The organism is Yoonia sp. GPGPB17 (assembly GCF_037892195.1).
Lineage (GTDB): Bacteria > Pseudomonadota > Alphaproteobacteria > Rhodobacterales > Rhodobacteraceae > Yoonia.
This window is the reverse complement of record NZ_JATACI010000002.1, coordinates 1,996,934-2,053,367: the sequence shown is the minus strand read 5'-3', so window position 1 is coordinate 2,053,367 and position 56,434 is coordinate 1,996,934. Positions and strand designations below refer to the sequence as shown.

The window sequence follows — 56,434 nt, the reverse complement described above, 5'->3', positions numbered from 1 at the left end:
GATGATCATGCCAGAGGCAAGGCTGTAATCCGCATCGTGATAGGTGGGCCGATAGTTGATCACTGGCACATGGCGATACTCGGCCCAACGTTCAATTTCGCGCCCAAAGAAGTAATCGACATGAGCTTGGGTGCGGGCATGAAAGGGTTGGCTGCCTTGGGCCTCGACCACCGGCGACAGCAGGATGGGTTTGTGGATCAGTGTGGCGTTATACTGCCCACACAGAGCCATCAGGCGGGCAGAGCCGAGGTAAGCAAAGGCGGAATGGGCGGAGTAGACGTAGGTGATGGTGGGCATAGGGTCCGTTTGTCGCGGGGGTTGTTTCACCTATCCAGGTAGCATGGCAATTGCCATGCGTCATCCATCGATGTGACGGACGCGGCAGGTCTGGCCGCTGCCACCCCACGCCTAGCAGTTCGAAGGCATCACAATAGACGCGCCGGGCGCCCCGCCGATATCGTGCAGCAATAGGGCGGCATAGCAATCCAAACCCCAGTCCGAATAGTAGCCTAGATTGTAGTACGTCCGGTTCAGCGGGCGGTCCCCGTCGGCCATGGAAAGAGAAAAACTATCCTCCTCACTATCGGCTACAATCATGTAGTCGCTGCTGAAGCGATCCTGCCAGGGTGCCTGCATGATCTCATCCCAACCGTCGAGTAGGAAGACGATCGCATCCGCATCCTCTGGCTCTGACGGTGTGGTGTTGTGGTCGATCAAGCCATCGTTATCCGCCTGCAGAATTTCTGCCCGTAACGCATTCGCACGATTGGCCTCCCCTACGATGGCAAGGCGCACTGGCCGTTCAAGCCGTGCCGCAAAGGACCCGTTATTTGTGATGGTCGGACCAACATTGACCGAAACCTGAAACACGGAACCAATGGCAAAGAGGATCAGGGCGAACCCCCCTAACAGGACGGCAAGTGTCGCAATACGCATGAATATCTTTCTCCTGTTTTGGTTTATGAACGGGCCGCATCATCCGTCGGCAGGCGCAATGCCACGAAGCCAACAATCATGATCAAAAGCCCGATGCCAAATTGCCGGATCCCATAGATCAGCGTGTCGCGCGGCGCTACGTCGGCAAACGTCTCAACCCCTTCGGATGTGGTCACACGCAGACTATTGCCGACGGCTTCATTGTGCCACCGGGTGTAGCTGACAGGCGCTGTGAACTGCGCGGTTTCAGCCTCGCCTGTCAGCGCAACAACAAAGATGTAGTCATAGAAGTAAGTGCGCAAGCTCCGCGTCTTTTCGCCGTTGATCGTGACACTCTCCAACCGCGGCTTTCGCGATGTGGGCCGGTCAATACGTTTTTCCACAATGACGGCAGCCTGCGTGGTGTTGGAGCGTGTCAACGCGATACCGTCCCAGGCTATTGGTAGGGCAGGCACCGAGATGCTGAGCCCCACGATCATTAGTAATCCACAAAACGCCTTGCCCAGAAAATCCATTTCTACCCATCTGTTGCTACCTTACGTTGTAGGATAGGGCCTGGCGAAGGCGTCGAAATGGGAAGTATTGCGAAAATTTCCCCGCTTTTTCGGTCAATTGGAACGCTGCGAGAGTTGCCTTTGTGACGGGTGGCTTCAACTATTCGGGGGCAATACGGATGCACCAACATGCGATGTTTGAACAACGGGCCGCTGCTTCAATAGTCAGTCGACAATCTCAACATCTATCTCAGTATTTGATAACCCATCTGCACAAAAAGCGAGGCCTTCTTACTTCTAACCCTCAGCCTGCGCCTGCAACTCTTTCGCCCGCTCAGGGGCAATTCCCAGAAGGTCCTCAATCCGGTGCAGGAGTCTGTCCTCTTGTTCGCGCCTGATCCCATCGGCAAAGACCACCTCCCACAGGGCTATCAGCGTTGCCTCTTTCTCCTCGGTGCCGATTGCATGGCTGAGAATCGTGGCGATCTCTTTGGTGCGGGGGATTTCCTTTTCTAGGAGCTCGCATTCGGCGCGCATTTTGGCGGCCTCAACGGGGTTGAGGCCGTGGCGTTTGGCGAGGATGTGGTCGATGCGGGCGATCTCTTCGAACAGATAGGCATCATCCGCCTTCGCCGCCCGCACCAACAAGGCGCCCATCGCATGGCTTGCGTCGGCCTCGGGCAGGGGCGTGTGGTATCCGGCTGGGTTGCCGAAAAAGGCGGTCAGGCGTTCGAGCATGGCAGATCCTATCCGTGGCTGTCCTTGAAGGCTTCCTTGGCCGCATCGCTGGCTTCGGTCTGGTAGTTCGCTTTCCACTCGGCCATCGTCATCCCGTAGAACGCCTCGCGCCCTTCATCTTTGGTCATCTCGATCCCCCGCGCGTTGGCGGCTTCCTGATACCAGCGTGACAGGCAGTTCCGGCAGAACCCTGCAAGGTTCATCATGTCGATGTTCTGCACATCTGTGCGGTCTTCCATCAGGTGCTTGCGCAGGCGGCGAAAGGCGGCGGCTTCCAGTTCAATACGGGTTTGATCATCCATAGCGTGTCCTCTCAAAGGCCCGACTGGGCCAGTACATCTGATAATATAGGGGCCAATCTGTTTGCCCAAAGGGTTTGACCCGCTTCATCCGCAATCAGGTCCTGGCGTAGCTCAATCAGTACATTGGGGCGGCCATGTTGCAAAGCATGGCGGTCAACTGCGTCGCCGGGCAGGTGGCCTGCGTATGGCTCGTTGTCGCCTGTGCACCAGCCCTGCGCCCGGCAGGCTGCGATGAATGGGGTGGCAATGCGATCATCCTCCGCATGCAGTACACCGATTTCCCACGGTCGGGGGTGTCGGCCGTTCAGGCGTGGCGTAAAACTGTGAACTGCGCAGATAATCGGGCTGCCCATCTTGCTGGCGAGATCGGCATAGGCGGCGTGGTACGGTCGATAGAGCCGTTTTAGCCGCTCTTCCTTTTCCACATCATCGGCATTCCTGTTGCCGGGGACAATCGTGCCGTCATAAAGGCGCATCATGATCGTCGGATCGTCCTCGCCCCGGTTCGGGTCGCAGACCAAACGCGAAAACCGCGACAGAATTGCGGGGCTATCGAGTAAGGTCGCCAGCTGCCGTGTCACCCCTGCCGCACCGATGTCATAGGCGATGTGACGGTCCATATCGGCAGCGGGCAGGCCCAGGTCGCCCCCGTGCACCCAATCAGGGATCATGTTCATGGCGTGGTCACAGGCCACAAGCCATCGTCCGGGGCGATCTGCCCCTATGATTTCAAATGGTTCGTTCGTCATTGCCGTGTCATTCCTTTGACACGAGACTTAGGCTAGTTGTGATGAGAATGGAATTGCGCAATAAGGGCGCAACCCAAGCTGTTACCGCTAACGGCTACTGACGCACGAAGGATTTGATATGAGACGCCATCGCAATGTGAAAATTGTCGCCACACTGGGCCCTGCTTCGAATGATTACGAAATGATCCGGGCATTGCACGAAGCGGGTGCTGATGTCTTTCGTTTGAACATGTCTCATGGCGATCATTCAGAAATAAAGGTACGCCACGAGATCATCCGTCAGGTGGAAAGAGACCTTAACAGCCCGATCTCTATTCTCGCTGACTTGCAGGGGCCCAAGCTGCGTGTTGGTGTCTTTGCGAACGGTGAAGAAGAGCTGGTGCCGGGTGCCCCCTTCCGCCTTGATCTAGACGATGCCGAGGGCGACGCGACGCGGGTGAAGCTGCCCCACAAAGAGATTTTTGACGCGCTCGAACCAGGTGCGCATCTGTTGGTGAACGACGGCAAGATTAAGCTGCGAGTGAAAGACTGTGGCGCGACCTTCGCCGATTGCGAAGTGATTGTTGGGGGAACAATCTCGAACCGCAAGGGGGTGAACGTGCCTGACGTGACGCTGCCCTTGGCGGCCCTGTCGCCGAAAGATCGTAAAGACCTGGAGTTCGTTTGTGCATTGGGTGTGGATTGGCTGGCGCTCTCTTTCGTGCAGCGTCCGGCCGATGTGGAAGAGGCGCGCAAACTGGCCAAGGGGCGTGCGGCAATCCTGTCAAAGATTGAAAAACCTAACGCGGTAAAATCTTTCGACAGTATCCTCGCTGCCTCGGACGGGATCATGGTCGCCCGTGGCGATTTGGGTGTCGAATTGCCTGTGCAAAACGTTCCACCGATCCAGAAACAACTGGTGCGTAAATGTCGTGCCGCCGCGAAGCCGGTGATTGTGGCCACCCAGATGCTCGAGTCAATGATCGACTCGCCCATGCCGACCCGCGCCGAAGTGTCGGACGTGGCGACGGCCATTTATGAAGGTGCCGACGCGATCATGTTGTCAGCTGAATCCGCTGCAGGATCCTACCCGATCGAAGCAGTGACCACGATGAACAATGTCGCCGCATGAAGTCGAAGCCGATCCAACATATACGGACATCATTGAAGCATCCCGTAGGTCCGAAGGGAAAACCGTGGCCGATGGTATCGTTTCTGCCGCCCGTGAAATCGCCGAAACAACGGATGTCAAAGCGATTTGCTGTTTCTCACAATCGGGCGCGACCGCGCTTTTGGTTTCGCGCGAACGTCCGCGTGTGCCGATCATCGCACTGGCCAACCATATCAACACCGCCCGCCGTTTGTGTCTGTCATGGGGCACGAACTGCGTGGTGACGGGGCATGTTGACCGGTTTAAGGACGCGGTTGTCGAGGCAGTGCGCGCCGCAAAGGACCAAAACCTTGCCTCCGAAGATGACATGGTTGTTGTCACTGCGGGTGTTCCATTCAACACACCTGGCTCGACAAACATTTTGCGGGTTGCGCCCTGTGCTGAACGTTTGATTTACGCTGTTGAGCAAGAGTAAGGTCTTGTAGGGGCGTAAAGCAGGGCGGCAATATGGATTTCGATCTTCTCTTTGTGACGGGTCTGGTTTTGGTGGCCTTCGCCATTCCGTCTGCCGTCAGTGCGTATTCCGATTGGCGTTGGCCCAAGACGGCGATCATCATGGTGGTCCTGGGTGGTGTCGCGATGGCCTATGCGGCGCAGGAAAATCCCGGGGTGTATGCGCTCGACACAGTGGATGACGTGATCGTCAGCGTTGTAGGCGGGCTTATCAACAACTAGGGCCGATTTCGCCTCAAATACCCTTGCAAAGTAGCGGGCGCTGTCGTATCAGCCGCGCTCAACCCGCGCGTCCGGCCGATATGGCATGCCGAGTCGCGCGTTTCGACCGATCTGAAGAGGAGACGGAAATGCCGAAGATGAAGACAAAATCGAGCTGCAAAAAGCGGTTCAAAACGACGGCTTCAGGCCGCGTCGTGGCGGCCCAGGCGGGCAAGCGCCACGGTATGATCAAACGCAACAACAAATTCCTCCGCAACGCCCGTGGCACAACCACGCTTTGCAAAGCTGACGAAGGTATCATCAAACCGATGATGCCTTACGCACGTTAATTAGGGGGAACTGAGATATGCGCGTTAAAGGTGGAACCGTCACGCACCGTCGTCACAAGAAAGTTCTGGATCAGGCCAAGGGTTACTATGACCGCCGTTCCAAGACCTTCAAGGTCGCAGCACAGGCCGTCGACAAAGCCAACCAATATGCAACCCGCGATCGTCACAACCGCAAGCGCAACTTCCGCGCTTTGTGGATTCAGCGGATCAACGCAGGTGTGCGTGCGGTGGATGAGACACTGAATTATTCCAAGTTCATCAACGGTCTGACACTGGCTGGTATCGAAGTGGACCGTAAGGTTTTGGCCGATCTCGCGGTCAACGAGCCAGAGGCATTTGCTGCCGTTGTTGGCAAAGCCAAGGACGCTTTGGCGGCCTAAGCTACAGCAGACATTGTAAGATAAACTGGCCGCGCAGGACACTGTGCGGCCTTTTTGCTGAGATAGGCTTTGAAGGGCCCCTCGATCCCTGGGAGGTTTTTGTCATTTCGTGGCCGAAGGAACGGCCGCCGATATCTGTTGTACGTCGTCACCAATCCATCTTTGCATGACGATGCAGGCGGTCAGGTCACCCGATACATTCACCGCCGTTCGGCACATATCAAGCAGGCGGTCCACCCCAAGCAGGATCGCAACGCCCTCTGCCGGGATACCAATTGAGGCCAGGATACCCGAAAGGATCACGATACCGACGCCGGGTGTGCTTGGGCTTCCGATTGAGGCGCCGACCACCGTAAGAACGATCAATACAAATGATGCCGGATCAAGAGATACCCCGTAAATCTGCGCCATGAAAAGTGTCGCCACCACCTGATAAAGTGCGGTTCCATCCATATTCACTGTTGCGCCCAAAGGGATGATGAACCGGGACAGTGCGGGCGATACCGACAGCCGGTCAGTGGCGATGCGCATGGAAACAGGCATTGTTGCCGCCGAACTTGAGGTCGCAAACGCGAGCAATTGCGCATCAAGGATCGCGTGGGAAAACCAGATCGGGTTCCGGCGACCCAAAACGCCAACGATGCACAGATAAACCAAAAGCAGGATCACCAGACCAAGGATCACAGCACCAATATAGGCAGACATTCCGATCAGGGCATCCAAACCGACCCGCATGACGAATTCACCGATCAGGCCAAAGACCGCCAAAGGTGCCAGCAACATCGCCCAAGATACGATTTTCAAGGCAACAGCCTGAACAGCGTGCAGCAGATCCAGCGCTGGCTGTACGCTGGCGGCGGGGATCGAAATCATCGCAACGCCCAGAAACACGGCGATCAGTACGATCTGCAACATATCCCGCGAAAGCGATGCCTCGGTCATACTGGTTGGGATCAGTTCAGGTATACGCTGCGCGATGTTGAAGCTACTTTCGGCGGCACCGGCTGATGCTACCGGTATAGCTGTTTGCGGAAGCGACACATAGTTGCCTGGCTCGATTAACGTGGCGATTGCAGCGCCGATGAGAACCGCGATCGTGCTGGTGGCAACAAAATATGGGACGATCCGCGATGCGACCCTGCGCAAGAATGCTGGGTCGCCTGCCGAAACAAGACCAAGCGCGATTGAAGACACGATCAGCGGAATCACAATCATCTGGATCATGTTCAGAAAGATACCGCCCGGCAGCTTCAACCACGCGCCAAGATCATCCACCCTGTGGGACGGTACGGTCAGGACCGTGTCGGTTTGGGGTGACAGCAGCAATCCAAGGCCGACACCAAGACCCAGTGCCACAAGGATCTGCATCCATAGATGCGTTCTGATCAGTAACCGGATGTCGCGCAGACCTGATCGCGTGCCGGGCAAATCTTTTATCTCATCGTGTGTGATTCTCGTCATGTAGCCTTACGTACTCGTTTGGTTCGAGATCTGTCTGAGAAAGCTCAAAAAGGTCGGCGAACTAAACGCCACCAAATGCGGTGTCCGTGCATCTTGGATGCTTGAGACATCAATCAGCCGCAGGCCCAGATCAGTGTAGTAGCTTTCATCGGTGTATGAACCGACACGTTCAGCCGCTTGCGACACGCGCGCTGATACGCGCAATGCTGGATCCGCGACCGATGCAACAACGTGACTAACCTGCGGTGTCTTCCCGATCATGCGTATCTGTTCTGAAAAGACGTCCAGCGCGATGTCAGGCTGCAGCAGCGCCAGCCCATCCAGATCAACACTTGCGTCACGTCCTCGTAGACTGCGCTGCACCAGTGTCTCCATCACCAGAAACGCGCCAAGCGAATGGGCAACCACAAAAATCTGTCCACGCCAATTGTCCAAAATCACATCAAGCAGGTCCGAAAAAGACTGGCGCGCGTGCAATACGCTATCGCGGTCATGGACGTATGCGGGGACGGTTTCATCTGAAGGCCAGGCAAAGGTAACCTGGGGTCCGCGCATCTGTGCATCCGTTGCCATCTGGGCTTGCCGGTACACGGCTTCGGCTAGGCGTATTGTTGTAGCCGTGAACCCATAGAACCAGCGGCGCGTCGACGCGCGTTGTCTGTAGCGTAGCCGCAAAGTCTGATTGCGTGTCAAAACGCCGCCGTGACAAAGTTGCAAATGCGTTGGCTCCGGACACCGGGACGGCACCCATTGCCCGATCTGTCGGTACGGCCACTTCGATATCCTCAAACGACAATGCTGTGCTGCGTTCCGAGCTGTCCAACCTCAGGCGGTTGGTACCGACTAGTATGCGCTGTGATACAAATGGCGTGTCTTCATTGCGTGCAACAAATGCCCCGCGCTCGGCGCATGCGCAAAAAAGTGTTGCGGCTGATCCAACAAGCAGCGTCCTGCGTGCGATTGTCATTGCAGGTGGTCCTTCTGGTTTTCGACGTCCTTGTGCAGGATCATCCACTAATGGGACCTGCGAAGTAAAACCAGACAAACCAATGTGACAGCTTCGTGGCCGCGCTGGGATGAGGGAGTTGGCGGCCAGCGCGGCCCTTGATGCCCGCCAGTACGGGGGTAGGCGTCCTTTGGGGGCTAGAACGTAATGCTGACGTTCAAGCTTAAGCACTGACCGCCTGTGTGTCATCAGAGCCGAACAGGTATTCCACGTCGCCTGACAGGCTGAGCCCGTCGGTTTGTGCAAAGGTCGCCCCCAGCCCGACAAATCCGCCAAAGAAACTGCCACTGTCTGTTGCGTCAAAAGAGAATGGCTCACTGGTCACCAGACCACCTGCACCGGTCTGTGTGATTTGCGCTGCGAATTCATCCTCAGAACTCAGACGCCCTGCAATACCGACCCGCAACGCGCCGTCAAACGCGCCGCTAGAGTAGCCTAGAGCCAGTTGATGGCGACCGTTCAGTGTCTGTGCCGTCCGGCTATCCACGCTCAGGTTTGACCCTGTGGTTCCGGCTTCTTCATAGGCGTCGAACTGCACTAGCGTATAGTTGAGGGCCGCGGATGGGCGCAGTTCGAAGGCGCCCAATTGGCGGAAGAACCCGGCAGCACTGACGCCAGCGCTGATAAAGGTGCTGTCAAATGAAGCTTCTGCCGTTTCCAGCCCATCGGTGATGGTTGTGTCCAACACGATCCGGCTGCTGTTATGGCTTTGGGTCCCGGCCAGCACGTTGAATGTGTAATAGCCGTTAGCGCCATGCTCGGTGAAGTATGCGCCGCCAAACAGGCTTTCGCTATCCACACTGGAAGAGGTCACATCCGTGGCGATCTGCCCACTGGCAAAGCCGCCGACAAAGCCAAGGTCACGCCCATAGAAAGTGCCTTCATACCCGGCAACAAGCCCCGCATGGTCCAACGTATAGGCTAGCGCCGACCCGGCTTCACCATAGGTCTGCTGTCCTCCAAGAACGGAGGCCCACACACCCGACTTGCCAGCATTGTTCGCAATCGCACCACGGGTTGTGTCGGCCAATGCGCCGGTTGCTTCGTTCAGCGCCGAGGCGGCTGTCATCTCGATGCGGAACACATCAATCTGATCCTCGTCAAATGTCACGAGTTGGGCGTCATATGACGCGTCAATGTCAAACGCTTCCACACCGAAGGTTGAGACGCGCCACGAGATGTCGTCAGGCAGTACGTTCTGTTCCAGTGCGAAGCTATCACCGACACCGCCTGCCAGATCAAAGATACCGACAAACTGCGACCCTTCGGCCATTGTGACCAGTTGCGTGCCATCATCACCGCGGACGACAGCCGCAAGGCCATCACCAGCTGTCAGCATGATGCCCGAGTTGACCAGCTCCGCGCCTTCGCCACCCAGTGCCGATGCGTCAGAGCCAATACCAGACACGATGACATTGCCTGTATTGGTCGCCAAGCCGCCGCCCAGTAACGCGATGCCAACCGCATTTTCACCTGTTGTGGTAACCACGCCGGTATTGGTGATCAGGCCATCAGCGCCCGAGGCCTCGATCGCGGTGGATACGTTGCCTTCGGTCGCAACCATGCCGTTGTTGGTGACATCGGCGTTGTCGCCCGTCGCAAAGATACCTCTCCCGTCAAATCCTGTGGTCGATACCGACAATTGATTGAGAATGACCGCATCCGCCCCGTCGGCGCTGACGCCAATGGCGCTTCGCCCGTTGGTTTCGATCACGGCATTGTTGGTGATTTGGGCTGTATCCCCAAAGGACACAATTGCACCGCCCGAATCCTCGTTGATGGTGATCCTTTGGTTGTTGATGATCACTGCATCCAGCCCGCCGGACGCGATACCGGTGGCTTCCGCGTCTTCGGTTTCAATAAGCGCGTTGTTTGTAATCTGCGCATTGTCACCAGCAGAGGCGATCCCGGTGGACCCAAACCCATCGACATCAATTGTCTGATTGTTTGTGATCACGGCACCGGCCCCTTCGGATCTGATCCCAGTGGCGTTTGCTCCGACGATCTGTAGCAGCGCCTCGTTTGTGATCTGGGCAGAGTTTCCAAGAGAGGTGATTGCAGTGCCGCCGCGACCGTTCATGATGATTGTCTGTTCATTGTCGATCACCGCATCCACCCCTTCCGAGAAGATGCCGCTGGCGGAAACGCCATTTGTCGTGATCAAACCTTCATTGACGATGACATTGCCCGCACCTGAGGCGAAGATGCCGTGCGCCGCTGCGCCGCTGGTTGTGATCTGACCGTCATTGCTGATTTGGCTCTGGTCACCATTCACCGCAATCCCGCGTGATCCGTCCCCTAGTGTATTGATACCCTGTTCTGCGTCGTTGAAAACCTCGGCTTCACTGCCGGTGACATTGATCCCATCACTGTCGTCGCCTGAGGTTGTGATGGCCTCCTCATTGAAAACGATTACTGACGCGCCGTTTACCTCGATACCATCAGCGTTCGTACCGGTCGTATTGATCGTACCAGTGTTCAGCACGGCAGCCAGAGGATCATCCGGGTCGCTGGATTCAGTGGCACTTGTTGTTACAGAGATCCCCTTGGCCCCTTCGCTTACTGTGGTGACTTCACCGTCATTGAGGGCACCACCAGTCACCGCATCAACGACGATGGCAGAGGCATTTGCACCGGTTGTCGAGACTGCGTTGTCATTCAAAATCGCGACAGTCCCACCTTCAGCCAGGATGCCTTCGGCACCATCACCAGACGTGCTGATGCTACCATCGTTGAAAACAATACCATCAAGGCTCTCAAAGCCGTCAGCACTGCCCGCCGGATCACCAGCGGTCAGTGTGATCCCCTCTGCATCGTTTCCGCGTGTGACAATTGATCCTTCATTCTCAATCACAGAATTCAGGCCAGACACGCTGATGCCATCCGCGCCGATGCCTGTCGTATCAATCGTCCCCTCATTTTCCGCGCTGCCGTTGTCTCCGTTGATCATGATGCCACGTGATGCATTGCCTAAGGTGGTAATGGTGGCGTCTGTATCGTTGGTGACCTCGGCATTGTCGCCGTTGATCAAGATACCGTCACTGGTGTTTCCAGCCGTTGCAAGACTACCAAAGTTATCGACCTCAGCTTTGTTCCCGATCACGACGATACCATTTGCATTGAAGCTATCGGTGCTGATTGAGCCGCCCGCTGCATTATCGATGTCGGCATAATCACCCCGGACTATGATCCCGTCGCTATCGCCTGCGAATGTCTCGATCTGATTGCTGTTGCTGATCGCTGCACCATTGCCGTCGACCACAATCCCCGCGGAGCCCACGCCACTTGTGGTGATTGACCCGTCAGCGGCATTGTCGACCTCGGCGTTGTCACCTGTCACGACAATACCGTCAGAGTTTGCGCCGCTGGTTTTCAAGCTGCCCGCGTTGTCGATATCGGCATCATCGCCAGTCACCGCAATACCTTTGGAGTTGCTCCCGCCCGTGTCGATAATGCCGTTCGGCGCATTGTCGATATCAGCACGATCACCTGTGACCTTGATCGCGTCACTGTCTTCGCCCACAGTGATCGCTTCGTCGTCGTTGAAAACAACCGCGTCGTCGGCCTCGATCACCGAGATGGCAATGGCCCCAGCGCCGGATGTGCTGATCAAACCAGTGTTGGTGACGATAGAGCCTGCGACATTGGTTGTGATCCCGTTTGCGCCCCCTAACGTCGTAATGGTTCCGCTATTGTTCAAGGATAATGGGTTCTCCGTTGCAACAGGTTCGGTGCCTTCCGCAAGAGGACGAATGGCAATGCCGCTGCCGCTGCCTGTGACGTTGATGGTGCCGCTGTTAGAGAGGTTGGCAACACCATTCGCGCCCAACAATCCATTGCCATTGCTGGTAATCTGGCCCGCATTCGTTGCTTCTGCACCAAGCCCCGTGATTGCAATACCGGAGGATGCGCCAACATCAATCACACCGGTTTCATCATTGATGGCCACCGCATTCGCGCCAGTTGCAAGAATGCCATTCGCAGCCTCACCCGTCGTTGTCAGCGCACCGGCGTTAGTGATCTGGTTTCCATCACCCGTTGCTGAGATCGCCTGCGCACCAGTGCCAGCCGTCGTCACGCTGCTTAAGCATTATCAATCATCCCGCCTGCGCCTTCGACCGCTATGCCGTCGCTGCCAAAGCCGGTTGTGCTGATCGTTCCGGCCACAGTGTTATCAATATCTGTGTTGGTGCCAGTTGACAGGATGCTTAAGCACTGGCTTCGCCCTGTGTTGTCAACGTGCCTTCATTTGTGATGTCTGCATCTGCACCGCTTGAGTTCACGCCAGCCGCGTTTGTGCCTGTCGTCTGCAACGTGCCTTGGTTCAGCACCTCAACGTCATCGCCGCTGGCGTCGACGCCGTCTGCATCTGCAACATCAAGTGTGCCGCCTTCCTCAATTGTCAGGCTATCGCCACTTTCATCCAGCACAATGGTCTCTGTCACGACGTCGCCATCGGCGATCACTTCTTGCGCAATAGCAGGCTGACAGGCCAACAGGCCCAGCATCAAGGCAATAGGCGAGACAGCACTGCGTGTTGCCTGCATCTGAAAGGAAAGGGTGTGGTGTGGGTCAACAGTTCCAGCAATCGTATCGGTCATAGTCTATCCGTTTCATAAGATGCACCCCACCCCATAGCGGGGGCTCAGGGTGACTACGTGCCAACGGATCAAACTATTCACGTTCTATTAACTTTTGGCGGAAGGGCGGTGTGCGGTGGCCCCGCTCATCGGAAAACCGGCCTCACTGAAGATGGTGCCGGATATCCAACCCCGTGAGGTGCATGATGCATCACGCGGCCTGAGATCACGGTTCGCGTTCGGCCTTCGGGCAACCGCGATCAGTTCTGGGCTATCGATTGTTCCGATAGGTTTAAAACGCCCATCGCCTCCAGAAGCCATTCAGACCGGCCCGTCCCATGCCGATTTTATGCACCGGCCACAAAAGAAGGATGCATTGCCGGGCGGTTCTTGTGGCTGCCGTGCTTTTGGTGTTGGTTGTAACACAGTGTTAGCTGTATCCAAACGTGCATTTTTTTAATCTCCTGCCTATAAGCTGTCGCAAGAAGATACCCTCGGGATTGGTGACATGGCTCGTATCAGTGAACTTCACTACTCAAACGCATATTCGTCGCAGACGGGCGTGTCAGAGTTCCTTGAGGTTGCGCTGGGTGCAAATGAAGACCCGGCAGATTTTACCGTTGGGTTCTATCAGGCCGATGGTTCGCTCGGTCTGGATATCAACTTGCAGGACGGCCTTGATGACGGGTTGATCACCGAAGTGATTGACCCCGACAATGGTGAAAAAGTCTATGTGATCTCTGAAGACAACTATCCGATCCTTTTGACTGATCCCAACGGTAGCGGTGCGACCAATTACGAAGCCTATGCGCTGACGAATGTCGCTACCAATACGCTGATTGATTTTTATGATATCGGCAGCGGCACGCAAAACATCGTGGCGGTTGGTGGGGCGGCTGCGGCCACGGGCGCGCCGGGGACGGTTGTTTCGGTCAACATCCCAACGCCATCGGGTCCCAATTCTGTTGGTGCCTCGATCCAGTTTAACCAGCCTGACCCGGATGCAGCCGTCTTTACAGACCTGTCGCCGGGTGACAGCGGATTGGCATGCTTTGTATCGGGAACGGAGATCATGACGCCCGATGGACCAGTGCGTATTGAGGATATCGCGGCAGGCGATCTGGTGCTGACACGCGACCATGGCGCACAACCGGTGCGCTGGGCGGCCAGCCAAACCGTCTCGGGCATGGGGCGGCTGGCGCCTGTCACGATCGGCGCGGGCCGCTATGGTGCGCGTAAAGCCCTATCGGTGTCACCCCAGCACCGTGTCCTGGTCACCGGTTGGCAGGCTGAACTGTTGTTCGGCGAGGCCGAAGTGCTGGTTCCCGCCAAAGCGCTGATCGACGATCACGCCGTACGTCGCGCGCCCTGCCGCAAAGTGACCTATCACCACCTGCTGTTCGATACACATCAGATCGTTGAAAGCCACGGGTTCTGGAGCGAAAGCTACTATCCGGCTGTCTATGACGTCGCGGAGCTGGGCGGGCGAGACCCGAGCCGAGCTGATAGCAATTTTTCCGCAGTTGGACGTGGTGGGTTTGGGCCCCTTGGCGCGCACGACCCTGCCGGTGCAATTGGCCCGCCTGCTGCGTCAGGACTGAACCAACCCCGTCAGCCTTGCAACCAATCACCCATTTCGCTAGCACCGCGGGGAATGATGCATAGAGGCGCCCGATGGACGATCTGAAACAAAAATACCTTAGCCTGATTGCCGATGCCGCTGATGAAGCCGCGATCGAAGACCTGCGCGTGCAGGCCGTGGGTAAGAAGGGCGAGATCAGTTTGCAGATGCGCGAACTGGGCAAGATGACACCAGCGGAACGGCAGGTTGCAGGCCCGGCGCTGAATGCGCTGAAGGATGAGATCAACTCCGCCCTCGCCGCCAAGAAAGCGGGCCTTGCCGATGCCGCCCTTGATGCGCGTCTGAAAGACGAATGGCTCGACGTCACGCTGCCGTCGCGTGGGCGCGGCCAAGGCACCGTGCACCCCATCAGCCAGGTGACCGAGGAGGTCACGGCGATCTTCGCCGATATGGGGTTTGCCGTGGCCGAAGGCCCGCAGATCGAAAGCGATTGGTACAACTTTGACGCCCTCAACATCCCCGGCCATCACCCGGCGCGGGCCGAGATGGACACGTTCTATACGCATCGCAAAGAGGGCGATAACCGCCCGCCGCATGTGCTGCGCACGCATACGTCACCTGTGCAAATCCGCTCGATGGAGGCCACAGGCGCGCCGACCCGCATCATCTGCCCCGGTCGGGTGTATCGGGCCGACTATGACCAGACCCATACGCCGATGTTCCATCAGGTCGAAGGGCTTGCCATCGACAAAGACATCTCTATGGCGAACCTGAAATGGGTGCTGGAAGAATTCGTCAAAAGCTACTTCGAGGTCGACCACGTCGACATCCGCTTCCGCGCGTCCCATTTCCCCTTCACCGAACCCTCGGCTGAAGTCGATATCCGCTGTTCATGGGAAGGCGGCACGCTGAAAGTCGGCGAGGGCGACGACTGGCTGGAAATCCTTGGCTCCGGCATGGTGCACCCCAAAGTGCTTGAGGCGGGCGGGATCGACCCGACCGAGTGGCAAGGCTTTGCCTTTGGCATGGGCATCGACCGGATCGCGATGCTGAAATACGGGATCCCGGATTTGCGGGCGTTCTTTGACAGTGATTTGCGGTGGTTGCGGCACTATGGTTTCGCGGCGCTGGATCAGCCGACGTTGCATGGTGGGTTGAGTAGGTGAGTGAGATTTGGGCTGTTGTTATCGGCGCAGTTGCTTTTGTACTGGGCCGGATTTACTCGCAGTCTGAAGCAATTCTTGTGGAGAAACGTCGAGTGTACGAACAGTTTCTGCTGAATTGTCCACGCCCAAATCAGGCTTACTCGAACTTCACCGATGATGAATATCTCCGATTGCATGAAACGATGGAGAAATCCTCTAATGCAGTGGCGCTGTATGCGGCTCCTCCTGTTATGTTGGCTATATCGGTCTATTTAGAGGAATTCGAAAAAGCAGCAAATGAATTGGACCTAGAATCAGAAGCGCTGCACCCCGCCTTCAAGAGATTGGCGAAAGCTCACAACGACCTCATTTTAGAGATGAGACGTGATGGATTGGCTTGGTCTGTCTTTGGTTACAAGGGCAAAAGCCGTCTCCCTCCCGATGCTTTGGAGCAAGCCAAGAAGAAATCGCTTGAGTAACAAATCTCCCGCCCGGCTTGCCGGGCAGCGCCCGGACCTCCCCCATGGGGAGGGCGCTTTCGCAACGCTGCGCACAACGATACCCCCACCGATAAACACAACGTTCCGCCAAACTGAACAGCCTCGGCGCCTCCCCGAGGTCCGGGCGCTGCCCCGATGTTGAGAAAGATCCAAGAATGACCAACGACACCGAAGATCTGCAAGACACATATCCAGGTGCGGGCACCTTCAAATTCGGCGATAGCGCCGCACTTTGCCAACACCTCATCGCCCTTGTCCGCCAAGGCAAGAAAACCGCAACCTGCGGCGCGCTCGCCGATTTCGAAGGCGAGCCGGAGGCGATGCCTGTCGTGGGCCGCTGCGATATCGCCGCAAATTGGGACGGCACCCCAGCGCTGGTCATCCGCACCACCGAGGTGCAGGAAATCCGCTATTGTGACGTCACCGAAGAGATGGCCTTGGCCGAAGGCGAAAACGACAGTCTTTTGGGTTGGCGCAAAGACCACAAAGCGTATTTCAAACGCAACGGTGGCTTTCACCCCGAGATGATGTTGGTCTTTGAGCATTTCGAATTGGTCGAGGATCTGGCCGGGCGTGAACTCTAGCACACCGACGCGCCCCTTTCCCCTTGCCACGTTATCCGCTAATCCGATCACAACAGATTTAACCCGCAGGACGGACCTATGAAATTCACCCTCTCCTGGCTGAAACACCACCTCGACACCGACGCTTCGGTCGCGGATATCGCCTATGCGCTGACCGATCTGGGGCTAGAGGTTGAAGGCATCGAAAACCCGATTGAGCGGTTGGCCGATTTCACCATCGGCAAGGTGCTGACGGCTGAAAAGCACCCCGATGCTGATAAGCTGAAGGTCTGTCGGGTTGAAACGGCGAATGGCCCGACCCAGATTATCTGTGGCGCCCCCAATGCCCGCGCCGGTATCACCGTCGTGATCGCCAGCCCCGGTACTTATGTGCCCGGCATTGATACCACCATTGGCGTCGGTAAAATCCGCGGCATCGAAAGCCATGGCATGATGTGTTCCGAACGCGAGATGGAGCTGTCGGAAGAGCATGATGGCATCATCGAACTACCCTCGGGCGAGGTGGGTGATCGCTTTACCGATTGGTTGGCCGCGAACGACCCGGACAAGGTTGATCCGGTGATTGAGATCGCGATTACACCGAACCGCCCCGATGCGCTGGGCGTGCGCGGCATTGCCCGTGACCTCGCGGCGCGCGGTATCGGTACCCTGAAAGCCATCTCGGTTGATCCGGTGCCTGCCAGTTTTAAGGCTGACCTGAAGGTATCCATTGATGATGATACGCTTGATGGATGCCCGGTCTTTTGTGGTCGCCTGATCAAAGGCGTCAAGAACGGTCCCAGCCCCGACTGGCTCCAGGCGCAGTTGCGCGCCATTGGTTTGCGCCCTATTAGTTTCCTCGTCGATGTAACGAACTGGTTCACCTACGACCTGAACCGCCCGCTGCACGTCTTTGACGCGGATCAGGTGAATGGCAACCTGCGTGTGCATCGCGCCGCTGGGGGCGAAAGCCTCGTGGCATTGGATGACAAGGAATACACATTGCAAAACGGCCAGATGGTCATCTCTGATGACAATGGCCCTGAAAGCATTGCCGGTATCATGGGTGGGGCCGACACGGGCTGCACGGAAGAGACCGTCAACGTCTTTGTTGAAAGCGCTTATTGGGACCCGATCCAGATCGCCTACACGGGCCGCGCACTCAAGATCAACTCTGATGCGCGCTACCGCTTTGAACGCGGCGTCGATCCGGCCTTCACGCCCGTGGGGCTAGAGCATGCCGTGCGCATGATCGTTGACCATGCCGGTGGCGAAGCATCCGAGCTGATCCAAGCAGGCGCCGTGCCGGATACGTCGCGCGCCTACAAGCTGGACGCCAAACGGGTGATTTCACTGGTGGGCATGGACATCCCCGAAGCGACCCAGCGCGTCACGCTGACCGATCTCGGTTTCACGATGGACGGGGACATGGCCCACGTGCCCTCGTGGCGGCCTGACGTGCAGGGCGAGGCGGATCTGGTGGAAGAGGTCGCGCGCATTGCATCCTTGACCAAGCTGGAGGGTAAGCCGCTGCCGCGCATTGATGCGGGCGTGCCAAAACCGATCCTAACCCCCAGCCAATCGCGCCAACAGACCGCGCGCCGAACGGCGGCTGCACTGGGCTACAACGAGTGCGTGACCTACAGTTTCATTGATGCTGAAGCGGCGAAACTCTTTGGCGGTGGCGATGATGCGACGATGCTGGAGAACCCGATCAGCTCTGAAATGTCGCATATGCGGCCTAATCTGCTGCCCGGTCTGTTGCGGGCCGCTGCCCGCAATCAGGCGCGTGGCTTCATGGACATGGGTCTTTTCGAAGTCGGAGCTGGTTTCCATGGTGGCGAACCAGGCGAGCAGCATATGCTGGTGTCGGGCGTTCTGATTGGACGCACCGGGCCGAAGGATGTGCATGGCACGTCGCGGCCTGTGGACCTCTACGATGCAAAGGCGGATGCCGAGGCTGTGCTGGCCGCGATTGGCGCGCCTGCGAAAGTACAAATCCTGCGCGGCGCGTCGGAGTGGTGGCATCCTGGCCGTCACGGCAAGATCTGCCTTGGCCCCAAAAAGGTGTTGGGCATCTTTGGTGAACTGCATCCTAAGGTGCTGCGTGAGATGGATATTAAAGGCCCTGCGGTCGCCTTCACGATCTGGCCTGATGAAGTGCCGGTGCCGAAGAAGAAATCCGCGACGCGTCCGGCCTTGGCCGCAACAGATCTGCAAGCGGTCGAGCGCGACTTTGCCTTTGTGGTGGACGCAGAGGTCGAGGCGCTGGCGCTGGTGAACGCTGCGGCTGGTGCCGACAAGGCGCTGATCACAGATGTGCGCGTTTTTGACGAGTTCATTGGCGGCAGCCTTGGCGAGGGCAAGAAATCGCTTGCTGTGACCGTACGTTTGCAACCGACCGATAAGACACTGAAGGACGCCGATATCGAGGCGGTCAGCGCTAAGATCGTCGAGAAAGTGACCAAGGCCACGGGCGGTAGCCTCCGGGGATGATTATTCGCCGGGCCACAAAAGATGACGTGGCCGGTTTAACTGCGGTGCTGGAAGCGGCCTATGCGCCATTTCGGGCGTTAGGCTTGCCGCCCGTCACCGAAGGGGTCGCAGAGGACATACGCGATCACAACGTCTGGGTCGCAGAGGTTGATGGTGAGGTCCGTGGCGGCATCGTCCTCGTGCTTGGCAATCTGGCGCATATCGCCAATCTCGCGGTGCACCCTGATGCGGGCGGACTTGGGATTGGCCAGGCCTTGATCAACGAATCGTCAGAGGCATCTGCGGCGGCGGACCACAACATGATCAAACTGGCCACCCATGTCGGTATGGCCGGAACCCAAGCCTTTTACCTGAAACTGGGTTGGCAAGAGACTGGCCGTGAGGACAACAAGGTCTATTTTCAGAAGCAATTGAAGTGAAGGAACCCCGATATGACCCTCAAGATTTACCTTTCCGGAGAAATCCACACCGATTGGCGTGACCAGATCACCATGGGGGCCTCTGGACTTGATGTGGCTTTTGATAGCCCTGTAACCGACCATGATGCGTCTGACGATTGCGGCGTCGCGATCATGGGGGCAGAGGACAAGAAGTTCTGGCACGACAACAAAGGGGCAAACCTGAATGCGATCCGGACCCGGCACGGGATCGAAAATGCCGACATCGTCGTGGTGCGCTTTGGCGAGAAATACAAACAATGGAACGCGGCGTTTGATGCGGGTTATGCCGCCGCGCTGGGCAAATCGCTGATCGTGATGCATGGGCCAGAGCATCAGCATCCGCTCAAAGAGGTGGATGCGGCGGCATTGGCCGTTGTGGAAGAACCGCAGCAGGTCGTGCAGATTTTGCAGTATGTGTTGAACGGAACGCTGCCTTAAGTGCGGTTTGCTCCGGCGTAAGAGGGCGCCGCAATGATCGATCATATGACCTTTGGCGTGACTGACTATGCGCGCTCAACCGCTTTCTACGATCAAGCCTTCGCACCTCTGGGGGTCAAACGGCTGTTTGAGGTGCCCTTGGAGCATTCAGGCGGTGTGAAGGTGTGTGGCTATGGCGATGATCGCCCCTGGTTCTGGCTGGCTGAAGAGCGTGCAACGACAGGTATGTTACACATTGCTTTGCAGGCAAAGAAACGTGCCGAGGTCGATGCTTTCTATGCAGCAGCCTTACGCGCTGGCGGTGAAGACAACGGCGCACCCGGCCTGCGCCCGCACTACCATGCTGATTATTATGGCGCGTTTGTGCTGGATCCGGATGGGCACAATATCGAAGCGGTCTGTCACGCTCCGCCGAAGTGACATTGAAGACCCAAATTTAAGGCTGCGCGCCCGTGTATCCAGCGGGCGTGCAGTTTCTTGTAAAAACCGTCTTACGACGGATCGGGGATGCGTTTGGCCTTTTCCACAGCTTACCGCGCAAAAAACCGCTCAACATAAGCCGGTACATTCTTAAAGTCGTGATAGCCGACCGCATCTTTGGTTCCGTAGAATTCCAACGCATTCAGCCAAGGCGCAATCGCCATGTCGGCGATGGAATAGTCGCCGACAATCCATTCTTTGCCTTCCAGTTCTTTGTCCAGAACAGTCAGCAAACGGATTGCTTCGTCGCGGTAACGTTCGCGAGGACGGGGGTCTTCGATGTCTTTGCCCGCAAACTTGTAGAAAAAGCCCATCTGTCCCAACATTGGCCCAAGGCCGCCCATCTGGAACATCAGCCATTGCGTGATCTTCGCCTTGTCCGAGGCCGTTGCCCCAAGAAATTTCCCCGATTTCTCAGCCAGATACAGCAGAATAGCACCGCTTTCGAAAATCCCGATCGGACCATCTGGCCCGTTAGGGTCAATAATCGCCGGGATCTTGTTGTTGGGATTGAGTGAAAGAAATGCGTCGCTTTTCACATCGGCATCGCTGAGCGTCACAAGGTGCGGTTCATAGGCAAGACCCATCTCTTCCAACGCGATGGATATCTTCACGCCATTGGGCGTGGGGTAAGAATAAAGTTGAATGACAGATGGATCGCTGGCGGGCCAGCGGGTCGTGATCGGGAATGCGGATAAGTCAGCCATCAGGCGATGTCCTTTGCAGATTTTTCGATCCTCCCAAGCTAAGGGGAATTTCCGTAAATAAAACCCGTGCGAGTGTGAGCAGATAGCGGTAACACTGTGCGCAGTTGCGCAGTGGGCATCAGATCCGCGCGCCAAGCCAAGCAATGGGGACAACTATGCTAGACGAATTCAAAACCTTCATCGCCAAGGGCAATGTCATGGACATGGCCGTTGGTATCATCATCGGTGCCGCCTTTACCGCGATTGTGACATCGCTGGTGGGCGATCTGATTAACCCGATCATCGGCCTTGTGTCCGGTGGGATTGATTTCACCAACAACTACGCCGTGTTGGCCGGTGAGGTGCCAGAGGGCGCGTCACTGGAAGCCGCGCGCGAAGCCGGCGCGTCAATCTTTGCTTATGGTGCATTCATCATGGCGATCATCAACTTCCTGATCATCGCCTTTGTGGTGTTCATGCTGGTGCGCAATGTCAACAAGATCAAAGACGCTGCCGCCAAAGAAGAAGAGGCTGCACCCGAAGAGCCAAAGGGCCCGACAGCCGAAGATCTGCTGGCAGAAATTCGCGATGCATTGAAGGCGCAAGCCTAAGTCAAAGGATCGGTCTTCTGGAGGGCGCGCTGGCGACAGCGGGCCCTTCTTTACGTTTGATGTTTGAGAAAACGGTCGATGGCTTCGGTCACGAAACTTGGGTTTTCCAAGGGTGATGTGTGCCCCGCTTCCGGAACACTTATGAGCTCCGACCCTCTGATTGCCTCATGCATTGCCTGTGCCGTGGCCGGTGGCGTCGGGATATCATCCTCGCCAACCATGATCAGCGTCGGAGGTGCGTTTTTCAATGCGCGCAGCGCGTCCTGTACATCATCGCGATCAAAAATGGCACGTCCGAATAGCCTGACAGATGTGCGGTCGAGACGGCCGATATAGGACTTGAGTTGGAAAAACTCTGCCTGTCGCGCCGGGTCACTGCGGAAGGTTGGCCCGAACAGCAACGGGAGTACTTTGCCCAGCAAAGGCCGGATGCCGACGAGGCGCACAAAGAACAGCAGCTGATTGTATTGCTTGAGGGTCGCCGGGCTCTCAGCATTGGCCCCGGTGTCCATCAGAATCAGCGATTTGATCAGATCGGGGCGGCGTAGTAGCAGGCGCAACCCGACGTAGCCGCCTGTGGACATACCCGCAAAATGGACTGGGCCATCGCATAGGCCTTCAATCAGTTGTTCAGCGTCATCCACCAAGTCATACATGCCGAAGGCTTGTTGGCAGGTCCCGCTATCGCCATGCCCACGATGATCAAATGCGATAACGCGGTGGGATTTGCTAAAGGCGCCGATCTGGGCTTCAAACATCTGGTGGCGCATCAGATAGCCATGCGAGAACACGATCGTATCCTCCCCGGTGCCTGTGGCGACGTAATGAAGCAGTCGTCCGTTGATTTCAATCTTTGGCATGGCGTGTGTCAGCCTGAGTTGACTGATCCGACGTTACAGACGGTCATACTTTGCAGCAAGTCCTGTCATTTGCCCGGGCATTTGCAATGGAGCTATACCGCTTGAAAACTGTACCAGAACTGAGCGCTGCTCATTCGCTCAGGTTGGACGTTAAAGCGACCGATTGGCTTGAAAAACTTACCCTAGTGCGCGCGCTCTGCGTATTCCTTATAGTCGACAAGTAGATGCTCCAGCTCAGCAAGTTCGATCTCTAGGTCGTGGAATACTTCATACTTTTGGTCTTCATTCAATTCACCGCCCTCAACCAATGTCTGAAGATTTGGCTTTAGGATGGACCATCTATTGAGCAAGGCTTCCAGATCAGCGCGGATCACATCATTTGGTGCAGGTATTATCCCTAGGGCTGGCAACCCAGAGTGCAATGCAACCAAGGAGTTCTCAAAATAAGCCATGGTCACACGCAGGTCGTCTTTTGCATCAGCGGCATGATATCCTGTCCATATCTCGCATGCATCCTTAGCCATCTTCTGTGTCAGCATGAGTTGGCGACCTGCCAATTCCAGCAGCATGACATCGCGAGCCGAAATTTCAAATGGGACGGCATACTTACCAGAAATGTCAGCGGCCAAGATTGATGTGAGCTCAAGAAGCTTGAGATTGTGATCATCGATGTGATGCGCACTTTCTACGTCATGCCCGTCAACCAGTATGGCATCAATGGCTCCATGGATTTCCATCCATTCGGCCATAACATGCTCTATATCTACGAGAATGCGCCGGTTATCCTCTGGACGAAGGATGTGAAGTTCTTCATCGCCATCTCTGAGGGCAACGATGTATCTGTCGAATTGCTCTGTCGCACGTTCTAGCACATCATATGCCTCTTCGACGTCAACACCAGATGTGACGGCGCAAGACGCTGCGGCGACTTGCTGCGTGAACGTGGGGAGCTGTCCGGCCAACCTGATGCGGTCTGCGCCATCTGACTCAATGTTAAGGCCCTGAGCAGATGCTCCTGTTGCTGCTATTGCGAAAGCGGTGAAAGAAATAGCGGTACGGATAGTGCTAGAAAATCTGTTACTCATTGTTACTCACGCTAGTTGATTACATAGCGTAATTGAGTGAGATTTCCGGTGAAATCATGGTTAAACGTCAAATACTTACCTAAAGTATAGTGCAAGTTTTGCAATTCATGCCATTGCCACAAAATAGCTTGCTGATCGCCACAATTACCCCGCCGGTTCGAGGTTGTTTATGTGTCCACATCATCCGGTGCGGCGGATGAGGAGAATCGGCCGCACCGGTTTCGTGAGTGTGTGTCCTATTCCTTCAGGGCCAGCGCAGGTGACAAAACGTCAATGCCCAACGCTTTGCCCACGGCGTAGTAGGTCAGTTTGCCCGCGTGCACATTCAGTCCGTTCAACAAGTGAGGATCATCCTCGCAAGCTTGTCGCCAGCCTTTGTCGGCCAAAGACAGCATGAAGGGCATCGTGGCGTTTCCGAGTGCGATCGTTGACGTCCGCGCCACAGCTCCCGGCATGTTGGCGACGCAATAATGCATGATCCCATCGACGTCGTAGATCGGGTCTTCATGGGTCGTAGCTTTCGAGGTTTCAAAACAGCCGCCTTGGTCGATGGCGACATCCACCAGCGCGGCACCGGGTTTCAATTCGGCCAATTGTGCCCGCGAGATCAGTTTGGGCGCGGCCGCACCGGGGATCAGAACCGCACCGATAATCATGTCCGCTTCGCGCGCCAACTCAATCGTGTTGCCAGCACTGGCGTAGCTGTTCTTGAACTGTCCGCCAAAGGTATCATCAAGATAGCGCAGACGCGGCAAGGACCGGTCGAGCACCGTCACATCTGCGCCCATACCGGCGGCAATGCGCGCAGCATGTGTGCCGACGACGCCGCCACCGATGACCACAACGCGCGCAGGTCCCACACCAGGCACGCCGCCCATCAGAACGCCGCGTCCACCGTTCGCCTTCTGCAACGTCCAAGCACCAACTTGAGGCGCCAGACGCCCGGCGACCTCAGACATAGGTGCCAGCAGTGGCAGTCCGCCACGGTCGTCCGTCACGGTCTCATAGGCGATACAGGTGGCACCTGATGCCATCAGATCCTTGGTCTGCTCTGGGTCTGGGGCAAGGTGCAGATAGGTGAACAAAATCTGACCTTCGCGCAGCATCTTGCGTTCGATCGCCTGAGGCTCTTTCACTTTTACAATCATTTCGGTCGTTTCAAAGACCTCTGCCGCAGTTTCAACGATAGCTGCACCAGCATCAATGTAGTCTGCATCCGTAAACCCGGCGCCATTGCCTGCGCCTGATTGGACGGTAACTTTGTGGCCGTGGTTGGCGGCTTCGCGCGCGGCATTTGGTGTCAGGCCGACGCGGAATTCCTGTGGTTTGATCTCTGTTGGGCATCCGATATGCATGACCCGTTCCTCCCTATAATCTGGGCGGACTATTCATCTGCCCGTCTGCAATTTCACCGGGCTTTTTCTTGGATGTTTGCGGTAACTCTGGTAAGAACTTGTCTGATATGCCAAATTTATCGAAGGATCGTGCGGAAAATGAAACTCGACAGTATTGATCGCCGAATCCTCACGGTTTTGCAGAAGAAAGGCCGTATGTCGAACGCGGAACTTTCGGATTTGGCGAACCTGTCTGCCTCAGCCTGTCATCGGCGCGTGCAGCGGTTGGAAAAGGAGGGGTTTATTCGCGACTACGTTGCCCTTCTGGATCCGCGCAAGGTGGGTCGTCCAACAACGGTCTTTGTTGAGATTACGCTTAGTGGGCAGGCTGATGAGGTGTTGGATGCCTTTGAAAAGGCCGTCGCACGGGTGCCGGATGTTCTGGAATGTCACTTGATGGCGGGTACGGCTGATTACCTGCTGAAAGTGGTTGCAGGGGACACCGAAGACTTTGCCCGTATTCACCGCCGCTATCTGGCGACCTTGCCAGGGGTGGCGCAGATGCAGTCATCGTTTGCTTTACGTACGGTGCGGCAAACAACGGCGCTGCCTGTTTGAAGAATTTCTTAAGGCTTTGCAGGCCATATCTGTGATCCAGCGGATTTGGGACCGACGCATGTGCGTTTCGTTCCAGACAAACTGCTTTGACACAGATATGGCTGAATACTGATTTGGCCAATGGTTGAAACGGGCGGTCCCTTTACGGGCCAAATGTGACGGGACATAGAGCCATGTGCGTGATGTGTGGAGTTTCATACTGCAACGCTGCAGTCGGCGAGACGGGCGACAGTGTAGAAAACCCGCAACGGATGACGCAGGGCACGCCCGATGCGCCTTTTGCGTTTATTGACCCATTTAACGATGGGCAAGTTGAGGCGATGAAGTGGGGTGTTGATCGCATCGGCGCGTCCGGCGGGACAGTGACCTACTCAATGAACTTGACCGGGATCAACGGGTTGTCCGGTGCGGCACTCGCGGCCTTTGACAGGGCCATCGAATTGGCGTTTCTGACGTGGTCATCAGTTGCGAACGTCATGTTCAAAGAGGTCACATCCGGGCGTGGCATGATTGATATTTCAACCGGTGGTTCAAATGTCCATTCCAATCTTGGATCGCCATCGGGGGTACTGGGCTTTATGACGTTCAATTCGCTGACTGATCCTGTCAGGGGGAACGATTCCTATTTGTTCGATGAGGTCGAAATTGTCTTTGACACTGCCGAGAGTTGGTCACTCACCGGCGGCAGCATCGACTTTTTCGCCGTGGCATTGCACGAAATTGGGCATGCATTGGGGATGGGGCACGTACCGAATACATTCAATGGCGGCACCCTGCAGAACATGAATCCATTCTTGTCGACAGACGCACTGCAGGGCGGTGATGTTGCAGGCATTGGCACCCTTTATGGCGCGCGCGCATGGCGTGATGCCGCCGACAGTGCCGATTTCACAAAGGTGAATACGGCGCAGATCATTTTCGCCAAAGGCGGCGATGATGTCATCAATGGCAGTGACCTTGGCGATAGCATCTTTGGCGGCGCGGGAAACGACGATCTTTTTGGGAACGGTGGAAATGACCTGTTGGTTGACACCCGTGGCAGCAACAATATCGCAGGTGGTCATGGCGCCGACAAAATCGTTGGGGGTGGCGGTTCGCTGGATGCGGCAGGCAATTCTGGCAATGATACGCTAATTGGCGGTATCGGTGACGACAGGTTGGACGGCGGCTCTGGCAATGATGTTTTGCGTGGTGACCCGAGTGGTAGTTTCGTTACGGGCGATGACCGGTTGATCGCAGGGTCAGGCAATGATGTGCTGGAAGGTGGCGGTGGCGCGGATACCTTTGTCTTTAGTCGATCCGGCGGTGACAACCGGATTCTGGATTTTGAGATTGGTTTGGATGCTATCGACTTGCAAGGCTTCAATATCGCTCAGGGCGTGTTGACCGACAATGGCACCGATAGCTTTTTTGCTTTCAATGCGGCGGGCGTCAATTTCGACCTGACGATCGAAGGCGCCATTGTCACAGAATCGGATTTCGCATCATGATCAAATCTGTGTTGCGTGGGTCATGCGCTTAAGCATGGCCAGTTGTGGGATTGCGGCATGCGTTGCGGGCGGCGCAGGCAGTGGCAGCAATAGCAGTGGTGCACCGGCGGTAGAGACGCCCCCTGGTGTTGGCACACCTGCATTGTCTGACCGAACCGCAGCTTGCGTTTTTGATGCGACATATGTTGTACTTGAGGGTGACACCTTCGGCGCGCGGCGTAGTGTGACTTTTCAAGGTGAGACCGGCGCGATCACCACTGGCGCGCTGGATGGGGCGGATTTTGATGACGCCGCTATATTCAGCAATCCAGTGAATGGAGAGTTTTCTCGGGTTGTCCAGATCAGCGATGGTAACGTCTTTGGCGTTGTTGGCCTGACCGTTCCGGCGGGTGATCTGCCTGCGAGCGGGAGTGTTACTCACTACAATGAGGGCTGGGTGAATGTAACGGCCGCTTTTGAAACGGATACTTTGGTTTTGACTGGTGACGCCGCATTTACGGTGAATTGGGGTGGCGGTGGCGGCATTGCGGGCACGCTTTATAATTTTAGTGTTGAAAGTGCGAGTACGGGATACCTTTCTGGTGCCGGTTCCATTGTTTTGAGCGATGGAGCTGTAAGCGGCGATAACTTCAGTTTTGGGACGGGCACCATCAGCGGAACTGGTGACTTTGCCCGTTTGGGGGGTGCAGGTACGCTTTCATCAACGACGGGCACGTTCTTTGGCCCGCAAGCGGATGAGCTGGGTGGCGTCATCGTGATTGATGACCCAAATGATAGTATCCTTGTCGTCGGTGCATTTCAGGCTGATTGATCGTCCGTGACTTGCTCACCCGGTTTGGGTGTTAGCCCGTAGGGCCCGGCGAGGTTCCAGACGTGCTCTGGCACCATGTTCTTGATCTTGGCGGGTTCTTCGCGCCGCAGGTGCAGGATGGTTTCGGCGGCTTTCATTTCGACACGCGCGCGGGCGAATTCGAGGCCACGAGGGCCAATCCGGGGCATCAGCCAGCCCATGATCCCCCGCAGCCAATCCGGCATCCGGCGCAAAGGTAAGCCGCCAGCCGCCAGTCGGGTGTTTTCGATGAAACCTTTGACAGAGCCAGCACGTTTGCCTCTTGATCCGGGGGGCGAGCGTCACCTCATCACCAAGGCTCTTGAGCATTTCAGCCCCCCGGTCATTGCGCACAATCAGCCATTGATCGCCTTCACCGGCCATATAGCCGACAGTGATATCGGCGAGCCTGTTGGTATAGTCCACGCAGGTACGGCAGGTGGTTGGAAAGAAATCAGAAGACAACTCGGAAAGCGGCAGTTTGAGAAAGGGGATCAGCCGCTGGCTGCCATCGGTGAATCGCAGTTCGACATGATAGTCGGCGCGGAATTCGAGGTAGGTGACAGTTTCAGGCGCATTGGTCAGCCGGGCGAGGAAGCTGTGGAAATTCTCGGTTGTTGTATTGTCAGAGCACGGGGTGCCGATGACATAAATACGGTCGAACCCAAGGTTAGCCTCCATCGCGCGCAGGGCGTAGATCTGGCAGGGGATGCCGATGACGGCGATTTTGCGATGGCCTGCGGTGAGGGCCGGTTCCAACAAGGCAAGCAGCGGGGCATAGCCCATCCGCATCCCGCGGGCGTACTGCATGTCGGCCGGATCGGTGATAAGGGCAGGGCGCGGGCGCCATTTGTCGGTTTCGTCAGGCACCATCGTGAGGACGGCATCGACAGCGCCGGTTTCCAGCAGTTTTTCGGCAAAACGGGTCGTGAGGCCAGTCCATTGCGCGCCGGCGCGTGCGGATGTGAGAGCGGCGCGGTACATGGTCTGGATGACGCCAAAGAACTGCTCATCGCCAGTAGCCTGCGCGGCGCGCCCATGCACCGTTGTTTCTGATGAAGGGTAGTTTGGTTTGATGAACTGGCAGGCTTTGCCGCAGGCGGATGGGTCGGTCATCCGTGAGACGCCGCAGTCAGTGCATAGCCCACGCGGGGCAGGCGCGCGGAATTGAGGTATCTCAAATGCCGTCATGTCGCCACTTTAGGGAAGGGGTGACACCTGTCCAGAGGAAGCTTGGGTGCGACGCCGTGTTTTCCAAGGGCTTGATCAATGGCGGCATGGTGGTCCTCACGCATATCAAGGAACAATATCGTCTTGGCCTCGGCGGCTATGGCCGTCGGCGGGTGACAAAAGGACAGAAGGAACTGGGTTTGCAGGTCCGGCTCCGTCGTGTTGGTCGGTTGATGCCCGAGAATTGCATCTGTGTTGAATGATCACAGAAATACAAGGTTGCGGCCGATAGCAGCCATGCGTTCAATATCCCGCCGCACCCGCTGAACTGGGACTTCGCAGCGGATCAGCAAAACCAGAAATGGGCGGTCGACATCCGCTATGCCTGACCTCGCGAAGGTTGGCTGTATCTGGCTGTCATTCTCGACCTTCACTCCCGATATGTGGTCGGATAGTCCGTACCTGACCGGACGAAGCGCGATCTGGCGATCCGGGCTCGCGCTCGGCAACCGCCCAAATGATGCATTCACCACACGGATTGTGGCAGCCAATACTGTTCTCACGACTATCCGAAGCTCCTGCACCAGTATGGGTGCCTGGTATCGATGAGAAGCAAAGGCAATTACTACGACAACTCTGCCGTCGAAGCATTCCTCAAAACGATCAAAGCAGCGCTGATCTGGCGGCGGTCTTGGCAAACGCGCAGGGAGGCCGAACTGGCCATCTTCCAGTACCTCAAAGGCTTCTGCAATCCGAGGCGAAGGCACTCAGCACTCGACTAGAAAAGCCCCATCATCTTTGAATAGAGAGTGGTCTAATTGAGTATTTGGAGCGGCACAAAAACGTGACAGGTCCAACTGGAGATGCGCACCAATCGCCAGGGCTCTTTCGAGCTTTTCTTCGAAAAGCACTTACTTGACGCGTTGAACTGACCGCGCCGTTTTGCGCGGTCAGTCTCTCTTATCAGAAGTGATAGGAAACGCGCAGCATTGCTGTGTTCAGATCGAAGTCTGTGTCGCTGCCTTCCATGTCTTCAAAGCTGTGGACAAGGTATTCCGCGCCAATAGAGAAGTTCTCGTTAACCATGAAGTCCGCACCAATACCGTAGAATGGTGCGTTGTCTTCCAACTCAATCTTGTCGATGCCCTGCTCGATTGTGATCGCAGCATGCGCCAGACCAGCTGTGCCATACACCAATGTTGATCCAATGTTCGTACCGGCCCGCAGCTTCAAATGCGCAAGAGTATCAACATCGATGAAAGCCGATGGGTTATCGTCTTCTTCCAGATCACCCGAAGAGCTGGTGTAGTCCACCTCGACCCCAAGCGTCAGAGGGCCAAAGTCGCGTTGGACGCCAGCATGAACCCCATGAAACGGGCCTTCAATGTCAAATTCGCGGAAAATGGTGCTTGGATCATTGGGGGCCACGTCACCCGTGCCAAATCCCAGCTGCGCGCCAACATAGAAGTCGTAAGCCGGTGCTGGCGTCGGAATCGGAGCTGCGGGCGGAACGATGACTGGGTCGCTGAGCCCTCCCGCGGAAGTAGTTGTAGCAAGGGTTGATGTGTAAAGAATAAGAATTAAGGCGTGTCGCATGTGTTGTTCCTTTCGTTTCAGTGTGGAACAGCCAGACGACCGGCGGGTAATGCGATACAGTATAATCAACCACAGATCAGCGTTTCGCTTGTTCCTGATGCATGGCTAATTGGTCAACTTATCCAATTGATTTCATTGATGTATACTTGTGTACCAACTGTATCTTTTACGTATCATTGACCGGAGGTTGATTACGAGCGTGCCACTTCGCTGCACGCAAAAAAGGGCCGCCCTCAATGGTGATTGAGAGCGGCCAGACGGACAGCTGGTGTCGAACGTGGTGAGCGCATAGAGTTCTGGGGATATGCAGCACCGTGAGTGGGACCAACTATCAGGGTAATGAAAACCCAATGGGCTTAGGGTTGGGCTGGGAAACCTACAACCTCAATCCTGCTGCCGAGGCGGGCGTGTGTCCTGACGCTCTGGCCTATCGGATTGGCGCTCCGGTCGGTCGCTCTGCCGGGCAGGTCGCGTCTCCTGCCGCGCGGGTCGGTCACTTTGACGCGCAGGGCGTATCTCCTGCCGTGCTGGCCGATCACTGACTTGGATTTGGCCCGGCTGAAAAGGCATCGCGGTACCGGTTGGTGGGGCTAGGGTGTTTTCGAGGTTAGGCGCTGCGAGGCAACGGACAAAAACGTGGTAGTCAAATTGATCGCTCTGTAGATCCAATTGCCCAAGGTTTGTCTGCTTGGCAGGTTTGACGTTACCTCCGCGGGCGACAGCGATTTCGCCAGAGAACGTCGCATCGGTTGAGACATTCCAGTTTTGCGCAAGCACCTCTTGCTTGGTCCAACCCGCATCGACGTGCTTGGCCAAGTTGTCGGCGCAAGCCTGGACGGGGGTCATCAAGGTCCAATCAACGCTGTCGAGCGGGATGTCGAAATGGGCTTGCAAAGCCAAAGTGCGCCGATCCCCATTGCCTATTTGATCCCACGTGTAGTCATAGTTCCAATGATCTAGGTTTGCTTCGACGACGCCCACACTGTCACCAACACCAACGCTCAACCCGTTGATCCGCCTTCCTTGCTCAGCAGCGCTTAAGCAGTTGAAATCGCAAAGACTTTCGATGTTGTTGTGGTCGAGGTGTAGCCGTTGGTATTCGCACGCACGACGATGGGCTCTGCATCAATAGATGCGTGTTTTACCTCAAACGACTGGACCCAGTCGTCCGCGGCAGCGACTGTGCCCAGTGTTGTCAGGATCAGCGCTTGCGCAACTGCTTTGGTAAAATCGTACTTTTTCATCTCTCTCTCCGTATAAATGCGACCACATTTGCGCTCGCTCGCAGAGATGTTTGATGCCCCAGCATGTCTTGCTGGTGTTGCGGAATGTCTCAATTGTATCGAAGGCTAGGCGCGACGTATCAGTGGGGTCAACTGCAGGCGTCAGCCAAAGACATATCCAATACCGCGCACCGTTCTGATAACTTCTGGCTTGCTAGGATTGGGTTCGATCTTTCTGCGAATACGCGATATGCGCAGGTCGATCGATCTGTCAAACGGCTCCCATCCGCGGTCATGCGCCTGTTCCAGAAGCTGGTCGCGGTTCAGGATGCGCCCTTTATTCTCGACAAACACACGCAAAAGGCTGAACTCCATCGCTGTCACGGCTATTTCGCTGCCTGTGGGCCCAAAAAGCCGCGCCGCTTCCAGATCAAGCTGACAGCCGCCAAAGGGAACTGTACCAGAAAGACGTTGGGCTTCGTCTTGCTGCGCCACCTGAATGTCACTGCGACGCAGAGCAGCTTTGACCCGCGCTTGCAACTCGCGCAGATCGACAGGTTTGACCAGATAATCATCGGCCCCCAGTTCAAGCCCCAGCACTTTGTCCACAACATCGCCAGCCGCTGTCAGCATCATGACAGGGACTTGCGAACGCTGTCGCAGATCGCGCAAGGCAGTCAGCCCGTCCATCCCTGGCATACGGACATCGAGGATGACAAGATCGGGTATTTCGCCGTCCAAACTGGTGAAGAGCTCCGCAGCATTTGCCGCCTCTTGTACTGCGTACCCGCATTCTCCCAGATGGTCCTTAAGCATCCGACGCAGCGCGGGTTCGTCATCGCAGATCAGGATTGATTGCGCCTCCATCTTAAGACTCTTTGCGATCGGTTGCCCGGCGTAGAAGCGTCATCAATTCATGCTTAATGATAGGCTTTTCGATGTGCGGACGGCCGCTTTTGTTCAGAAAGTCGGCGACATTCTGGCTCATCGCGTCACCGGTGACAAAACCGATGCGATCAGCAGCGGCCGGTGCGACCTGACGCATGGCATTGTAAAAGGCCTGACCATCCATATCCGGCATCTTATAGTCGCTCAGGATGACATCAAAGCTTTGGTCTTTCGCCAAACGCAAAGCCTCGCGTGGGCTAGTGGTGGTGGTAACGTCAAATCCGTCTTCGCTTAGAACATCGCGGATGAGGCGGGCCACTCCGACCTCATCATCCACAACCAGCAAGCGCCTGACGCCGCGCACAGGTGTGTGCGGTAGCACGTTCTGATCCTTAAACGCATCTTTGGTTGCAGCTGACAGGCGCACGAAGAAACTTGTTCCTTCGCCAAGGGTCGAGTGCAAATCTAGCAAACCATCGTGGCTCTGAACGATGCGGTGGCTGAACGCCAGACCGACGCCTGTGCCCTCGCCAACTTCCTTGGTTGTAAAAAATGGCTCGAATATCCGGCGTTGAAGATCGCGTGGGATACCGGGTCCGTTGTCGCGCACCTCAACGACAGTTTCGTTCTTGCGGGTGTCAAAAAAGCTACGCACGTGGATCTCGCCTGCCTCGCGTTTGTCCTGCACAGCATGGCCAGCATTGATGATCAGATTTGAAAACACCTGTGCCAATTGATCAAAGTCGCCCGCTACCATGGGCGCATCTTCATCGAATTCGGTTATGACCACGGTACCGTTACTTTTTAAGCTATAGCTTGAGACCTCAAGCGCTGTGTTGACGACCTCATTGATCGAGCAGTTTTCGATCTTTGTTGGCCGCTGGCGTGCCATGGCCAGAAACGTTTTCACAATCTTGGCCGCGCGTTCTGCCGATTGGCATATGAAATCCACACGCTCTGCAAGAACAGGATCATCAATCTTGCCCTGCAGCATTTGCGAGTACCCAAAGACGACCGATAGCGGGTTGTTCAACTCGTGCGCGACGCCAGCCAGAAGTTCGCCTAAGGCAGAAAGTTTCTCGTTCTGATGGGCAATCTCTCGCATCTCGGCCAACTCGCGTTCGGCCTTTAACTGCTCAGTCACATCGTAAAATTCGATCATGTATCCACCGAGTTTTGTGCGGTGCGAATTGCCCGAGATTGTCCGCCCGTTAACGGACATCACCACATTCTTCTGGTAAGTGGTTGATGCGTTGTAGACTTCTTGCGCAAACTCTTCTGCTGTCACACCCTCGGGCAGGTCGAAAGCACCCTCGTCGACACAACGCCGCGCTGCGTCTTTGAGGTGCTCACCAGGACGCATAGGTTCCATGTTCTGATACCAGATTTCGCTGAGCTTATCATTGCCAAAGACGAAACGGGCGTTCTCATCGTAAATGGCAATGCCATTATTGAGCGCCTGAAGGCCATCTTCGAGCACGTCCAGCGCGCGTTGTTCGCTTTCCTTGATGTCCGTCACGTCGCGTACAATCAAAAGTGCGCCACCAAAAGATGTTTGGTGGGATGAGCCCACCATATGTCGACCATCTGCAAGCCGATATGGAACCTGTTTGCCAAACTGCGACATCTCTCCCATCAGCCAGACAACAAATTCATCGCCCGTCATCCCTTCAGGAACCGCATAGTACCCGGACTTCATTAGTTTGATCAGGCTCTCCAACGCATTTTCGCCAGCCAGGGGCGGCGCAACATCGCTGCCGTCGAAGTGCATCTTGTACCATGCGTCGTTGGCAAACACGAAACGCATGTCACTGTCGCAAAGTACCATGCCTGTATCAAGTGACTGGAAGCTCTCCATCAGCATGTCGCGTGCACGCAGATCCACGTCCTGCTCAGCTGTCACATCCGTGATCAAGATCAGATAACCGCCTTGCTCGGTCCTGACCACTTTGAGCGAGGCAACGCGCCCATCCCGCAATGTGTAGGATCGGTTGGGACCGCAATCTCTTAACCACGCGATCGCATCATCCGCGAAGGCATCAAATGCAGTGCCTTCAGGCAGTGCAAGCTGCTCGCCGTTGTAAATCTGCCGCAGCAGTTCAACAAACGGGGTGCCCCTGTCGGCCTTCGGGTGTTCTGGAGGAAACACCAATTTCCAATAACTGCTGTTGGCCATCAAGAAGCATAGGTCGCCATCGACAACTAGAATGCCTTGGCCCAAGACATCAACGACCTCACGTAGGTTCGGCTCAACACCTCCCGCACCGCCTAAGGTGTATGCTTGCGTCGAGGTAGACTTTTGCGCCAAATGATCCTCCTCTGCCTCTGCGTTGATTGCCATGCTTCGGTAGATCATCCCAAGTGATCCAACACATGTCGCGCTTTGTATCAATTGTATCAATGCCAGTGGAGTTGGAAGGATGTTTAACTAGAGGAGCATCGTCAAGTTTGGCTGGATGGTTTGGACCTACGGCGAATGACTGGTTTCCGCCCTTGGTGCTTTTCGCTGCGGTCGCGAAAGGCATAAGGCGGATGTAGGTCAAAGAATTCGAATGGCAGCAAAGCCCAATACCTTGCTCATCTCCATGCTTGCGTGCGCGGCGAAGGTTGGCTCTGACGGGCCGCACCGCACCGTCAGTTTAGTGGATTGTTCGCGACATACATCCGCTGTCACCGCACCGCTCTCCTGCTACTTCAAGATCGCGATGACATGCTCTTCGTTAGACCTTGATCTCTTCATTCTGTTTGTCTCCTTTTTCGGGACGAACTTTGCCGCAAACTGGAGCACGAAACGGGTGTCACGTTGGTGCCAATACGCCCCCAGTCCGAATGCTCAGTTCAGTCATTTTACAGAATCTCGCGCACCAGTTTCCCAAATCGATTGAGGTATGGCGTTTTTCAGACAATAGATTTGGTCAACTCGCGTTTCAGCAGTCCTGCGCATAAGGAATGCTGATCATCCCTTCAGTGCGAGCATCCAACCAAATCTGCTGAGATCGAAAGCGGAAGCCCGGTGTCGTCACGCCTGAAACCGCGAAGGTCGACAGATCGTTTGCAGCGTCGTTCACTTCAAAGCAGACAATAAACGGTTTGCCCGGGGGTGAGCCGACATAGCTATAAGCGCCAGCTGCTAAGCAGAGATGCCAAGTTGAGCGTCAAATCGGCGTCAGAGGGCGGTGACCCTGTGGTGTCTGCCAGTCGCAGTTGGCACCCGAAACGTGCCCCGGGAAAAAGGACTGTTGGGCAGGCTAAACGTGCCCAGGCTGTCAAACTGGAGCCGTTGTCCACAATTGGAATAATATGAGCAAAAGAGGTTGCGGTTCGGATGATTTTAGCGTCATCAGATCCAGAAGTGACCTCAATCTCCTGCTCAACACGTACATTGATGTCCGCATTGTCAAAATAAGGCGGGAATAACTTGTTCGGTGCTCTGACATCCTCCAGTTGGTAGGTGCAATCAGTAGATCCTACAGGGGTTAATTGTAAGCTGGTGCCGACATCGACATCGACCTTCAAATCTTGACAGGGGATGCTGTCAAAAGAGGCATTGATAGGCCGCACGATTAGGGTGCTAGGGATCGTATTTGCGATCACGAACGGGGCATAGGCCAAAGCATCTGCTGAACGGGTTCGGTTCGCCACAACATTGATTTTGAGTTCCAGGGATAGGTTAGGGTTTACGTAGGAATTGTCGATGCTGAAATTTGGCCCGGTGCCGGTTAGCTCGTAAAACTGCTGACGATTGATGATCGAGGCACGTTCGCCGACCAATAAGGTCGTCTCACCAATAGACTGGCCTTGAATGCAGATAAAAGCGGTTGGTTCGTTTTCTAAAACTATATTGTCCCGGACGAAATCCGACGCGGATACCCCGTGGCGCTCTTCACAGCCTATGACTTGATCGCTGGAGTCGTATAGAACGGGGCTGTGGAATCTTTGGCGAAGCCCAGTGTTGTTTGATTAGATCTATGTGTTGGACGTAAGCGTTCAACCATCACGCTTGAAACTACATCCGGTGCCTTGTTTTCCAACCGCCAGCTCATCCCGATCTGTGCACCCTCGGCTGTTTCATTCCAAACAGGGATGTAAATCACTTCGCCTACACCAACAGTGTAGGCCGTCTGTGTGCTGCGGATTTCGGTAAAATCAGCTGCGCGGCGACTGATCGGTGTAAACAGATTCTGTTCGAGTACGGCCTCCGTCTCTGAGATCACGAAGTCATCCCATCGAATAGGCGAACCGTCTGCCCAGACCGAGGACGCAAAGGCGACGGCCAAAACACAGGTTAAAACGCGGAAAATAGTACTCATTTCATATCTCAGACGGGTTGGGTTTGTTAAGTGCAGGGCTTTCGACGATCATCGGATCTTGCGCAGATCTGGCCAGATTGCGCGGCCATTTCCAATTCGGCTAGCATTTGGTCCGGGAAGACTTGTTCTACCAATCTAGCGTGTTGCTTAGTAGTGGCAGCGTTGGGCTGTGTCTCGAGCAATTGCGCATAGCACTCAACAATTGCTCCCTGTTGCTCAAAACGATAGTCGGTGAAGGCTTTGCCGGTTTCGAGTTGGTAATAATAGACTGCGTCACCATAATTCAAATGTTCGGAAACGATTTTTGAAAACGAGTATCCCACCTCATCCCTGTTTTGCCATTGCCAAACATGAACCAGTTCATGCGCCATTAGCCAAAGATCATCGCGATAGGCTGTGGTTGAAAAGTCATCTACATATCTATCTCGATTGAAAAATACGGTGTTGCCAACAGCCATGGCGGGTGCACCAAATAGCTCGGGCAAGGCAGAGGCCAGCAGTGATTTATCTTTTTCGAAACTACCCTCACTGAGGTCACGGCTCAGCGTTTCAATCTCGCCTTCTTCGCGTAGTTGCCGAATGGCGCGGCGGAACCTGAGGTTATCGCTGCCTGAAAAACGTGCCGTGTCCAAAGCGATATCTCTGGTCAAAATGCTTTGAGCATAGAGTGTTTCCCCATCAGTCATAGGTCGCCCACAAGCCGACAGGTTAATAAAAACACAAAGCGGTACAGTGACTGCGTACATAAATCTATTCATCTATAATATCCTAAATATTCGACAAAATGTACTTAATAAGATCTGTGGATCAAGGAGTTTTCTACTTCCGTTCCTAGCAATGCACTACATCCTGGTACATTGTCCGCAAAACAGAACGCTTCATGTAGTTGAGGCAAAGACCGGAGATGCAAACCTTACGCCCAATCAACAATGGATATACCGAAATAGTGCTTATGGTAGTGCATTCAATGAATGCGGCCCAGTTGCAAGCTCCGCGTCTACCGACTGAATATGCTGGATAACCACTTATTGAAACACAGGTCACCCAGACCCCTGATCCACGTAGTTCAGGTGTAGAATTCGTCCCTGCTTCTTTCTGTTGATATTGTTGCATTCAAGGCCTGCTGAGCAGATCTTTTGCCTAGGGTCTGGACTCAATGGGTCCTGACCCTATCTTCATCAAGATTTGGGTTTATTGCTCCCGGTACCCCTTGCAGACCTGCTGGGAACACGAAAACCGTGGGACTTCGGCTATCTCTAAAAACAAGCTTGACCCAAACGTCCAATTTGAGAAGCTACTGTTCCACTAGAACCCGTACTCGCCGGTCTCCGCTTTCAGCGCCTCAAGATCGGGTACGCGAATATCACGCCGGTCATCAAAGGCAATGAACCCTTCTTTCTTCAACGCAGACATCTGGCGGCTGACGGTCTCGATGGTCAGCCCAAGATAATTCGCCATCGTTTCACGCGTAATCGGCAGCGTAAAGCTCACCTCGGCCGTCTCACCTGGCTTCAAAGAGGCCATCCGTACCGCGATCATGTGCAGCAGTGAGGCGATCTTTTCGCGCGCCGTTTTGCGCCCCAGCACCAACATCCACTCGCGTGCCGCGTCCAATTCGTCCAACGTCATTTCAAGCAGGCGTTGTCCGACATGCGGTGTATCTTCGATAAGTGTTTCGAAAGGTTTGCGACGGAAGCAGCACAACATCACATCTGTCTCTGCAACCACATCGCAATCAATCGTTTCACGATTGGGCCTGCCTAAGCAAAATCGCCCGGCAACAAAAGACCCACCATCTGGATCCGGCCATCTGGCAACGTGCGGGTCAGGCTTGCAACGCCGGACACGACTGACCCCACGAACTCCAACGGGTCGCCACCGAAAAAGATCGTCTGCCCCGCCGAATACGTCCGATAGTACTTGATCTCTTCAAGTTGCTCCAACTCGTCGGTTTCACATTTTGAGCACACGGCGTTGTAGCGAATTGGACAGTCTGCGCATGAACGCAGCTTCGGTACGGCGAGCGTCATTTGTCAGTTCCCCGGTAAAAATTGGCTTCCGCCACTATGACCTGAATTGAGACAGGTGACCAACGGGTAATACTGACGCAGCCCGGTGTCCAGCGGCGCCAACAGTTTTTCTTGACTCAATCAGCCCTCATGATCCCATACTCAGATCAATTGTAAGACATTTGACGCCAGCGCTTTTAGCGTCCGGCCTGCGGGCCCAATAAGCCTGAATTGGCATATTTTCTTTAACTGGGAGGACGAAGAATGAACCTAAGACCTGATCCAACATTTTACCCCACAGCGAAAATCGCGATGGAAGCCCCGGCTGAGACGGTGGCTTTTACGCTTATGCTCAGCCCGGACGGCAGCCAGCCGGACGGGCTTGCCGTGGTTGATGTTGACCCCACGTCGGACACCTATGGCAAGATCGTGCACAGCCTGTTTATGCCCAACCTTGGCGATGAGTTTCACCATTTTGGCTGGAACGCCTGTTCGTCCGCGTTGTCACCCCTCACAGGTCATGCCTTCCTCGAACGCCGCTATCTGATCATCCCCGGCATCCGGTCCAGCCGCATTTACATCATTGATGTGAAAGAGCCGCTGAAAGCCAAGATTCACAAAATCATCGAACCAGAAGAGCTGTTTGAGAAGACCGGCTATTCCCGCCCCCACACCATCCACTGTGGTCCCGAAGGCATCTATGTCTCGACCCTTGGTGGCGGCGGTGAGGATGGCACAGACGGCCCTCCGGGGATCTTTATCATGGATTGCGAGACGTTTGAAATCCTTGGCCGCTATGAAATGGACCGCGGCATTCAGGACAAGCACTATGATTTCTGGTGGAACCTGCCGCGCGACTACATGGTCAGTTCTGAATGGGGTCTGCCACCGCAGTTTGAGAATGGCATCGTGCCAGAGGATTTGTTGTCCAACAAATACGGCCACACGATCCACTTCTGGGACCTGCGCGCGCGCAAGAACATCCAAAGCATTGATCTGGGTGAAAACCATCAGATGGCCTTGGAAATTCGCCCTGCCCATGATCCGGCCAAAGAGTACGGGTTCTGCGGTGTGGTGGTCGATACGACCAACTTGCAAGGCGCGATCTTCACGTGGTGGCGCAAAGAGGACGGCACGTTCGAGGCCAAGAAGACGATCACGATTGATCCGGTGCCTGCTGATGCCGATGATCTGCCGGAATTGCTGAAAGGTTTTGGGGCCTGTCCACCTTTGGTCACAGACATCGACCTCAGCCTTGATGATCGTTTCCTCTATGTCGCCTGCTGGGGCTTGGGCGAGATGCATCAGTACGATGTGTCAGACCCGATGAACCCGGTGCTTGCGGGAAAGGTTGACCTTGGTGGGATCGTCAAGAAGACTAAACACCCCAACGGCAAGGACTTTGGATACGGTCCGCAGATGGTCGAGATCAGCCGCGATGGGAAACGCGTCTATTGGACCAATTCGCTCTACTCCACATGGGACGACCAGTTCTACCCCGGTGAACGCGGTGCGGCGATGGTTTGCGCTGACGTTGGCAAAGATGGCGGCCTGACACTGAACAAGGACTTCTGGGTTGATTTCCCTGATGGCTATCGCAGCCACCAGATCAGGCTTGAAGGCGGCGACTGTTCAACCGACAGTTTCTGCTACCCCTCGGTCTGATCCTTGTTTGAACTCACAACAGTGACGGCCCTTTGGTGGGCCGTCATCGTCTCAGGCCTTTATCACGGTCTGAACCCGGGGATGGGGTGGCCTTTGGCCGTGTCGGCCGCATTGATGGAACGCAAAACATCCGCCCTGCCGGGCGCGCTATTCGCGCTGGCGGGAGGGCACTTTTTGGCAATGTGCGCGATCCTGCTACCGTTCTCACTGATGGTGACTTTGGTGTATTGGGAAGGGCAAATCCGGTTGGGGGCTGGGTTGCTGGTGATCGCACTTGGCGTCTATCTGCTGATCAACCGCAAACACCCAAGGTTTCTCGCACGCGTCCCACCATCACGGCTGGCACTTTGGTCTTTTCTTGCCGCAATGGCACATGGTGCCGGGTTGTTGTTGGTTCCAATCTTCCTCGGGATCTGCGCACCTGAGAGCTTGGACGAAGGCCACCAAGCTGCCGAAAGCCTGATGGCCAGCAATGTCGGCATGGCCTTTATCGTAGCAGGTGTTCACACAGCGGCCATGACCCTCGCAGGCGGGGCATTGGCGGCGGGCATGTATTTCTGGCTTGGACTGAAATTCCTGTCACGGACGTGGTTCAATCTGGACGTCGTCTGGGCACTCAGCCTGATCCTCGTTGGTGGGATCGGGATTGTGACCGCGTCACATACAACGCAGATTTAGCGCCCGGCGATCGCGGCCAATTCGTCTGCTGCTTCGCGCAAAGGCTCCAGATATTCGACCAGATCAGGCAAATGCCTAAGCGCTGTTCCGGTGCGTGGATCGACAGGGTGGAGAGCAGCCGCCCTCTGTTATCAAGGATCGGTACGGCAATGGCCGTCATGCCGGGCATGAATTCTTCGTTGTCCGTCGAATAGCCACGATCTCGCGTTTTGATCAATTCTTCTTGCAGCTTCGCCGGGCTGGTGATCGTATGGTCGGTCTGCTTGTCCAGACTGTGATTTTTCAAGAATCGATCAAGGTAGTCGGGGCGCAGGGTCGACAGATACATCTTGCCGCTCGCCGTGCAATGAAACGGCACCTGTGTGCCGACCGGCAGTTGAATACGCAGGGGCCAATGCGTCTCGACCCGATCAAGGTAAAACATCCCTTCACGTTCCGGGATGGCAAGGTTGCAGGTCTCGCCAACCTTCACCGCCAAAGATTTGAGAACCGCCAACCGAACGGTACGCACCCGTTCCGACGACAATGTATTGATTGATAGAAGGCGCATGCGACGGCCGGGGCTGTAAGACCGGCCATCGATATCGCGTTGCAGGAAGCCTTCGGCCTCTGCCGTGGCGAAAAGGCGGTGAATGGTTGGCTTGGGCAGGCCCAGGGTTTCATTCACCACCGAAGGGGTCACCGGGACACCGACCTTCGCGACTTCCTCCAGCAGCAGCAAGAGCCGCAGGTTCGTCGGAATTTGACCGGTGTCCTCGTCTTTCATATTGCTAACCAATCCGTCTTATCTGTCAGGCAAGATAGCCAGAGCGGTCTCAGGCACAAGTGCCACAAAGAACCAGACGCTGATCAACGCCGCCAGATATGGCAGGATGTACCGCAGCAGCCTAAAGTACGGCACACCCGTCACGCCCGATGCCACATAGAGGTTCAACCCGTAGGGCGGTGTCACAAAGCCGATGGACGCCCCCACAAGGAAGATCACCGCAAAGTGGATCGGATCAATACCGACCGATGCTGCGATGGGGGCCAGAATAGGCGCAAGGATGATGGTTACCGGCAGGGATTCAAGGATCATCCCGGTGATAAACACAATCGCCATTGAGGTGAACAGCACCGCATAATAGCCGCCCATACCGGTTACGAAGTCACCAATAAAGTCCTTCGCACCCAGTGATGACATCACTTGCTGCATCGCAACCGACACCGCGATCAAAGGCACCAAGATGCCCGAGATCTGGGCAGACCGTGACACAATGGATGGGATTTGTGGAACGGTGAAGCCTTCGACAACGAACATTGAGCCATAGCTCTTCTGTTCGACGGGAAGATCAGAAGAACTCCCCATAACCTTGTTCAGCGGGTAGGACACCAAACCAACCAACACACAGAAACCAACGGTCACACCCGCAGCTTCAGTTGGGGAGAAACGACCGGTGTAGATGCCCCAAAGCACCAGACCAATCGCAAAGAAACCCAACCACGCGCCAATGCCGGTTTTGATCATCCGCGAAATCGACAGGCCAATCAGAACGCCCCAGCCGTTAATGGTACAGATGATAAAAGCAGCCGTCATCATACCCAGAACCATAAGTGAACCCGGAATGATACCGGCGACAAACAGGTCTGAGATCGGCAGGTTCAGCAAAAAGCCGTAAACGATGAAGATAATGGACGGTGGGATAATGATACCCACTGTACCACCCGCTGCAGCCGTCGCCGCCGAGAAGCGTTCATCATAGTTACCCTTCACCATCTCAGGATGCAGCATCGAACCAATGGTCGCCGTCGTTGCCGAGTTGGACCCCGAGATCGCAGCAAAGAGGCCACAGGCCGCAATGGATGCCATCGCCAGACCGCCGCGTAGCCAGCCAAGGACCGAGTATGCGAAATCTGATAATCGTCGGGCAATACCAGACTGGTTAATCAGGTCCCCTGTCAGAATGAAGAGTGGCATCGCCAGCAAGGCAAAGCCTTTACTAAAGACGTTAATCAGCTCGTTGCCTGTGTTTGCCAAAGGCAGGTCAATGACAAAGCTGATGCCGATCACCCAGTAAAAGATGACGAGCAGGACGGGTGTACCGAGCATGAAGAAGATCGTCACGCCCAATGAGATAAGTGTAATCCATGTGCTATCGGCCATTAGACGTCCCCCCGATCACAGCTTGCTTGATGATCTGATCACCGGATTTGAAGTTGTTCCAATCCTCGATCCAATTGCCGATCACACGGCCAGCCATCAGTGTGAACGCAATGGGCACCGTGATGTAGAACCACCACTTCATGACGTCATCGACACCATCCACCAACTGGAAGTTATCAGCGGAAAGCGCTGTAAACCGAAGCGAAGTCGTAATCGCAATCCAGCAAAAGCCTAACCAAAGGGCTGCATCCAGCGTGAGCGTTGCCATCTGCCCACTGGGCGGCATTTTTGAACGGAACTCACTGAAACTCAGGTGCGTGCGAAGCTTCACATTATATGAGCAGGCAAACCAGGCCATCACCATAAACAGGAATGGGGGCACGGTTGTGGAACCCGACCATTGGTTCGAAAAGACAAACCGGTCGATCACACCCCAGCAAATGATGCCTGCGATGATCAGATACATGACCACCGACGTTGTACGCTCTAGATGGCGTTCGATGAACGGCACGTAATGGTACAAAAGATGCGCAAGATACCCGCCCACAAATGTGAAAACAAAACAAAACAGCCACATGCCGTTTGCATCAAAGGCTTGACGCATATCCCACGTGCTGCCCGAGAAGATGGCCGGTATGACAGCCACCGCTTCAGCCAATATTGACATCTAGGTCTCCCCCTAATGTGTCATAATGTCGCTACTATGGAGCGATCTTATTTGTATGAAAAGGGCCGACCGAACTCCCATTCGGTCGGCCCAGATCTTTCGGGTAGATGAAGGCTGTATTAGCCTTTCCACCAACGACGTGGCTCGACGTTCTCAGGCAGTGTGTCGCCGTCAATTGTACGTACCTCGTCATAGATTTCCTGATATGTGTCCAAACCGCCGGACCACCCGTTCAGGCGCTCACGCCACTCTTCCCAGAGTGCTGGCTGGAACTCAGGTGAACACATCTCTTCGGCTTTCCGGATCTCTTCTGGAGACAGGAATGCGTTGCGCACGTTGTTCTGTGCAAAGATTGTGTTTGGCAGCTGTGGATCAGACTGACCAACGGTGTTGATCAAAGCAACTTCGTTCGCGGCCTGAACATGTGTCTGTGCCCAATAGGATGATTCCATCACCGCATCCTGCAAATAACCCTCAAGGCTATCGAAGACAGAGGCCGACATGGCTGTGTGTTCTGTCCCGCAGAAGAAGTTCAGGTGAACCGATTGGGATACCACGGGTGCCATGTTCGCATATGCCACCGCAGACGCCCATGTTTCAGCACCGTCGATCAGACCCTGCTTCAGGCCGTCGAGTGTTTCTTCCCAAGCAACCGGAACAGGGTTCAGGTTCAAAGCGTTCATCGCGATGCGACCAAGCTGCGTACCGGTGACACGGTTTTTTGTGCCTGCCAGTTCGTCAATCGACGTCACCGTTGGCTTGTCTTCAAAGTTCAGACCCAACTGGATACCGCGAAGTTCGGCGTGGCTGAACAGGAACTTCAGACCGTGGCGCTTCTCATATGGTTCACGCAGAAGACGCATGGACGCTGGTGAATACAGGAAGTGATACTGGTCCGCACGGTTACGGAACATATAGGCGTAGTCCAGAACGTTCAGATAAGGTGCACCACCGGCAGAGTTCTGTGTGGATGCCGCGTAGATATCAACGATCCCCTGCTGTGTTTTTTCAACGCAAGATGTCTGACCGCAGATTTGGTTGTCACCTATAAACTCGATGCAAATCTCACCATCTGTCCGTGCTTCAAGGTCACGCGCGAATTCCAGCGCACCAGCGCGCTCGATCAAAAGGTTGCGCGCATTAAAGCCGGATGCACCGAATTTGAGGTTATATTTTGCCTCTTTCGAGAAGCGACGCTCGTAGGTCGATTCAGCCGCAGACGCCAAGTTTGCAAGGCTCATGGCCCCACCAAACGTACCCGCTGCCATCAGCGTCGAGCTCATCCCGTACTGCCCTGCCAGCTTAAACAGATCCCGCCGCGAAATACGGCTGAGTTTATCTCCAATCATCATGTTTCCTCCCATGCTGTCGATTATTGAGACTATTAGTTTCAAAAAAGCCTAGTATAGTCTGACCGTTCTGCATAGAGTTTTTTCAAATAAATGGAGAACGATTCAGTGGAAGCCGATTTTATTGTTGTAGGTGCAGGGTCCGCAGGGTGCGTCCTTGCCAACCGTTTGAGTGCAAATCCAGCTCATAAGGTGATCCTGCTTGAGGCTGGCGGAAAAGACAACAATCCCTGGATTCACATCCCCGTCGGGTATTTCAAAACCATCCATAATCCAAAGGTGGACTGGTGCTACAAGACGGAACCGGATCCAGGCTTGAATGGGCGATCTATCGAATGGCCCCGCGGTAAGGTCTTGGGCGGATCGTCTTCTCTCAACGGCCTCCTTTATGTACGCGGTCAGCCACAGGACTACGACCGCTGGCGTCAAATGGGAAACGCTGGATGGGGCTGGGATGATGTTTTGCCGCTGTTCAAGCGATCCGAGAGTAATGAACGCGGTGCAGATGAATTTCATGGCAATGAGGGAAATCTGTCGGTCTCCAACATGCGGATCCAGCGCCCCATCACCGATGCGTGGGTCGCTGCGGCACAAGCGGCAGGCTACAAGTTCAACCCGGACTATAACGGCGCAGATCAGGAAGGTGTTGGTTTCTTCCAACTGACCGCACGCAATGGTCGCCGGTGCAGTTCAGCTGTTGCTTTCCTCAATCCGGTGAAATCGCGCGAAAACCTGCAAATCATCACCCATGCACAGGTTGAAAAGGTCATCATCGAAGGCAAGCGCGCCACGGGCGTTACGTACACCGACCGCAGCGGCACTCTGCAAAAGGTCACAGCGCGCAAGGAAATTGTGCTTTCGGGCGGTGCGATTAACTCGCCTCAGATCCTGATGCTCTCAGGCATCGGTGAGGCCGCACAGCTTAACGAAAATGGGATCAATGTGATCAATGACCTGCCCGGCGTTGGGAAGAACATGCAAGACCATTTGCAAGCGCGGCTGGTCTACAAATGCAACGAACCCACACTCAACGACGAGGTCAGCTCGCTCTTCGGACAGGCCAAGATCGGCCTGAAGTATTTGATGTTCCGTGCGGGGCCGATGACAATGGCGGCCAGCCTGGCAACCGGGTTCCTGAAAACCCGCGACGACATCGAAACGCCCGATATCCAGTTCCACGTCCAACCGCTCTCTGCCGAAAACCCTGGCAAAGGGGCCGACAAATTCTCGGCCTTCACCATGTCGGTGTGCCAGCTACGGCCCGAAAGCAAAGGCGAGATCAGGTTGCAAGGGAACGACCCAAAGGCCTACCCCAAAATCATCCCGAACTACCTGTCGACTGAGACGGATTGCCGAACCGTCGTGGCTAAGCGTGAACATCGCCCGCACCATCGCAAAGCATGCGCCGCTGACCTCCAAGATCAGCGAAGAGTTCCGCCCCCACGCCGACCTGCCCATGGACGACTATGAGGCGACGCTCGATTGGGCACGCAGCAACACGGCATCAATCTATCACCCCACGGGCACCTGCAAGATGGGTCAAGGCAAAGAAGCCGTGGTCGACGAACGCCTGCGGGTGCATGGGATCGACGGTTTGCGTGTGGCCGATTGTTCGATCATGCCAGAGATTGTCTCGGGGAACACCAATGCCCCGGCGATCATGATCGGTGAAAAAGCATCTGATTTGATTTTGGAGGATGCTTAGCGGTAGCAGCCTACGCCCTCTGATTGGTTCTTTCACACATCGAACCGCTTACAAATCAGGCCTTCCGGTTTCCGGTAGGTCTTGAAGCCCATGGCCTCGTAATATCCAAGGCCTTCGGGGTTGGTCGCGGCGATCGCGGCATCAATATGGATCAGTCCGGCATCGCGTGCCGCTTTCTTGGTTACATCAAACAAAGCACGACCCGCGCCACGCCGCGCCGCAGACGGCCTTATGTGCGTCCCTACAATGCCCCATCCCGGCTCGACACCCCATTGGTTGCCCGACGTTGCCATTCTAAGAGATTGGAACCCCAAGATCACATCCTCATGTTCCGCCACAGAGCATATTATTCTGACGGGATCATTGATATAATAAGACAGGACATGCGCTTCGGTATCGGGGCTCGTGCGTTTGCGTGCCGCTGTCAGCTCGCGCAGCAGAACGCTCATTTCAGTCGCATCTTCAGCCATGGCGTCGCGTATCATCATAGTTGAGCCTCCAATGCGACAAGCAGTTCATTTCATGGCATCAGTCTGAAATGACACCACAACTGTCAAGTCACTACTTGACCCCTCGCGCGGAATCGCAAACAGTGCAACCGATGGTTCTCTGGCGCCGAAAATGCGTCCGGGATGAAAAGGGAATACGGTGAGGAAGAGCCAAAGCGCGCCAAATCCGTAACTGCCCCCGCAACTGTGAGCGGCGAGCGACCCCGATGATCACCACTGAGCAAACGCTCGGGAAGGGATCGGGCAAGCAGCGACCCGCAAAGTCAGGAGACCTGCCATCAAAGGGTACAGAAATGTGCCAAAGAAACTCAAACCGGGCGGGGTGTCCGGAGCGGAGATCATGATGGTGAAACAGGCTCAACTGGCCGCACAGACATGCCGTTCTCAAGCCCCGCATTTGCGCGGAGGGCTGCATGGACCGGACAACACAACATCGCATCACCGTTTGTACATCGTGCAAACATAAAGGGACGGATTGCCGCCCCGGATATGAACTGATCGAAAAACTGCGCAAGGCGATTGCTGCGGCGGGAGATAGCATTTCTGAGGACTTCGCCATTTCCGGCGTTGCCTGCATGGCAGGCTGCGATCGCCTTGCACCGTGGCCTATCACGGCACCCAGAAGGCGACCTACCTCTTCGGTGATATGACGCCAGAGGATGACATCAACGATCTGGTCGCGTTCGCCAAGCAATACGCCCTGCTGCACGACGGCTGGTGTTCCTCTGTTGACCGGCCCGGAAAACTGCGAAAATCTACGCTGGCGCGCGTTCCTGCGGCGATGATTGCCCTGGAAGACACAAAGGCACTGGTGTCATGAGCGGCGTTCACTTGCGTGTCTCTAACGTCAGCTGGCGCCCGCACAAACGCGCAGCGCCAGTCCTGCACGCAACAAGTTTTGACCTCAAAAAAGGGCATGTGCTTGGTGTGGTTGGACCCAACGGGGCCGGTAAGTCAACGTTGCTGCGTTTACTCTATCGTTTCCAAGCGCCCACAACAGGCGAGGTGCAGATCGACGGTATGGACATCTGGAAGATGCCAGCGCGCACGGCTGCCCAGCATGTCGCCGCCGTCCTGCAGGAACAAGCCGCAGCTTTTGGCCTGAGTGTCCGTGAAATCATCTCGCTTGGGCGCACCCCGCACCATAAGGGTTTTGGCGGTGCTGACACACATGACATGACGGTCATCGACAAGGTCATCACCATGCTCGACCTGACGGGGCTGGAACATCGCGATTTCGGCACTCTCTCGGGCGGCGAACGCCAAAGGGTCATGGTTGCACGTGCGCTTGCGCAGGAACCCGAAATCCTGATCTTGGACGAACCAACCAACCATCTCGATATTCGTCATCAACTCGAAGTTCTGGCACTGATCCGGCAACTCGACCTGACGATCGTCGTATCACTCCACGACCTCAATATGGCGGCTGACATCTGCGATGACCTCCTTGTTCTCGAAGATGGCCAGCCACGCGGTTTTGGCACACCTGACGCGCTGCTGACCGAAACGCTCGTGTCCCGCACTTTCCGCGTGGATGCGCGCCGCGAAAAGCTGGCACCCAGCGACACCAATCACCTGTCTTTCCACCTTCCAATCTAGAGACCATAGTTATGAAACTGACCCTTACAACCGCACTCTTCACCTTTGCCGCAAGCACAACCTTCGCGCAGACCACAGTCCAAAGCTGCGACCGCGAAGTGACCTTCGATGCGCCACCGCAAGCAGCAATTTCAAACGACGTCAACCTGACCGAGATGATGCTGGTGCTTGGCCTGACAGACCATATGGTCGGCTACACCGGCATTTCCGGCTGGAACAAACTGGACGCGGAGATGCGTGCGGGGGTGGATGCACTGCCCGAGCTTTCGGAGCAATATCCATCGAAAGAAGTGCTGATCGGTGCTGATGCCGATTTCTTTTTCGCAGGCTGGAACTATGGCATGCGGGTCGGTGGCGAAGTCACCCCAGAGACGCTCGCCCCCTTTGGCATTCAGGTGTACGAGCTGACCGAAAGCTGCATCCATATCAGCGAGAAAGGTGCGGCATCGATGGACGACATGTACAACGACCTGCGCAATCTCGCCGCAATCTTCGATGTTCCTGATCTTGCAGAGGCCCTCATTGCTGGCTATCAGGCAGAGTTGGAAGACTTCCTTGCATCGCAACCTGCGCTTGAGGCCGCACCGCGCGTTTTCGTTTATGACAGTGGCGAGGATGTACCTTTCACCGCTGGCCGCTACGCCATGCCGAACGCGCTGATCGAGGCGGCTGGCGGCGCAAACATCATGGATGACTTCGAGAAGAGCTGGGCGACCGTCGGCTGGGAAGACGTGGTCGAACGCAACCCCGAGGTCATCGTGATCGTGAACTATGGCGAAGTTACCGCTGAGCAAAAGCGCGCATTCATGATGACAAACCCGGCGTTCGCTGACCTTGAAGCCGTCAAGAACGACCGCTTTGTGGTGCTTGAATACGTCGAAGCCACACCCGGGCCACGTAACATTGAGGCCGTTAAGACATTGGCCGCGGCCTTCCGCGGCAACTAAGGATGACTGAGGCCAACCCAGAGGTCGCCATGCTCGCGCCGCAAAAAGGCAGATTGCGGCTGACCTTTGGGGTGGGGCTTGTTGCTCTGTTTTTGTCGCTTTCTATCGCGGTAAGCGTTGGGGCTGTTTCAGTGCCCTTCACCACCGTTTGGGGCGTGCTGGCCAACAAAGTAATGCCGGGTCTTATCACCCCAGACTGGTCCAACGGGCGCGCAGCGATTGTCTGGGACATCCGTTTTCCCCGCGCCATATTAGCCTGCCTGGTCGGGGCGGGTTTGGCGATTGTTGGTGCCAGTTTGCAAGCGGTCACACGTAACCCGCTGGCTGACCCGCATCTGCTGGGCATCTCTGCAGGTGGCGCATTCGGGGCAATACTTGCACTGCTGCATACGGGGCTGTTCATTGGCTTGCTGACGGTTCCCTTCATGGCATTTCTGGGCGCATTGGCGGCCACGCTGATCGTCCTCGGGGTGTCCCAATTTGTCGGTGCGACCAGCGCAGACCGCCTTGTACTGGCTGGCGTCGCTATTTCCTTCATCGTCATGTCCGGTGCGAACGTTCTGATTTTCCTCGGCGATCCACGGGCGGTACACACTGTTGTCTTCTGGATGCTGGGTGGCCTCGGCCTCGCACAATGGAGCCAACTGATCTATCCGTTTGTCATCTTAGTCGCTTGCGGGGCCTACCTTTGGACCAACGCCAGCAACCTGAATGCCATGACCATTGGGGATGAAACCGCTTCAACACTTGGCATCCCGGTGGGCCGGTTTCGCCTGACTGTCTTTGTTGTGGGCGCGATGATCACAGGCGTCATGGTCGCGTTCTCTGGCATCATTGGCTTCGTCGGTCTGATGATCCCGCATATCGTAAGGCTGATTGTGGGCGGCGACTACAAACGCGTCTTGCCCGTCTCGGCGCTGTGCGGCGCGATCTTTCTGCTTTGGGCGGACATCTTTGCGCGTACTGTCATGGCCCCCGACGATATCCCCATCGGGATTGTCACCGGCCTGATAGGTGGGGTGTTCTTTGTATGGCTACTGTGGCGATCAAACTGACACGGGTTTTCTAGTGAATGCCAGTCTACTTACTGCAAGCCACCCCTGGCGATGAAGACGCCCGAGAGTTCTAGTTCACTGGCCTTATTCAGGCCAAATGCGCCACCAACTTCGGTTGCATCAGGGCCAAAAAACTGCCCCGCGTTGACCTGTCGTCCACCGCCCGTGTAAGCCAGCTCATCTCCGGTCGTGCTGAATGTCCCGCCAGAGAATGTTGTCCCACTCACAGTCGCTCCGGTAATTGAGACCGTTCCGATGTTGTTGACGCCGACACTGCCGCCGCCCACACGGTCGTTCTTATTGCCATCAAGATTGCTGAAAACAGAATCCACACGGTTGTTTCCGGCATCCCAGCCGACCGTGATACGCGCGTTGCCTGTCAGGGCAAATGTCGCATCACCATTGTCGGCTTGCATCTCCACGCGGCCATTAAAGACGGATGACCCCATGTCTGGCATATCATCGGCGTTCGTATGCTGCCCCAAAACACCAAAGAGATCATTCGAAAACCCGCTGGTCTGGAAAAGGCGTGCATGCCGGGCAGTGTTTCCAGGGTTGCTCAACTCTGCCGATCTGCCATCGGGCAGCGTCACAAGTGTCCGACCCGCATTGATGGTACCAGATAACAATCCGCCACGTATCGCACCGCCGTCATGATCAAGCGTACCGGCGACGCCTCTTGCGGTTTGGTTCGCAACATTGATTGCAACGTAGCCGAATGGGGTTTCACCGGTTGATGAGGTATTCGACAAGCGAATATAGTCAGGACTCTCTGGCGGCTCCTGAGTAGCGCGGTCTCCGCCCCCCCCACCGCCGCCGCCGCACGCGGCCAGCACGAAGCATATTGTCAGAGGCACAAGTGTTTTCGCAACCTGGCCCACCACAGAAACTGTCGTCTTCATAGGCGTCATACCAGAAAATCGTTTTCAGAAAGGTCCGCAAGGTTCAGATCATAGAAGATAATCGTCGTTCCCTGACTTGAGAACTGTGCATTCCCATTTGCATCGCGCACATTCATGAATGCTTCCAATCGGCTGTCAAAATCAAATGCGCGCAAGTCAACTACGTCGACGCCACTTTCAAAATCAGCGCCGGTCGCAGCTGTGTTGTTGGGGTTGTTTCCCGAGATACGCAACGTGGCAATGGTATTCGTGCCTTCGCCCGGACGGAAAACGAAGGTATCAGATCCGCCTCCACCCTCCAGGAAATCATTGCCTCGGCCAGCCGTGATAACATCGTCACCATAAAAAAAGCTTTCCTGCGCATCGCCGCGGATTGTGTCGTTACCACCGCCCCCGTTCAGCGTATCGTCGCCTTTGCCCCCAATGATGATGTCGTTACCGGACCCGCCGCGGGCATCTGTCTTGCCAGCGCCGCCGACGATAATGTCATCGTTGTCGCCAGCATCAATCTTGTTACTCCCAAGGCTGTCAAAAATTCGGTCATTGTACGCGGAGGACGCAATATCATCATTGCGCTTAGCACCGCCGTATATAGTGTCTGCTTTCGACGTCGCGAGGATCGTATCGTTGCCGCCCTTGGCCTTCACAGTCTGTCCCACCTGGACATACTTCATAAAAATATCATCGGCACCATTGGTCCATTCGCGTTCGCCATAAATGGCAACCATGGCTTCGATATCGCCTTCATAGACGCCTTTTTGCCGTGAAATCGTGGGGTTCATTAGCTGGGTACCGTTGGAGTTATGCGGAAGCCCGAGCGCATGCCCAATCTCATGCCCGGCAACCAAGAAGTAATTCGTCCCACCGCTGCCAAAAGGGGCCCATGTCTCTGCGGCATCCTGCCATGCATATCGCTGAAAGCCACCCTCACCGAAATTCCGCTGACCGCCATACCCGATCACCCCGCCGGGCTGACCCCAGCTGCTGGGCGCGCCAGAAACGGGCGCAGAGGTAGTCTCGATATAGATATGACTTCTCGGGGCGGCCCCTGCACCGCTAGCCTCGGTGAAATTGAGGTTCGCAACTGCTGCCCAGGTCGCCAGCGCTTCCCGGACTGATTGTTCAAAGTCAGCAATTGTCAGCGAAGACCCTCGGAACGACGTCTGGCTGAGATCCATTGAATAAGTAAATGAAGCGGCCGCAGCACTGTTGGCGGCTCTGGCACCGGTCATGTCAGAGTGGCTTGCACAGGCCGTACAGGCGCAGCAGTCAGCGTGTGTTTCCGTTCCTACATACAAATCAGCGACCTTTGTTCACGTTCACTTTCGGGGAGATAGCGTTAATCCTGCATCGGGCCTTTGCAGATCAACCGTGTTGCACAAGCAAGGTCCACCTCACTTGTCGGTTCTTTCTTTCACGCCGCTGAAAAACAATGCTGTTGGATCACCGCTACCGTCGCCAAGTTGTCGACTCTTGAAATCCAAATGTGGCGCAATTGGAGTTGCAATGCGTTCAAATTGTGTCATGCGGACGTCATCGCCGGACCGGCATAATTTCGCTCATCAAGGAAACCTCAATAAAGTAAAAACAGTCAAACGTCTTGGTGGCTTTGCGCCAGTCTGTTTCACCTGTTGCGCCGCCCTAGCCGCACGAAACACCATCTTGAACAGCGGCGCGGCTGACAGCTGCGATGCCGGAACACCAGATGGCGTCAGCCTCGAAGTTTCGTGAGCATCTTTTCCCGCTTTCCAAGGACAGCCTCGGTCAATACGGGCTTCAAAGCGATCATCCGATCCGCAAATGAAAAAGGGAGCGCGCGGCGCTCCCCCAAAAACTATGCTGGCAGAACTACTGCTTGGAAACCTGCGTGAACTCCAATTCGACCGGTGTCGCCCGACCAAAGATAGAAACCGTCACCTTTAGGCGCTGGTTCTCGTCATCAACTTCCTCGACCAGACCGTCGAAGTCCTCAAACGGACCATCGTTGACTTTGACCTTCTCACCGATCTCAAAGTGGATGAGCGTACGGGGCGCATCTTCGCCTTCCTGAACACGGCCAAGGATGGCCTGCACTTCCGCATCGCGCATCGGCATCGGGCGCCCTTGTGGTCCCAAAAACCCTGTGACGCGGTTAATCGAGTTGATCAGGTGATAGCCTTCGTCCGACATTTCCATGTGGACCAGAACGTAGCCGGGCATAAAGCGGCGTTCGGCCGTGACTTTCTTGTTGCGACGGATCTCGATAACTTCTTCGGTCGGGACCAGCACTTCGTCAATCTGATCGTCAAGCCCTTGCTCTTCCGCCTTGGTGCGGATCGCCTCTGCAATCTTCTTCTCAAAGTTTGAGAGAACGCTTACCGAATACCACCGTTTGGCCATCTGTCAGAGCACCTTGTCGTCATTTGGCCCGCACCGGGCCACATTGCATTTCATTCAAGCGGAGGGGTCCGCAAGTCCCGAAAATAAAAGCGGCGTGCAACTCGATTCGCCACACGCCATTTTCAGAAAGTTGTTGGCTCTTACCGCTGCCTCATCCGGTTTTCAAGAGGTACGCGGAGAATCCCGCGCGATTAGCTGCCAAAATAGGTCAGCACACCATTCAGGCCGGTGCGGATCAGCAGGTCGACCAAAAAGAAGAAAACCGCCGTCAGGGCCGCCATAATAAAGACCATGACAGTGGTCATCAGCACCTCACGGCGGGTGGGCCAGACGACCTTGGAAACCTCTGCGCGGACTTCCTGAATGAACTTCATTGGGTTGGCGATGGCCATGACGCTTTGTCCTTTTTCGAAACAAGATCGACTTACGGACTCTGATACGCAAATTCAAGCCCGTTTGGGTGCCCCGAAGCGCAAGATGGCGTCAGTCGGGTGCGGGCCGCAATAGCGTGACACCCTGCATCTGGGCGATTTGCGCAAGTTGGCGCGCATATGCCGCATCTCCAATCGCGTGCTCTTCCGGAGCGAAGCCATCAAACGGGGCATGGCCCTGTTCCACTGGGAACATGTTGCGGGCTGCTCTAGCAATTTTCTCCTCACCCATCGTGTCAGTTTGGGACAGCACATGGACCACCGCATCGGCCGATAGGCCGCGATTGATGTAACGCGGTCGCGGCGGCACATAAGATGCCGCACCTTCACCGACCATGCCCGCCATGATCTGCGAAAACACCGCGCCATAGTCTTCGTACTGCCACACGACTAACCTGCCAACACCGGCCGCGGCCCGCAAACGGGCGATCAGTTCTGACCAATCAACACTACTCAGCGGGTTGCGCCGTTGAAACATCGCGACGGGTTGCACGCGTCCACCCAACAGCATCTGACAGTATGCAGAATTGATAAACGCGGTGGGGCGGCGGATCGCCAAAAACACGTCGACAGGTTGGCCGATCGCTTTTGACAGTTTCGTCAGCCGATCATCTGCGGATTTGTAACGGTGCTTCATGCCCCGCCCATGCGGTTGATTAAGCGGACCGATGAAGTTCTCTTCACTCAAGACCAGTCGATGTCCGTTCTGACGCAAAAGGGCCAATTGCGCGTCAGCTGGGCGCATGGCCCCGCCTGCCTTTATCCCGGGGCGAAATCCGAACAGGGCCTGAAGAGAGTGTCCCGGCAAGCGAAAATACTCCGGGCCATAGTATCGCACACCCTGTTCTGCCAAAGCGTCGCTGGCCCGTTTCAAGGACCGCTGCAAGTGCGAGGTTGCCGTCTTATGCGCACCGATATGCATCGCAACAGAGAAGGAGTGAGATGTCATGGGTTTGGTATGATCCTCCGGCGACGCTTGCCTGCGATCTGGTCTGGCAGGGGCACCAGGACTTGAACCCGGGACCTACGGTTTTGGAGACCGCCGCTCTACCAACTGAGCTATACCCCTACGACCGGGTGTCGGGTTAGTCCGAAACCAAAGCAGGATCAAGGGGGATAAGTGCAGCACACTTGTGTTCAGACCCAGAAATGCGGCAACAAGGACCCAATCGGCAACCAAAGGCCCTTGCCCGCCCATGTCTCTACGCAACCGGATCGAAAAGTCTGAACGTCTTGCGACTGTTGTGGCGGC

54 protein-coding genes, 1 tRNA gene, 6 pseudogenes and 1 riboswitch (2 of these 62 cut by a window edge) are annotated in these 56,434 nt (G+C 55.6%); of the genes and pseudogenes, 25 read left to right on the top strand and 36 right to left on the bottom strand.

Annotation, left to right across the window (positions count from 1 at the left end; translation table 11 throughout):
• The 6 genes from QTO30_RS11025 to QTO30_RS11000 form a co-directional block, all read right to left on the bottom strand.
• A protein-coding gene (locus tag QTO30_RS11025) for a 2-hydroxychromene-2-carboxylate isomerase (RefSeq protein WP_340424187.1) crosses the window boundary here: on the bottom strand, positions 1-297 show its 5' end (the start). 348 nt of this gene lie to the left of the window's left edge; only the first 297 of its 645 coding nucleotides appear in the window; it begins with the start codon at positions 295-297; its stop codon lies beyond the left edge, outside the window.
• A gap of 111 nt (positions 298-408) precedes the next feature.
• Entirely contained in the window at positions 409-936 is a 528-nt protein-coding gene (locus tag QTO30_RS11020) for a hypothetical protein (protein ID WP_340424186.1), read from the bottom strand.
• Between the two features lie 23 nt (positions 937-959).
• Entirely contained in the window at positions 960-1,451 is a 492-nt protein-coding gene (locus tag QTO30_RS11015) for a hypothetical protein (RefSeq protein ID WP_340424185.1), read from the bottom strand.
• A 276-nt stretch (positions 1,452-1,727) separates the two neighbouring features.
• A complete protein-coding gene (locus QTO30_RS11010) occupies positions 1,728-2,168 on the bottom strand; it encodes a tellurite resistance TerB family protein (protein ID WP_340424184.1) in 441 nt (146 codons plus the stop codon).
• 8 nt (positions 2,169-2,176) lie between these two features.
• Positions 2,177-2,470 (bottom strand): DUF1244 domain-containing protein, encoded by a 294-nt coding sequence (locus QTO30_RS11005; protein WP_340424183.1) that lies wholly within the window; start codon positions 2,468-2,470, stop codon positions 2,177-2,179.
• 11 nt (positions 2,471-2,481) lie between these two features.
• A complete protein-coding gene (locus QTO30_RS11000; RefSeq protein WP_340424182.1) occupies positions 2,482-3,219 on the bottom strand; it encodes an N-formylglutamate amidohydrolase in 738 nt (245 codons plus the stop codon).
• Between the two features lie 118 nt (positions 3,220-3,337).
• On the opposite strand from QTO30_RS11000, the pseudogene pyk reads away from it, so the two are divergent.
• The 4 genes and pseudogenes from pyk to rplT all read left to right on the top strand — a co-directional run bounded on the left by pyk (position 3,338) and on the right by rplT (position 5,753).
• Positions 3,338-4,784 (top strand): annotated as a pseudogene (gene pyk / locus QTO30_RS10995) (pyruvate kinase).
• A 32-nt stretch (positions 4,785-4,816) separates the two neighbouring features.
• Positions 4,817-5,044, top strand: a complete 228-nt coding sequence (locus QTO30_RS10990) for a hypothetical protein (RefSeq protein ID WP_340424181.1) — start codon at positions 4,817-4,819, stop codon at positions 5,042-5,044.
• Between the two features lie 128 nt (positions 5,045-5,172).
• Positions 5,173-5,373 carry a 50S ribosomal protein L35 gene (gene rpmI / locus QTO30_RS10985; RefSeq protein ID WP_340424180.1) on the top strand — a complete coding sequence of 67 codons (201 nt, stop codon included), beginning with the start codon at positions 5,173-5,175 and terminating at the stop codon, positions 5,371-5,373.
• Between the two features lie 17 nt (positions 5,374-5,390).
• Complete coding sequence (gene rplT, locus QTO30_RS10980; protein WP_340424179.1) at positions 5,391-5,753, top strand: 50S ribosomal protein L20; 363 nt, start codon at positions 5,391-5,393, stop codon at positions 5,751-5,753.
• Between the two features lie 102 nt (positions 5,754-5,855).
• On the opposite strand, the gene QTO30_RS10975 is transcribed toward rplT, so the two are convergent.
• From QTO30_RS10975 to QTO30_RS10960, 4 genes are all read right to left on the bottom strand, one after another.
• On the bottom strand, positions 5,856-7,214 hold the full coding sequence (locus QTO30_RS10975) for a dicarboxylate/amino acid:cation symporter (RefSeq protein ID WP_340424178.1): 1,359 nt from the start codon (positions 7,212-7,214) through the stop codon (positions 5,856-5,858).
• Between the two features lie 6 nt (positions 7,215-7,220).
• Positions 7,221-7,805 (bottom strand): alpha/beta hydrolase, encoded by a 585-nt coding sequence (locus QTO30_RS10970; RefSeq protein ID WP_340425919.1) that lies wholly within the window; start codon positions 7,803-7,805, stop codon positions 7,221-7,223.
• A 578-nt stretch (positions 7,806-8,383) separates the two neighbouring features.
• Positions 8,384-12,298 carry a beta strand repeat-containing protein gene (locus tag QTO30_RS10965; RefSeq protein WP_340424177.1) on the bottom strand — a complete coding sequence of 1,305 codons (3,915 nt, stop codon included), beginning with the start codon at positions 12,296-12,298 and terminating at the stop codon, positions 8,384-8,386.
• A 130-nt stretch (positions 12,299-12,428) separates the two neighbouring features.
• Positions 12,429-12,821 carry a hypothetical protein gene (locus QTO30_RS10960; protein ID WP_340424176.1) on the bottom strand — a complete coding sequence of 131 codons (393 nt, stop codon included), beginning with the start codon at positions 12,819-12,821 and terminating at the stop codon, positions 12,429-12,431.
• 487 nt (positions 12,822-13,308) lie between these two features.
• Here QTO30_RS10960 and QTO30_RS10955 point away from each other — a divergent pair, with 487 nt between their 5' ends.
• From QTO30_RS10955 to QTO30_RS10920, 8 genes are all read left to right on the top strand, one after another.
• Entirely contained in the window at positions 13,309-14,487 is a 1,179-nt protein-coding gene (locus QTO30_RS10955) for a Hint domain-containing protein (protein WP_340424175.1), read from the top strand.
• Complete coding sequence (gene pheS, locus QTO30_RS10950; protein ID WP_340424174.1) at positions 14,475-15,548, top strand: phenylalanine--tRNA ligase subunit alpha; 1,074 nt, start codon at positions 14,475-14,477, stop codon at positions 15,546-15,548. The genes QTO30_RS10955 and pheS overlap by 13 nt, the downstream gene beginning before the upstream one ends.
• The gene (locus tag QTO30_RS10945) at positions 15,545-16,006 is read left to right on the top strand and encodes a hypothetical protein (RefSeq protein WP_340424173.1); all 462 of its coding nucleotides are present in this window, start codon (positions 15,545-15,547) and stop codon (positions 16,004-16,006) included. Before pheS ends, QTO30_RS10945 begins: the two co-directional genes overlap by 4 nt.
• A gap of 176 nt (positions 16,007-16,182) precedes the next feature.
• The gene (locus tag QTO30_RS10940; protein ID WP_340424172.1) at positions 16,183-16,611 is read left to right on the top strand and encodes an ASCH domain-containing protein; all 429 of its coding nucleotides are present in this window, start codon (positions 16,183-16,185) and stop codon (positions 16,609-16,611) included.
• Between the two features lie 78 nt (positions 16,612-16,689).
• A complete protein-coding gene (pheT, locus tag QTO30_RS10935) occupies positions 16,690-19,086 on the top strand; it encodes a phenylalanine--tRNA ligase subunit beta (protein WP_340424171.1) in 2,397 nt (798 codons plus the stop codon).
• 26 nt (positions 19,087-19,112) lie between these two features.
• Positions 19,113-19,505 carry a GNAT family N-acetyltransferase gene (locus QTO30_RS10930; protein ID WP_340424170.1) on the top strand — a complete coding sequence of 131 codons (393 nt, stop codon included), beginning with the start codon at positions 19,113-19,115 and terminating at the stop codon, positions 19,503-19,505.
• A gap of 12 nt (positions 19,506-19,517) precedes the next feature.
• Positions 19,518-19,964: a YtoQ family protein gene (locus tag QTO30_RS10925; protein WP_340424169.1), complete on the top strand. Its 447-nt coding sequence runs from the start codon at positions 19,518-19,520 to the stop codon at positions 19,962-19,964.
• 33 nt (positions 19,965-19,997) lie between these two features.
• Positions 19,998-20,384: a VOC family protein gene (locus QTO30_RS10920; RefSeq protein WP_340424168.1), complete on the top strand. Its 387-nt coding sequence runs from the start codon at positions 19,998-20,000 to the stop codon at positions 20,382-20,384.
• Between the two features lie 110 nt (positions 20,385-20,494).
• Here the strand turns inward: QTO30_RS10920 and QTO30_RS10915 are convergent, their stop codons facing one another.
• Positions 20,495-21,151 (bottom strand): glutathione S-transferase family protein, encoded by a 657-nt coding sequence (locus tag QTO30_RS10915; RefSeq protein ID WP_340424167.1) that lies wholly within the window; start codon positions 21,149-21,151, stop codon positions 20,495-20,497.
• A gap of 155 nt (positions 21,152-21,306) precedes the next feature.
• On the opposite strand from QTO30_RS10915, the gene mscL reads away from it, so the two are divergent.
• Positions 21,307-21,741: a large conductance mechanosensitive channel protein MscL gene (gene mscL, locus QTO30_RS10910; RefSeq protein ID WP_340424166.1), complete on the top strand. Its 435-nt coding sequence runs from the start codon at positions 21,307-21,309 to the stop codon at positions 21,739-21,741.
• A gap of 50 nt (positions 21,742-21,791) precedes the next feature.
• Here mscL and QTO30_RS10905 read toward each other — a convergent pair whose 3' ends face one another.
• From QTO30_RS10905 to ald, 3 genes are all read right to left on the bottom strand, one after another.
• Positions 21,792-22,601: an alpha/beta fold hydrolase gene (locus tag QTO30_RS10905; RefSeq protein ID WP_340424165.1), complete on the bottom strand. Its 810-nt coding sequence runs from the start codon at positions 22,599-22,601 to the stop codon at positions 21,792-21,794.
• 182 nt (positions 22,602-22,783) lie between these two features.
• Positions 22,784-23,686, bottom strand: coding sequence for a type IV pili methyl-accepting chemotaxis transducer N-terminal domain-containing protein (locus tag QTO30_RS10900; RefSeq protein WP_340424164.1), 903 nt, complete (start codon positions 23,684-23,686; stop codon positions 22,784-22,786).
• Between the two features lie 236 nt (positions 23,687-23,922).
• Positions 23,923-25,041, bottom strand: a complete 1,119-nt coding sequence (gene ald / locus QTO30_RS10895) for an alanine dehydrogenase (protein WP_340424163.1) — start codon at positions 25,039-25,041, stop codon at positions 23,923-23,925.
• A gap of 138 nt (positions 25,042-25,179) precedes the next feature.
• On the opposite strand from ald, the gene QTO30_RS10890 reads away from it, so the two are divergent.
• From QTO30_RS10890 to QTO30_RS10880, 3 genes are all read left to right on the top strand, one after another.
• Positions 25,180-25,638 (top strand): Lrp/AsnC family transcriptional regulator, encoded by a 459-nt coding sequence (locus QTO30_RS10890; protein WP_340424162.1) that lies wholly within the window; start codon positions 25,180-25,182, stop codon positions 25,636-25,638.
• A gap of 182 nt (positions 25,639-25,820) precedes the next feature.
• On the top strand, positions 25,821-27,128 hold the full coding sequence (locus QTO30_RS10885) for a matrixin family metalloprotease (RefSeq protein ID WP_340424161.1): 1,308 nt from the start codon (positions 25,821-25,823) through the stop codon (positions 27,126-27,128).
• A 22-nt stretch (positions 27,129-27,150) separates the two neighbouring features.
• On the top strand, positions 27,151-27,939 hold the full coding sequence (locus QTO30_RS10880) for a transferrin-binding protein-like solute binding protein (RefSeq protein WP_340424160.1): 789 nt from the start codon (positions 27,151-27,153) through the stop codon (positions 27,937-27,939).
• A gap of 15 nt (positions 27,940-27,954) precedes the next feature.
• Here QTO30_RS10880 and QTO30_RS10875 read toward each other — a convergent pair whose 3' ends face one another.
• Entirely contained in the window at positions 27,955-29,073 is a 1,119-nt protein-coding gene (locus tag QTO30_RS10875; protein ID WP_340424159.1) for a Coenzyme F420 hydrogenase/dehydrogenase, beta subunit C-terminal domain, read from the bottom strand.
• A gap of 161 nt (positions 29,074-29,234) precedes the next feature.
• Between QTO30_RS10875 and QTO30_RS10870 the strand changes: the two are divergent.
• Positions 29,235-29,909, top strand: a pseudogene (locus QTO30_RS10870) (IS3 family transposase); the annotation flags it as partial.
• Positions 29,910-30,090: 181 nt separating this feature from the next.
• Here QTO30_RS10870 and QTO30_RS10865 read toward each other — a convergent pair.
• From QTO30_RS10865 to fnrL, 9 genes and pseudogenes are all read right to left on the bottom strand, one after another.
• Positions 30,091-30,723, bottom strand: a complete 633-nt coding sequence (locus tag QTO30_RS10865) for an outer membrane protein (RefSeq protein WP_340424158.1) — start codon at positions 30,721-30,723, stop codon at positions 30,091-30,093.
• A gap of 384 nt (positions 30,724-31,107) precedes the next feature.
• The gene (locus tag QTO30_RS10860) at positions 31,108-31,728 is read right to left on the bottom strand and encodes a hypothetical protein (RefSeq protein ID WP_340424157.1); all 621 of its coding nucleotides are present in this window, start codon (positions 31,726-31,728) and stop codon (positions 31,108-31,110) included.
• Positions 31,729-31,760: 32 nt separating this feature from the next.
• Entirely contained in the window at positions 31,761-31,967 is a 207-nt protein-coding gene (locus tag QTO30_RS10855) for a hypothetical protein (RefSeq protein WP_340424156.1), read from the bottom strand.
• 141 nt (positions 31,968-32,108) lie between these two features.
• Positions 32,109-32,813, bottom strand: coding sequence for a response regulator transcription factor (locus tag QTO30_RS10850; protein WP_340424155.1), 705 nt, complete (start codon positions 32,811-32,813; stop codon positions 32,109-32,111).
• 1 nt (position 32,814) lies between these two features.
• Complete coding sequence (locus QTO30_RS10845) at positions 32,815-35,190, bottom strand: PAS-domain containing protein (RefSeq protein WP_340424154.1); 2,376 nt, start codon at positions 35,188-35,190, stop codon at positions 32,815-32,817.
• A gap of 758 nt (positions 35,191-35,948) precedes the next feature.
• Positions 35,949-36,605, bottom strand: a complete 657-nt coding sequence (locus tag QTO30_RS10840) for a hypothetical protein (RefSeq protein ID WP_340424153.1) — start codon at positions 36,603-36,605, stop codon at positions 35,949-35,951.
• A gap of 119 nt (positions 36,606-36,724) precedes the next feature.
• The gene (locus tag QTO30_RS10835) at positions 36,725-37,144 is read right to left on the bottom strand and encodes a hypothetical protein (RefSeq protein WP_340424152.1); all 420 of its coding nucleotides are present in this window, start codon (positions 37,142-37,144) and stop codon (positions 36,725-36,727) included.
• Positions 37,145-37,170: 26 nt separating this feature from the next.
• On the bottom strand, positions 37,171-37,902 hold the full coding sequence (locus QTO30_RS10830; protein WP_340424151.1) for an eCIS core domain-containing protein: 732 nt from the start codon (positions 37,900-37,902) through the stop codon (positions 37,171-37,173).
• Between the two features lie 547 nt (positions 37,903-38,449).
• Positions 38,450-39,174, bottom strand: a pseudogene (gene fnrL, locus QTO30_RS10825) (transcriptional regulator FnrL).
• Between the two features lie 243 nt (positions 39,175-39,417).
• On the opposite strand from fnrL, the gene QTO30_RS10820 reads away from it, so the two are divergent.
• On the top strand, positions 39,418-40,818 hold the full coding sequence (locus QTO30_RS10820; protein WP_340424150.1) for a selenium-binding protein SBP56-related protein: 1,401 nt from the start codon (positions 39,418-39,420) through the stop codon (positions 40,816-40,818).
• Positions 40,819-40,821: 3 nt separating this feature from the next.
• The gene (locus tag QTO30_RS10815; RefSeq protein WP_340424149.1) at positions 40,822-41,496 is read left to right on the top strand and encodes a hypothetical protein; all 675 of its coding nucleotides are present in this window, start codon (positions 40,822-40,824) and stop codon (positions 41,494-41,496) included.
• On the opposite strand, the pseudogene QTO30_RS10810 reads toward QTO30_RS10815, so the two are convergent.
• From QTO30_RS10810 to QTO30_RS10795, 4 genes and pseudogenes are all read right to left on the bottom strand, one after another.
• Positions 41,493-42,262, bottom strand: a pseudogene (locus QTO30_RS10810) (IclR family transcriptional regulator). The gene QTO30_RS10815 and the pseudogene QTO30_RS10810 sit on opposite strands and share 4 nt — an antisense overlap.
• Positions 42,263-42,280: 18 nt before the next feature.
• Complete coding sequence (locus QTO30_RS10805; protein ID WP_340424148.1) at positions 42,281-43,639, bottom strand: TRAP transporter large permease; 1,359 nt, start codon at positions 43,637-43,639, stop codon at positions 42,281-42,283.
• Positions 43,629-44,306 (bottom strand): TRAP transporter small permease, encoded by a 678-nt coding sequence (locus tag QTO30_RS10800; protein WP_340424147.1) that lies wholly within the window; start codon positions 44,304-44,306, stop codon positions 43,629-43,631. The genes QTO30_RS10805 and QTO30_RS10800 overlap by 11 nt, the downstream gene beginning before the upstream one ends.
• 119 nt (positions 44,307-44,425) lie before the next feature.
• Positions 44,426-45,658 carry a TRAP transporter substrate-binding protein gene (locus QTO30_RS10795; RefSeq protein WP_340424146.1) on the bottom strand — a complete coding sequence of 411 codons (1,233 nt, stop codon included), beginning with the start codon at positions 45,656-45,658 and terminating at the stop codon, positions 44,426-44,428.
• 90 nt (positions 45,659-45,748) lie between these two features.
• Between QTO30_RS10795 and QTO30_RS10790 the strand changes: the two are divergent.
• Positions 45,749-47,360: pseudogene (locus tag QTO30_RS10790) on the top strand (GMC family oxidoreductase).
• Positions 47,361-47,392: 32 nt separating this feature from the next.
• On the opposite strand, the gene QTO30_RS10785 reads toward QTO30_RS10790, so the two are convergent.
• The gene (locus QTO30_RS10785; RefSeq protein ID WP_340424145.1) at positions 47,393-47,848 is read right to left on the bottom strand and encodes a GNAT family N-acetyltransferase; all 456 of its coding nucleotides are present in this window, start codon (positions 47,846-47,848) and stop codon (positions 47,393-47,395) included.
• A gap of 97 nt (positions 47,849-47,945) precedes the next feature.
• Positions 47,946-48,163, top strand: a riboswitch (cobalamin riboswitch).
• A gap of 119 nt (positions 48,164-48,282) precedes the next feature.
• Between QTO30_RS10785 and QTO30_RS22075 the strand changes: the two are divergent.
• The 4 genes and pseudogenes from QTO30_RS22075 to QTO30_RS10760 all read left to right on the top strand — a co-directional run bounded on the left by QTO30_RS22075 (position 48,283) and on the right by QTO30_RS10760 (position 51,470).
• Positions 48,283-48,689 (top strand): annotated as a pseudogene (locus tag QTO30_RS22075) (DUF1636 family protein).
• Positions 48,686-49,468, top strand: a complete 783-nt coding sequence (locus tag QTO30_RS10770; protein ID WP_340424142.1) for an ABC transporter ATP-binding protein — start codon at positions 48,686-48,688, stop codon at positions 49,466-49,468. Before QTO30_RS22075 ends, QTO30_RS10770 begins: the two are co-directional and overlap by 4 nt.
• Positions 49,469-49,479: 11 nt before the next feature.
• On the top strand, positions 49,480-50,415 hold the full coding sequence (locus QTO30_RS10765; RefSeq protein ID WP_340424141.1) for an ABC transporter substrate-binding protein: 936 nt from the start codon (positions 49,480-49,482) through the stop codon (positions 50,413-50,415).
• Between the two features lie 29 nt (positions 50,416-50,444).
• Positions 50,445-51,470 carry a FecCD family ABC transporter permease gene (locus tag QTO30_RS10760; protein WP_445327188.1) on the top strand — a complete coding sequence of 342 codons (1,026 nt, stop codon included), beginning with the start codon at positions 50,445-50,447 and terminating at the stop codon, positions 51,468-51,470.
• 29 nt (positions 51,471-51,499) lie between these two features.
• On the opposite strand, the gene QTO30_RS10755 is transcribed toward QTO30_RS10760, so the two are convergent.
• The 7 genes from QTO30_RS10755 to QTO30_RS10725 form a co-directional block, all read right to left on the bottom strand.
• Positions 51,500-52,381: a transferrin-binding protein-like solute binding protein gene (locus tag QTO30_RS10755; protein ID WP_340424139.1), complete on the bottom strand. Its 882-nt coding sequence runs from the start codon at positions 52,379-52,381 to the stop codon at positions 51,500-51,502.
• Positions 52,378-53,604: a matrixin family metalloprotease gene (locus QTO30_RS10750; protein WP_340424138.1), complete on the bottom strand. Its 1,227-nt coding sequence runs from the start codon at positions 53,602-53,604 to the stop codon at positions 52,378-52,380. Before QTO30_RS10750 ends, QTO30_RS10755 begins: the two co-directional genes overlap by 4 nt.
• 162 nt (positions 53,605-53,766) lie before the next feature.
• Positions 53,767-53,898, bottom strand: coding sequence for a hypothetical protein (locus tag QTO30_RS10745; RefSeq protein ID WP_340424137.1), 132 nt, complete (start codon positions 53,896-53,898; stop codon positions 53,767-53,769).
• A gap of 322 nt (positions 53,899-54,220) precedes the next feature.
• Positions 54,221-54,751 (bottom strand): transcription termination/antitermination protein NusG, encoded by a 531-nt coding sequence (nusG, locus tag QTO30_RS10740; protein WP_340424136.1) that lies wholly within the window; start codon positions 54,749-54,751, stop codon positions 54,221-54,223.
• Positions 54,752-54,942: 191 nt separating this feature from the next.
• Positions 54,943-55,143 carry a preprotein translocase subunit SecE gene (gene secE / locus QTO30_RS10735; protein ID WP_340424135.1) on the bottom strand — a complete coding sequence of 67 codons (201 nt, stop codon included), beginning with the start codon at positions 55,141-55,143 and terminating at the stop codon, positions 54,943-54,945.
• A gap of 91 nt (positions 55,144-55,234) precedes the next feature.
• Entirely contained in the window at positions 55,235-56,131 is an 897-nt protein-coding gene (locus QTO30_RS10730) for a hypothetical protein (RefSeq protein WP_340424134.1), read from the bottom strand.
• Positions 56,132-56,175: 44 nt separating this feature from the next.
• Positions 56,176-56,251 (bottom strand) — tRNA-Trp (locus tag QTO30_RS10725).
• 127 nt (positions 56,252-56,378) lie between these two features.
• Here QTO30_RS10725 and QTO30_RS10720 point away from each other — a divergent pair.
• Positions 56,379-56,434: the 5' portion of a lysophospholipid acyltransferase family protein gene (locus QTO30_RS10720; protein ID WP_340424133.1), read on the top strand. The gene runs 634 nt beyond the window's last position; the window shows 56 of its 690 coding nt (coding positions 1-56); its start codon is at positions 56,379-56,381; the stop codon falls past the right edge of the window.

Excerpts from the sequence above, each read along its gene's own strand:
- QTO30_RS11020 (WP_340424186.1), bottom strand. The coding sequence starts at position 936 with ATGCGTATTGCGACACTTGCCGTCCTGTTAGGGGGGTTCGCCCTGATC.
- QTO30_RS11015 (WP_340424185.1), bottom strand. The coding sequence starts at position 1,451 with ATGGATTTTCTGGGCAAGGCGTTTTGTGGATTACTAATGATCGTGGGG.
- QTO30_RS11010 (WP_340424184.1), bottom strand. The coding sequence starts at position 2,168 with ATGCTCGAACGCCTGACCGCCTTTTTCGGCAACCCAGCCGGATACCAC.
- QTO30_RS11005 (WP_340424183.1), bottom strand. The coding sequence starts at position 2,470 with ATGGATGATCAAACCCGTATTGAACTGGAAGCCGCCGCCTTTCGCCGC.
- QTO30_RS11000 (WP_340424182.1), bottom strand. The coding sequence starts at position 3,219 with ATGACGAACGAACCATTTGAAATCATAGGGGCAGATCGCCCCGGACGA.
- QTO30_RS10990 (WP_340424181.1), top strand. The coding sequence starts at position 4,817 with ATGGATTTCGATCTTCTCTTTGTGACGGGTCTGGTTTTGGTGGCCTTC.
- rpmI (WP_340424180.1), top strand. The coding sequence starts at position 5,173 with ATGCCGAAGATGAAGACAAAATCGAGCTGCAAAAAGCGGTTCAAAACG.
- rplT (WP_340424179.1), top strand. The coding sequence starts at position 5,391 with ATGCGCGTTAAAGGTGGAACCGTCACGCACCGTCGTCACAAGAAAGTT.
- QTO30_RS10975 (WP_340424178.1), bottom strand. The coding sequence starts at position 7,214 with ATGACGAGAATCACACACGATGAGATAAAAGATTTGCCCGGCACGCGA.
- QTO30_RS10960 (WP_340424176.1), bottom strand. The coding sequence starts at position 12,821 with ATGACCGATACGATTGCTGGAACTGTTGACCCACACCACACCCTTTCC.
- QTO30_RS10955 (WP_340424175.1), top strand. The coding sequence starts at position 13,309 with ATGGCTCGTATCAGTGAACTTCACTACTCAAACGCATATTCGTCGCAG.
- pheS (WP_340424174.1), top strand. The coding sequence starts at position 14,475 with ATGGACGATCTGAAACAAAAATACCTTAGCCTGATTGCCGATGCCGCT.
- QTO30_RS10940 (WP_340424172.1), top strand. The coding sequence starts at position 16,183 with ATGACCAACGACACCGAAGATCTGCAAGACACATATCCAGGTGCGGGC.
- pheT (WP_340424171.1), top strand. The coding sequence starts at position 16,690 with ATGAAATTCACCCTCTCCTGGCTGAAACACCACCTCGACACCGACGCT.
- QTO30_RS10925 (WP_340424169.1), top strand. The coding sequence starts at position 19,518 with ATGACCCTCAAGATTTACCTTTCCGGAGAAATCCACACCGATTGGCGT.
- QTO30_RS10920 (WP_340424168.1), top strand. The coding sequence starts at position 19,998 with ATGATCGATCATATGACCTTTGGCGTGACTGACTATGCGCGCTCAACC.
- QTO30_RS10915 (WP_340424167.1), bottom strand. The coding sequence starts at position 21,151 with ATGGCTGACTTATCCGCATTCCCGATCACGACCCGCTGGCCCGCCAGC.
- mscL (WP_340424166.1), top strand. The coding sequence starts at position 21,307 with ATGCTAGACGAATTCAAAACCTTCATCGCCAAGGGCAATGTCATGGAC.
- QTO30_RS10905 (WP_340424165.1), bottom strand. The coding sequence starts at position 22,601 with ATGCCAAAGATTGAAATCAACGGACGACTGCTTCATTACGTCGCCACA.
- QTO30_RS10900 (WP_340424164.1), bottom strand. The coding sequence starts at position 23,686 with ATGAGTAACAGATTTTCTAGCACTATCCGTACCGCTATTTCTTTCACC.
- ald (WP_340424163.1), bottom strand. The coding sequence starts at position 25,041 with ATGCATATCGGATGCCCAACAGAGATCAAACCACAGGAATTCCGCGTC.
- QTO30_RS10890 (WP_340424162.1), top strand. The coding sequence starts at position 25,180 with ATGAAACTCGACAGTATTGATCGCCGAATCCTCACGGTTTTGCAGAAG.
- QTO30_RS10885 (WP_340424161.1), top strand. The coding sequence starts at position 25,821 with ATGTGTGGAGTTTCATACTGCAACGCTGCAGTCGGCGAGACGGGCGAC.
- QTO30_RS10880 (WP_340424160.1), top strand. The coding sequence starts at position 27,151 with ATGCGCTTAAGCATGGCCAGTTGTGGGATTGCGGCATGCGTTGCGGGC.
- QTO30_RS10875 (WP_340424159.1), bottom strand. The coding sequence starts at position 29,073 with ATGACCGACCCATCCGCCTGCGGCAAAGCCTGCCAGTTCATCAAACCA.
- QTO30_RS10865 (WP_340424158.1), bottom strand. The coding sequence starts at position 30,723 with ATGCGACACGCCTTAATTCTTATTCTTTACACATCAACCCTTGCTACA.
- QTO30_RS10855 (WP_340424156.1), bottom strand. The coding sequence starts at position 31,967 with ATGAAAAAGTACGATTTTACCAAAGCAGTTGCGCAAGCGCTGATCCTG.
- QTO30_RS10850 (WP_340424155.1), bottom strand. The coding sequence starts at position 32,813 with ATGGAGGCGCAATCAATCCTGATCTGCGATGACGAACCCGCGCTGCGT.
- QTO30_RS10845 (WP_340424154.1), bottom strand. The coding sequence starts at position 35,190 with ATGATCTACCGAAGCATGGCAATCAACGCAGAGGCAGAGGAGGATCAT.
- QTO30_RS10835 (WP_340424152.1), bottom strand. The coding sequence starts at position 37,144 with ATGAGTACTATTTTCCGCGTTTTAACCTGTGTTTTGGCCGTCGCCTTT.
- QTO30_RS10830 (WP_340424151.1), bottom strand. The coding sequence starts at position 37,902 with ATGAATAGATTTATGTACGCAGTCACTGTACCGCTTTGTGTTTTTATT.
- QTO30_RS10820 (WP_340424150.1), top strand. The coding sequence starts at position 39,418 with ATGAACCTAAGACCTGATCCAACATTTTACCCCACAGCGAAAATCGCG.
- QTO30_RS10805 (WP_340424148.1), bottom strand. The coding sequence starts at position 43,639 with ATGGCCGATAGCACATGGATTACACTTATCTCATTGGGCGTGACGATC.
- QTO30_RS10800 (WP_340424147.1), bottom strand. The coding sequence starts at position 44,306 with ATGTCAATATTGGCTGAAGCGGTGGCTGTCATACCGGCCATCTTCTCG.
- QTO30_RS10795 (WP_340424146.1), bottom strand. The coding sequence starts at position 45,658 with ATGATGATTGGAGATAAACTCAGCCGTATTTCGCGGCGGGATCTGTTT.
- QTO30_RS10785 (WP_340424145.1), bottom strand. The coding sequence starts at position 47,848 with ATGATGATACGCGACGCCATGGCTGAAGATGCGACTGAAATGAGCGTT.
- QTO30_RS10770 (WP_340424142.1), top strand. The coding sequence starts at position 48,686 with ATGAGCGGCGTTCACTTGCGTGTCTCTAACGTCAGCTGGCGCCCGCAC.
- QTO30_RS10765 (WP_340424141.1), top strand. The coding sequence starts at position 49,480 with ATGAAACTGACCCTTACAACCGCACTCTTCACCTTTGCCGCAAGCACA.
- QTO30_RS10760 (WP_445327188.1), top strand. The coding sequence starts at position 50,445 with ATGCTCGCGCCGCAAAAAGGCAGATTGCGGCTGACCTTTGGGGTGGGG.
- QTO30_RS10755 (WP_340424139.1), bottom strand. The coding sequence starts at position 52,381 with ATGACGCCTATGAAGACGACAGTTTCTGTGGTGGGCCAGGTTGCGAAA.
- QTO30_RS10750 (WP_340424138.1), bottom strand. The coding sequence starts at position 53,604 with ATGACCGGTGCCAGAGCCGCCAACAGTGCTGCGGCCGCTTCATTTACT.
- QTO30_RS10745 (WP_340424137.1), bottom strand. The coding sequence starts at position 53,898 with ATGACACAATTTGAACGCATTGCAACTCCAATTGCGCCACATTTGGAT.
- nusG (WP_340424136.1), bottom strand. The coding sequence starts at position 54,751 with ATGGCCAAACGGTGGTATTCGGTAAGCGTTCTCTCAAACTTTGAGAAG.
- secE (WP_340424135.1), bottom strand. The coding sequence starts at position 55,143 with ATGGCCATCGCCAACCCAATGAAGTTCATTCAGGAAGTCCGCGCAGAG.
- QTO30_RS10730 (WP_340424134.1), bottom strand. The coding sequence starts at position 56,131 with ATGACATCTCACTCCTTCTCTGTTGCGATGCATATCGGTGCGCATAAG.